The sequence below is a fragment of the Bradyrhizobium sp. CCBAU 11430 genome (assembly GCF_028128855.1).
GTDB lineage: Bacteria > Pseudomonadota > Alphaproteobacteria > Rhizobiales > Xanthobacteraceae > Bradyrhizobium > Bradyrhizobium ottawaense.
The window spans coordinates 1-57,393 of the sequence record NZ_LBJV01000066.1 but is presented as its reverse complement, the minus strand read 5'-3'; the positions used below and the strand labels follow the sequence as shown (position 1 = coordinate 57,393).

General features: G+C 65.0%; 50 protein-coding genes (1 of these 50 only partly in view). 25 read left to right on the top strand and 25 right to left on the bottom strand.

The annotated features are described in order from the left end of the window. Positions 1-2,364: the 5' portion of a CHAT domain-containing tetratricopeptide repeat protein gene (locus tag XI04_RS25350; protein ID WP_271609198.1), read on the bottom strand. It extends 231 nt beyond the left edge of the window; only the first 2,364 of its 2,595 coding nucleotides appear in the window; its start codon is at positions 2,362-2,364; its stop codon lies beyond the left edge, outside the window. 78 nt (positions 2,365-2,442) lie between these two features. Further along, positions 2,443-3,177: a HugZ family pyridoxamine 5'-phosphate oxidase gene (locus XI04_RS25345; protein WP_038950720.1), complete on the bottom strand. Its 735-nt coding sequence runs from the start codon at positions 3,175-3,177 to the stop codon at positions 2,443-2,445. 241 nt (positions 3,178-3,418) lie between these two features. On the opposite strand from XI04_RS25345, the gene XI04_RS25340 reads away from it, so the two are divergent. The 5 genes from XI04_RS25340 (at position 3,419) to XI04_RS25320 (ending at position 7,405) form a co-directional block, all read left to right on the top strand. Continuing rightward, positions 3,419-4,120 (top strand): response regulator transcription factor, encoded by a 702-nt coding sequence (locus tag XI04_RS25340; RefSeq protein ID WP_008542552.1) that lies wholly within the window; start codon positions 3,419-3,421, stop codon positions 4,118-4,120. 118 nt (positions 4,121-4,238) lie between these two features. After that, complete coding sequence (locus XI04_RS25335) at positions 4,239-6,035, top strand: sensor histidine kinase (RefSeq protein ID WP_271609197.1); 1,797 nt, start codon at positions 4,239-4,241, stop codon at positions 6,033-6,035. Further along, on the top strand, positions 6,032-6,556 hold the full coding sequence (locus tag XI04_RS25330; RefSeq protein WP_038973661.1) for an HPr kinase/phosphorylase: 525 nt from the start codon (positions 6,032-6,034) through the stop codon (positions 6,554-6,556). Before XI04_RS25335 ends, XI04_RS25330 begins: the two co-directional genes overlap by 4 nt. Positions 6,557-6,689: 133 nt before the next feature. Further along, complete coding sequence (locus XI04_RS25325; RefSeq protein ID WP_007597752.1) at positions 6,690-7,091, top strand: PTS sugar transporter subunit IIA; 402 nt, start codon at positions 6,690-6,692, stop codon at positions 7,089-7,091. Beyond that, on the top strand, positions 7,088-7,405 hold the full coding sequence (locus XI04_RS25320; RefSeq protein ID WP_028139808.1) for an HPr family phosphocarrier protein: 318 nt from the start codon (positions 7,088-7,090) through the stop codon (positions 7,403-7,405). The genes XI04_RS25325 and XI04_RS25320 overlap by 4 nt, the downstream gene beginning before the upstream one ends. A 137-nt stretch (positions 7,406-7,542) precedes the next feature. On the opposite strand, the gene XI04_RS25315 is transcribed toward XI04_RS25320, so the two are convergent. Continuing rightward, positions 7,543-9,168, bottom strand: coding sequence for a glycosyltransferase family 39 protein (locus XI04_RS25315; RefSeq protein WP_097668970.1), 1,626 nt, complete (start codon positions 9,166-9,168; stop codon positions 7,543-7,545). Between the two features lie 114 nt (positions 9,169-9,282). Here XI04_RS25315 and lepA point away from each other — a divergent pair, with 114 nt between their 5' ends. Both lepA and XI04_RS25305 read left to right on the top strand, forming a co-directional pair. Further along, entirely contained in the window at positions 9,283-11,094 is a 1,812-nt protein-coding gene (gene lepA / locus XI04_RS25310) for a translation elongation factor 4 (RefSeq protein ID WP_028139806.1), read from the top strand. Positions 11,095-11,491: 397 nt separating this feature from the next. Then, positions 11,492-12,712 carry an MFS transporter gene (locus XI04_RS25305; protein ID WP_028139805.1) on the top strand — a complete coding sequence of 407 codons (1,221 nt, stop codon included), beginning with the start codon at positions 11,492-11,494 and terminating at the stop codon, positions 12,710-12,712. Positions 12,713-12,756: 44 nt separating this feature from the next. Here XI04_RS25305 and XI04_RS25300 read toward each other — a convergent pair whose 3' ends face one another. Genes XI04_RS25300 through XI04_RS25280 form a run of 5 tightly spaced genes read right to left on the bottom strand, consistent with a single transcriptional unit; the run spans position 12,757 to position 18,046 of the window. After that, a complete protein-coding gene (locus tag XI04_RS25300) occupies positions 12,757-13,989 on the bottom strand; it encodes an efflux RND transporter periplasmic adaptor subunit (protein WP_271609195.1) in 1,233 nt (410 codons plus the stop codon). A 2-nt stretch (positions 13,990-13,991) separates the two neighbouring features. Next, positions 13,992-16,355 (bottom strand): ABC transporter permease, encoded by a 2,364-nt coding sequence (locus tag XI04_RS25295; RefSeq protein WP_212429366.1) that lies wholly within the window; start codon positions 16,353-16,355, stop codon positions 13,992-13,994. 5 nt (positions 16,356-16,360) lie between these two features. Then, positions 16,361-17,068 (bottom strand): ABC transporter ATP-binding protein, encoded by a 708-nt coding sequence (locus tag XI04_RS25290; protein WP_271609194.1) that lies wholly within the window; start codon positions 17,066-17,068, stop codon positions 16,361-16,363. Between the two features lie 52 nt (positions 17,069-17,120). Beyond that, positions 17,121-17,795, bottom strand: coding sequence for a methyltransferase family protein (locus XI04_RS25285; protein ID WP_271609193.1), 675 nt, complete (start codon positions 17,793-17,795; stop codon positions 17,121-17,123). After that, positions 17,795-18,046 (bottom strand): DUF2933 domain-containing protein, encoded by a 252-nt coding sequence (locus tag XI04_RS25280; protein ID WP_028139800.1) that lies wholly within the window; start codon positions 18,044-18,046, stop codon positions 17,795-17,797. Before XI04_RS25280 ends, XI04_RS25285 begins: the two co-directional genes overlap by 1 nt. A 180-nt stretch (positions 18,047-18,226) precedes the next feature. Between XI04_RS25280 and XI04_RS25275 the strand changes: the two genes are divergently transcribed. Continuing rightward, the gene (locus XI04_RS25275) at positions 18,227-18,475 is read left to right on the top strand and encodes a hypothetical protein (protein ID WP_028139799.1); all 249 of its coding nucleotides are present in this window, start codon (positions 18,227-18,229) and stop codon (positions 18,473-18,475) included. Between the two features lie 157 nt (positions 18,476-18,632). Here the strand turns inward: XI04_RS25275 and XI04_RS25270 are convergent, their stop codons facing one another. Further along, a complete protein-coding gene (locus tag XI04_RS25270; protein ID WP_271609192.1) occupies positions 18,633-19,379 on the bottom strand; it encodes a hypothetical protein in 747 nt (248 codons plus the stop codon). 196 nt (positions 19,380-19,575) lie between these two features. Between XI04_RS25270 and XI04_RS25265 the strand changes: the two genes are divergently transcribed. Continuing rightward, a complete protein-coding gene (locus XI04_RS25265; protein ID WP_271609191.1) occupies positions 19,576-20,727 on the top strand; it encodes an acyl-CoA dehydrogenase family protein in 1,152 nt (383 codons plus the stop codon). A 59-nt stretch (positions 20,728-20,786) separates the two neighbouring features. Here XI04_RS25265 and XI04_RS25260 read toward each other — a convergent pair whose 3' ends face one another. Continuing rightward, positions 20,787-22,955 (bottom strand): putative bifunctional diguanylate cyclase/phosphodiesterase, encoded by a 2,169-nt coding sequence (locus XI04_RS25260; RefSeq protein WP_271609190.1) that lies wholly within the window; start codon positions 22,953-22,955, stop codon positions 20,787-20,789. A gap of 559 nt (positions 22,956-23,514) precedes the next feature. On the opposite strand from XI04_RS25260, the gene mepA reads away from it, so the two are divergent. From mepA to modC, 5 genes are all read left to right on the top strand, one after another. Further along, on the top strand, positions 23,515-24,459 hold the full coding sequence (mepA, locus tag XI04_RS25255) for a penicillin-insensitive murein endopeptidase (protein WP_028139795.1): 945 nt from the start codon (positions 23,515-23,517) through the stop codon (positions 24,457-24,459). Positions 24,460-24,776: 317 nt separating this feature from the next. Next, positions 24,777-25,280: a hypothetical protein gene (locus XI04_RS25250; protein ID WP_271609189.1), complete on the top strand. Its 504-nt coding sequence runs from the start codon at positions 24,777-24,779 to the stop codon at positions 25,278-25,280. 194 nt (positions 25,281-25,474) lie between these two features. Further along, a complete protein-coding gene (gene modA, locus XI04_RS25245) occupies positions 25,475-26,260 on the top strand; it encodes a molybdate ABC transporter substrate-binding protein (protein WP_271609188.1) in 786 nt (261 codons plus the stop codon). Positions 26,261-26,273: 13 nt separating this feature from the next. Beyond that, positions 26,274-26,969: a molybdate ABC transporter permease subunit gene (gene modB / locus XI04_RS25240; RefSeq protein ID WP_271609187.1), complete on the top strand. Its 696-nt coding sequence runs from the start codon at positions 26,274-26,276 to the stop codon at positions 26,967-26,969. Positions 26,970-26,971: 2 nt separating this feature from the next. Beyond that, positions 26,972-27,634: a molybdenum ABC transporter ATP-binding protein gene (modC, locus tag XI04_RS25235; RefSeq protein WP_028139791.1), complete on the top strand. Its 663-nt coding sequence runs from the start codon at positions 26,972-26,974 to the stop codon at positions 27,632-27,634. Positions 27,635-27,853: 219 nt separating this feature from the next. Here the strand turns inward: modC and XI04_RS25230 are convergent, their stop codons facing one another. After that, positions 27,854-29,647 (bottom strand): potassium/proton antiporter, encoded by a 1,794-nt coding sequence (locus XI04_RS25230; protein ID WP_028139790.1) that lies wholly within the window; start codon positions 29,645-29,647, stop codon positions 27,854-27,856. 206 nt (positions 29,648-29,853) lie between these two features. On the opposite strand from XI04_RS25230, the gene XI04_RS25225 reads away from it, so the two are divergent. The 3 genes from XI04_RS25225 to radC all read left to right on the top strand — a co-directional run bounded on the left by XI04_RS25225 (position 29,854) and on the right by radC (position 32,986). Beyond that, positions 29,854-31,170, top strand: coding sequence for a mechanosensitive ion channel family protein (locus XI04_RS25225; RefSeq protein WP_038950705.1), 1,317 nt, complete (start codon positions 29,854-29,856; stop codon positions 31,168-31,170). A gap of 187 nt (positions 31,171-31,357) precedes the next feature. After that, complete coding sequence (map, locus tag XI04_RS25220; RefSeq protein WP_028144405.1) at positions 31,358-32,176, top strand: type I methionyl aminopeptidase; 819 nt, start codon at positions 31,358-31,360, stop codon at positions 32,174-32,176. A 96-nt stretch (positions 32,177-32,272) separates the two neighbouring features. Then, positions 32,273-32,986, top strand: coding sequence for a RadC family protein (gene radC / locus XI04_RS25215; protein WP_097668968.1), 714 nt, complete (start codon positions 32,273-32,275; stop codon positions 32,984-32,986). A gap of 34 nt (positions 32,987-33,020) precedes the next feature. Here the strand turns inward: radC and XI04_RS25210 are convergent, their stop codons facing one another. Beyond that, entirely contained in the window at positions 33,021-34,133 is a 1,113-nt protein-coding gene (locus tag XI04_RS25210; protein ID WP_152036322.1) for a hypothetical protein, read from the bottom strand. 293 nt (positions 34,134-34,426) lie between these two features. Between XI04_RS25210 and XI04_RS25205 the strand changes: the two genes are divergently transcribed. Further along, complete coding sequence (locus XI04_RS25205; protein WP_271609186.1) at positions 34,427-35,401, top strand: AraC family transcriptional regulator; 975 nt, start codon at positions 34,427-34,429, stop codon at positions 35,399-35,401. A 15-nt stretch (positions 35,402-35,416) separates the two neighbouring features. Here XI04_RS25205 and XI04_RS25200 read toward each other — a convergent pair whose 3' ends face one another. From XI04_RS25200 to XI04_RS25170, 7 genes are all read right to left on the bottom strand, one after another. Beyond that, complete coding sequence (locus tag XI04_RS25200) at positions 35,417-35,737, bottom strand: hypothetical protein (protein ID WP_038947424.1); 321 nt, start codon at positions 35,735-35,737, stop codon at positions 35,417-35,419. Between the two features lie 152 nt (positions 35,738-35,889). Further along, positions 35,890-36,264, bottom strand: a complete 375-nt coding sequence (locus XI04_RS25195) for a hypothetical protein (protein ID WP_038947423.1) — start codon at positions 36,262-36,264, stop codon at positions 35,890-35,892. Positions 36,265-36,366: 102 nt separating this feature from the next. Beyond that, positions 36,367-37,104: an AprI/Inh family metalloprotease inhibitor gene (locus XI04_RS25190; protein WP_271609185.1), complete on the bottom strand. Its 738-nt coding sequence runs from the start codon at positions 37,102-37,104 to the stop codon at positions 36,367-36,369. After that, positions 37,104-38,093: a 2-hydroxyacid dehydrogenase gene (locus XI04_RS25185; protein ID WP_028143812.1), complete on the bottom strand. Its 990-nt coding sequence runs from the start codon at positions 38,091-38,093 to the stop codon at positions 37,104-37,106. Before XI04_RS25185 ends, XI04_RS25190 begins: the two co-directional genes overlap by 1 nt. Further along, positions 38,093-38,911 (bottom strand): ABC transporter permease, encoded by an 819-nt coding sequence (locus XI04_RS25180; protein ID WP_095424464.1) that lies wholly within the window; start codon positions 38,909-38,911, stop codon positions 38,093-38,095. The genes XI04_RS25185 and XI04_RS25180 overlap by 1 nt, the downstream gene beginning before the upstream one ends. Further along, positions 38,908-39,723 (bottom strand): ABC transporter ATP-binding protein, encoded by an 816-nt coding sequence (locus XI04_RS25175; RefSeq protein ID WP_028143814.1) that lies wholly within the window; start codon positions 39,721-39,723, stop codon positions 38,908-38,910. Before XI04_RS25175 ends, XI04_RS25180 begins: the two co-directional genes overlap by 4 nt. A 10-nt stretch (positions 39,724-39,733) precedes the next feature. Further along, entirely contained in the window at positions 39,734-40,756 is a 1,023-nt protein-coding gene (locus tag XI04_RS25170) for an ABC transporter substrate-binding protein (protein WP_038973021.1), read from the bottom strand. A 165-nt stretch (positions 40,757-40,921) separates the two neighbouring features. Between XI04_RS25170 and XI04_RS25165 the strand changes: the two genes are divergently transcribed. The 3 genes from XI04_RS25165 to XI04_RS25155 all read left to right on the top strand — a co-directional run bounded on the left by XI04_RS25165 (position 40,922) and on the right by XI04_RS25155 (position 44,496). Next, on the top strand, positions 40,922-41,728 hold the full coding sequence (locus tag XI04_RS25165) for a creatininase family protein (RefSeq protein WP_038973022.1): 807 nt from the start codon (positions 40,922-40,924) through the stop codon (positions 41,726-41,728). Positions 41,729-41,868: 140 nt separating this feature from the next. Further along, positions 41,869-42,132, top strand: coding sequence for a hypothetical protein (locus XI04_RS25160; RefSeq protein ID WP_028143817.1), 264 nt, complete (start codon positions 41,869-41,871; stop codon positions 42,130-42,132). Between the two features lie 393 nt (positions 42,133-42,525). Next, complete coding sequence (locus XI04_RS25155) at positions 42,526-44,496, top strand: carbohydrate porin (RefSeq protein WP_028143818.1); 1,971 nt, start codon at positions 42,526-42,528, stop codon at positions 44,494-44,496. Between the two features lie 215 nt (positions 44,497-44,711). On the opposite strand, the gene XI04_RS25150 is transcribed toward XI04_RS25155, so the two are convergent. Then, a complete protein-coding gene (locus XI04_RS25150) occupies positions 44,712-46,787 on the bottom strand; it encodes a methyl-accepting chemotaxis protein (protein WP_038973024.1) in 2,076 nt (691 codons plus the stop codon). A gap of 242 nt (positions 46,788-47,029) precedes the next feature. On the opposite strand from XI04_RS25150, the gene XI04_RS25145 reads away from it, so the two are divergent. Continuing rightward, positions 47,030-48,325, top strand: a complete 1,296-nt coding sequence (locus XI04_RS25145; RefSeq protein ID WP_028143820.1) for a hemolysin family protein — start codon at positions 47,030-47,032, stop codon at positions 48,323-48,325. A 224-nt stretch (positions 48,326-48,549) separates the two neighbouring features. Here the strand turns inward: XI04_RS25145 and XI04_RS25140 are convergent, their stop codons facing one another. The 3 genes from XI04_RS25140 to XI04_RS25130 form a co-directional block, all read right to left on the bottom strand. Beyond that, the gene (locus XI04_RS25140) at positions 48,550-48,789 is read right to left on the bottom strand and encodes a PilZ domain-containing protein (RefSeq protein WP_018316424.1); all 240 of its coding nucleotides are present in this window, start codon (positions 48,787-48,789) and stop codon (positions 48,550-48,552) included. 103 nt (positions 48,790-48,892) lie between these two features. Continuing rightward, the gene (locus XI04_RS25135) at positions 48,893-50,605 is read right to left on the bottom strand and encodes an FMN-binding glutamate synthase family protein (protein ID WP_271609183.1); all 1,713 of its coding nucleotides are present in this window, start codon (positions 50,603-50,605) and stop codon (positions 48,893-48,895) included. 408 nt (positions 50,606-51,013) lie between these two features. Beyond that, positions 51,014-51,787 (bottom strand): ferredoxin--NADP reductase, encoded by a 774-nt coding sequence (locus tag XI04_RS25130; protein ID WP_028143822.1) that lies wholly within the window; start codon positions 51,785-51,787, stop codon positions 51,014-51,016. A gap of 384 nt (positions 51,788-52,171) precedes the next feature. Between XI04_RS25130 and XI04_RS25125 the strand changes: the two genes are divergently transcribed. Beyond that, entirely contained in the window at positions 52,172-52,987 is an 816-nt protein-coding gene (locus tag XI04_RS25125; protein WP_095424468.1) for an ATP-grasp domain-containing protein, read from the top strand. 186 nt (positions 52,988-53,173) lie between these two features. On the opposite strand, the gene XI04_RS25120 is transcribed toward XI04_RS25125, so the two are convergent. Continuing rightward, positions 53,174-54,115 carry an amino acid ABC transporter substrate-binding protein gene (locus XI04_RS25120; RefSeq protein ID WP_095424469.1) on the bottom strand — a complete coding sequence of 314 codons (942 nt, stop codon included), beginning with the start codon at positions 54,113-54,115 and terminating at the stop codon, positions 53,174-53,176. Between the two features lie 9 nt (positions 54,116-54,124). Then, positions 54,125-55,423, bottom strand: coding sequence for a dicarboxylate/amino acid:cation symporter (locus XI04_RS25115; RefSeq protein ID WP_095424470.1), 1,299 nt, complete (start codon positions 55,421-55,423; stop codon positions 54,125-54,127). Positions 55,424-55,635: 212 nt separating this feature from the next. On the opposite strand from XI04_RS25115, the gene XI04_RS25110 reads away from it, so the two are divergent. After that, positions 55,636-56,637 carry an NADP-dependent oxidoreductase gene (locus tag XI04_RS25110; RefSeq protein WP_038947411.1) on the top strand — a complete coding sequence of 334 codons (1,002 nt, stop codon included), beginning with the start codon at positions 55,636-55,638 and terminating at the stop codon, positions 56,635-56,637. A gap of 141 nt (positions 56,638-56,778) precedes the next feature. Beyond that, a partial coding sequence (locus XI04_RS25105; RefSeq protein WP_271623795.1) for a cysteine rich repeat-containing protein occupies positions 56,779-57,393 on the top strand: 615 nt, incomplete at its 3' end.

The window sequence follows — 57,393 nt, the reverse complement described above, 5'->3', positions numbered from 1 at the left end:
GAAGAAAGAGCGCGCCAATCCCGACAGCGCTTCGGCCCCGGGCTTGTCGCCGGCGATGGTGTTGCAGGCGGACAGAACCACCCAATCGGCGTGGAGCTTGAGCTGGGCCACTTCGCTCGCGGTCAGAAGGCCGTCGTCGAGCTCAGACGGCTGATCGGGAATGGACAATGCAAGCGAGGGCTCGCCCAGTCCCTTGACGTCGCCGGCGACGAGGCCGTGGGTGGCAAAATAGATGATACCGTATTGGGCAAGCGCTGCACGCTTCAGCGTCGTTTCACTGGCATCGCGTCCGAGATGGATGTCGGCATCATTGGCGCCGACGTCCCTTGCCACCGCGTTCAGCTCGTCGGCGGTATCGGGCAGTTGCGGCAACGCCTGCGCCAGCCGCGCGCGATCGACCCCGGCGCCGCGCCAGAAATCGGTATAGGCAATCGTCGCAATGCTGCGCGCCGCGACCTTGCCGCCTGCGGCGCGACGGTCGGCGGGCCCTTCGGCTGCGGGATTGAAGACGGGATCGCCGAAGCCGGTCATCGGCTTTGCGCCCTGATCCCTGCGCGCGAAGGCACGCAGCGATTTCAGGCTGATCACCGACGGCAGCACCGAGACGGCCTGACGCCTGAGCAGCCAGGCGGCGTCGCGATAGCCGTCGAGCCTGTCCGGAATCGCAGCCTGCGGCTTCTCGGTGACCAGCAGATGGAACGGCAATGCGGTCAGCGCCGCCGATGGCACGACCAGCAGATTGCGCTTGTCCTTCGTCAACGCCTCGACCGGGCCGAGCAGCGCGACATAGAGCTCGTTGGCGAGCGCGAGATCGAACAGGCCCGATTTGCCGGAGGCATCGCGCGCCTTGCCGACATCCAGCCCCCTGCGGAAGGCCGAGACTTTCCGCGCCATTGCGTCCGCGCCGAGCGAGATCTCCTTCCAGTCGGCGCCATCGCGCGTGATCGCGATGACGTAGCTCCGCTTGTCGACGACGGAATAGATCACCATCGCCTCATCGGCCGACAGCAGCGGCTGGATGTCCTTCACCGCCAGCGGCAGCGGGTTGGAGAGCGAGGCGTAGTCGGGAAACTCGAGCGTGAGCGACTTTTGCAGCCCCGCGCGTTCGCTTGCAATCGCAACGATCCGCGCGCGGCTGCGCTGCTCGGCCGCGACGTCCCGCTGCGCCGATTGCTTCGACACCGCGGTGATGATCGCCTTGTCGAGCGCCTCGGCCTCGGCCGCGAGATCCTGATCCCGACGCACCAGCTCGGCGAGCCGATCGCTGCCGGCGGCCAATCGCACCGCGAGCTTGTTCACGGCAGAGGCGGCGGAAGATTGCGTGCCGCGCTGGATCGCGCCGAGCGCGTCATCGAGCGCCTTGTCGCTCGCCAGGAGCGTTTGCTGGCGCGCAGCGAACAGAACCGGCAGCACGGTGCGCAGCTGCGCGCGGTTGGCGGCAAGCGTCTTCTGCGCAAACGGCAAGGCCTCGGCGTTGCGGCCCGACACCTGAAGGAAATAAGCGAGATTGCTGGTCGAAGTCACGACATCGGGATGATCCACCCCGAGCGCCCGCTCGCGGATGGCAAGCGCGCGGCGATAGAGCGGCTCGGCCTCGGCATAGCGCTGCTGGTGCTCGTAGAGCCCGGCGAGATTGTTGAGCGAGCGTGCCACGTCGGGATGATCCGGGCCCAGCACCTTTTCGCGGATCGCGAGCGAGCGCTTGATCGGCGCTTCGGCATCGGCATCGCGGTTGAGGTCGCGATCGACCTGGCCGAGATTGTTCAGGACGGTGGCAACCGCGGGATGCTCGGGCCCGGCGGCCTTCTGATAGATCGCGAGGGCCCGCTGAAACAGCGGCTCGGCGTCGGCAAAATGCTCCTGCTTCACGTAGAGCGTGGCGAGATTGTTCAGGGCCTGGCCGACATCGGGATGCTCGCGCGACAGCGCCTTTTCGCGAACGGCCAGCGCACGCTTGAACAGCGGTTCGGCTTCGGTGAAGCGGCTCTGCCGCTGATAGAGCGCGGCGAGATTGTTCAGGAGCGGCGCAATCTCGACGCTGCCCTGACCGGTCCCCTTCTCCATCAGCGCGATGGCGCGTTTGTAGAGCGGCTCGGCCTGATCGTCGTGGCCCTGGTCGGCGTAAATCTGCCCGAGATTGTTGAGCGCCGCGGCGAGGTCGCGGTTGTTGCTGGTCTTCTCGAGCGAGGCCACCATGGCCTGCGCCCGCGGCAGCGCCTCCGAATATTTGCCGGCGCTCCGGAGCGCATTGATGCGCCCGCTCTGCGCCGACAGATCGCTCTTCTGGGCAAGGCCGGGCGTGGCAAGCGACGTGGTGATCGCGAGCGCCAGACCCGCAGCCAATGCCAAACGACGACGCGCCATGAACCCTCTCGCTGCGAGCCTTGAGACCTGACCGTCTTGGGTCGCAGCGATGGGTCGCGGCGTTCAAATTGTTGCGTTCTAGTCCATCTTCATGCGCGCTTCGCCAGCGAGGCGGACCAGCATCTTGCGCAGCGACGTGCCGTCCGTCACCCGCTCCGGGAAGTCCAGCCGCAGCGCGGTCTGGCCGTCCTGCATATCGAGGCCTTCCGGATCGCAGCCGGTGCAGCGCCAGTCCCCCGCGGCAGCGCCAAGGAGCTTTGTCGCATAGAGGCCCATGGCGTCGCGATGATCGGCATTCATATGCGCGACCGCCCCCTCCTCCGCTGCCAGCAGATCTTCGGCGCCGGAGAGGTCCGTGAGGAACTGGGCGGGCTTGAGATCGACGATCCGGCCGAAGCCGGCGACCAGATGAGTTCCCGTGGGGCGGATCCGGAAAAAAGAGAAATCCTTAAAGGAAACAAAGCCTTCCGCCGACGGATGCGCATTGAGATAACGTCGCTGGAGCAAATCCCTCGCGGCATCAGCCTGCTCCGCCCGGCCGGACAGCATGATCCGGGCGCCTTCCAGCGGATCGCCCGCCGCCCGCTCGTCCAGCATCAGGGAGACCCTGCTGTCGGCGAGAAGGTTCCTTGTATGCACGGCGAGGCCCGAGATCAGCAGGATGGGGGAACCGTCGGGATGGCTGGCCAGATTGACCAGGGAACAATAGGGGTCGCCGCTGCCGGCCATGAGAGTTGCCAGCGCCCCCTGCCGCGATCGCCGCAGCAGGGATTTGGCGAGCTTTGCGGGGTCGAAATCAGGGGTCGGTTGCATCGGCTTTCTCGGCTCAGGTGGTTGCAAGGGAGGCCTTTTTTCGGGTAAACGGGGGCCTGGTTATGGGTCGACATGCGGCGAATCTGCCGCGTTTCGTGGAACTTGGTCACACTTCAGCCCAGCTTGCATTGCTCGGTGACAAGGTTCGAACGCCGACATCGGCACCCATGTATGCGGCGCATCAGTGGATTGCTCGCCGTTTCAAGCCACGACCCAAACGGAAAGCAGAAAGCAGAGGCTCATGCCCACAATCGCTTTGGTCGACGACGACCGCAACATTCTCACATCCGTCTCGATCGCGCTGGAAGCCGAAGGCTACCGCATCATGACCTACACCGACGGCGCTTCCGCGCTTGACGGTTTCCGCACCACCCAGCCCGATCTCGCCATCCTCGACATCAAGATGCCGCGCATGGACGGCATGGAGACGCTGCGCCGGCTCAGGCAGAAGTCCGACCTGCCGGTGATCTTCCTGACCTCCAAGGACGAGGAGATCGACGAGCTGTTCGGCCTCAAGATGGGCGCCGACGATTTCATCCGCAAACCGTTCTCGCAGCGTCTCCTGGTCGAGCGCGTCAAGGCGGTGCTGCGCCGCTCGGCGCCGAAGGACCCGACCGTCGCGCCGAAGGAGAACGACGCCAAGGCGCTCGACCGCGGCCTGCTGCGCATGGATCCGGAACGGCATACCTGCACCTGGAAGAACGAGCCGGTGACGCTGACCGTCACGGAATTCCTGATCCTGCAGGCGCTCGCGACCCGGCCCGGCGTGGTGAAGAGCCGCAACGCGCTGATGGACGCGGCCTATGACGACCAGGTCTATGTCGACGACCGCACCATCGACAGCCACATCAAGCGGCTGCGCAAGAAGTTCAAGGTGGTCGACAACGAGTTCGAGATGATCGAGACGCTGTACGGCGTCGGCTACCGCTTCAAGGAAGCCTGAGGCGCGAGGCGCCTTCACGAAAGACTGAGAGCATCGCCGGTTCTGATTTCATCGGGACCGGGATGGCTCTAGGATGCGGGGACCATTGCCACGAGCTGTCCTAACGCGGGCGTAAGCATTGCTTGACCGAACGCAGCCTGACGAGAACCAGAGCGCCGGGGAGATCACATCCGACGGCGTTCCGGAGCAATTTGCCGAAGACAAGCCGCAGGGCTTCCGACCGCTGAACTGGCTCAAGCGCGCCGGGCAATTCTTCTTCGCGCTGTCCTTCTCCAGCCTGACCCGCCGCATCGTCTCGCTCAATCTCGCCGGCCTCGTCGCGCTGGTGGCGAGCATCCTGTATCTGTCGCAATTCCGCGCCGGACTGATCGACGCGCGGGCGCAGAGCCTCCTGGTGCAGGCCGAGATCATCGCCGGCGCGATCGCGGCCTCCGCCACGGTGCAGACCAACGCCATCACCATCGATCCCGACCGGCTGCTCGACCTCAAGCCGGGCGAGACCTATGGCGGCTCGGACGAGTACTCGCCGCTGGACTTCCCGATCAATCCGGAGCGCGTGGCGCCGGTGCTGCGCACGCTGATCTCGCCGACCAAGACGCGCGCCCGCATCTACGATCCGAACGGCAGCCTGCTGCTCGACAGCCGCAACCTCGAAAACGTGCTGCGCCTCGACCTGCCGCCGCCGGCGGAGAAGCCCGGCTTCGTCGAGCGCGGCATGGTCGCGGTGCGCACCTGGCTGAACCGCGGCGACCTGCCGCTCTATCGCGAGCTCGGCCCCGAGAACGGCAACGGCTATGCCGAAGTGGGCGATGCGCTCCAGGGCCAGAAACGCTCGATGGTGCGGGTCAATGCCCGCGGCGAGGTGATCGTCTCGGTCGCGGTCCCGGTGCTGCGCTCGCGCGCGATCCACGGCGCGCTGATGCTGTCGACGCAAGGCGACGACATCGACCAGATGGTCACGGCCGAACGCCTGGCCATCCTGAAAGTCGGCGGCGTCGCGGCCGCCGTCATGATCATGCTGTCGCTGCTGCTTGCGAGCACGATCGCCGGGCCCGTGCGCCGGCTTGCCGACAGCGCCGAGCGCGTCCGCCGCCGCATCAAGGCCCGCATCGAGATCCCCGATTTCACCCGCCGCCGCGACGAGATCGGTCATCTCTCCGGCGCCCTGCGCGACATGACGAGCGCGCTCTACAGCCGCATCGAGGCGATCGAGATGTTCGCCGCCGACGTCGCCCACGAATTGAAGAACCCGCTGACCTCGCTGCGCTCGGCGGTCGAGACGCTGCCGCTGGCGCGCAACGAGAACAGCCGTGCGCGCCTGCTCGAGGTGATCGAGCACGACGTCAAGCGGCTCGACCGCCTGATCTCCGACATCTCCGACGCCAGCCGCCTCGATGCCGAATTGCAGCGCCAGGACGCGATCCCGGTCGATTTGCGCCGCCTGCTGACGACGCTGGTGTCCGTCGCCAACGAGACCAAGCTCGGCCACGACGTCGCGGTCGAGACGCGCTTCGAGGGCCGCAGCCCGACCGACATCTTCGCCGTGTCCGGCCACGATTCACGGCTCGGACAAGTGGTCTCCAACCTGCTGTCCAACGCGCAGTCGTTCTCCGAACCCGGCAGCAAGGTGCGCCTCACCTGCCGCCGCGCGCGCTCCGAGATCGAGATCGTGGTCGACGACGACGGCCCCGGCATTCGCGACGACGCACTGGAACGCATCTTCGAGCGCTTCTACACCGACCGTCCACATCAGGGTTTTGGCCAGAATTCCGGCCTCGGCCTGTCGATCTCCAAGCAGATCATCGACGCCCATGGCGGGCGCATCTGGGCCGAGAACCGCGCAGGCCCGCCGGATGAGGAGGGCGTGCCGACGGTCGCAGGCGCGCGCTTCGTGGTGAGGCTGCCGGCGCTATGAACGACGGCGGGCCCAGCGTTCACGCCTCCGCAGTCAAGGTCGGACATCGGGCGGTGCTGATCCGCGGTCCCTCGGGCTCGGGCAAGTCGCGCCTTGCCTTCGATTTGATCATGGCCGGACGCTCGGGCGTGGTCGAAAGGGCCGTTCTGGTTGGGGATGACCGTGTCCATCTGGCGACAGTCGGCGATGAAATTGAAGTCCGCCCCGCGCCGGTATTGGCTGGCCTGATCGAGATCCGGGGCCTCGGGATCCGCCACTGCGACTTCGTGGAGCATGCGACCGTCGGTCTCGTGGTCGATCTGGATGCCGCGGACGCCGAGCGCCTGCCTGCGACGGATTCGCTGAAAACCATCATTTCCGGTGTCGAAATACCGCGAATCCCTGTTGGCCGCGGATATTCACCCCTCCCACTGGTTGTCGCGGCCTTGACCACTACCAAGAGTTCATCTTCCGTTAACCCTTCAGGCGATTGTTTGAAGGGAAATGGTAACCATATGAACCCCACTATCGCGACCGAATAGACCGGCGCAGCTCCCCTCATCCATCCGTCTAGATTCAGGGAGATACGCAACATCCCCTCTTGCGCAGGGGCTCTGGATGGTCAAAGTGGCGCGTTCGTGCGGTGCACCAAAAGCGCCCGCGAGGAGTTTTCCGATGATTGGTCTAGTACTTGTGACCCACGGGCGCCTTGCCGACGAATTCAAGGCAGCGCTTGAACATGTCATGGGCCCACAAAAGCAAATCGAAGCGATCACGATCGGTGCCGAAGATGATTCCGATCTCTGCCGAAGTGACATCATCGAGGCGGTTAACCGCGTCGATTCCGGCGACGGCGTTGCGATCCTCACCGACATGTTCGGCGGCACGCCGTCGAACCTTGCAATATCCTGCATGAGCCGGCCCAAGGTCGAAGTGCTCGCGGGCATCAACCTGCCCATGCTGGTCAAGCTCGCCAAGGTGCGCGAGGAGCGTCCGCTGCCCGACGCGATCGCGATGGCCCAGGAAGCGGGACGCAAATACGTCACCATCGCCAGTCGCGTGCTCGCCGGCAAATGAGCGACGAGGCGCCACAAGCGGGGACAGGCGTGCCCGCGGGCGCGATCTCCAAGGACCTCCTGATCATCAACAAGCGCGGCCTGCATGCCCGCGCCTCCGCGAAATTCGTCCAGGCTGTCGAGCGCTTCGATGCGCAGGTCTGGGTGACGCGCGGTGGCGAGACGGTTGGCGGCACCTCGATCATGGGCCTGATGATGCTTGCCGCCGGACCGGGCACGACGATCACCGTCGCCGCCGCCGGCACGGATGCCGAAGCTGCGCTCGCGGCGATCACCGAGCTCGTTGAAAGCAAGTTCAACGAGGAAGGGGTTTAGGCCCCTCTCGCGCTACACGCTCAGTGCCGTAGGGTGGGCAAAGCGAAGCGTGCCCACGACTTTTCTGCGATTAGCGCGAGATGGTGGGCACGGCGCTTCGCGCCTTTGCCCACCCTACGAGACCGAGAACGTCGCAATCACTTCGCCGGTGGCGCGATGTAGACGTTCCAGCTCATCGCCGGGCCGGCCTTGCCGTGGGTGAAGCGGCGCGTGGTCATCACCACGCGCTCGGCGGTCGGCGCGACCTCCGAAATCCACTTCTCGAACTTGGGCAGGCGTTCGTCGGTCGCATCGAACACGCCGATGAAGCCGTATGTCTTGACGTCGTCGAGCGAGGTCAGCCCGGACGCCCAGGCCTCGTTCGGCGTGAACGGGCTGGGGTGATCGGGGCTGTAGAACACCATCGGCTGGATCGTCTCCATCGTCCCCGCAACGACCGCCCAGCGCGAGGCGAAGCGCGCGTGCCAGGCCTGGGTCAGCTCGCGCGCGAGCTCGGAGCGCGCGCCATAGGTCGCCGTGTTGCCGGCATTGGCCGTCATCTCGCGTGCGGCGATCCAGGGCGAGGCGGCGAGCGTGGCAACGCTGAGCACGAGCCAGATCGCGGCGATGTTGAACAGGCTCGCGCCCTGCACCCGCAGCGTGGGAATCGCGACCAGCGCGAGCGGCACCAGGAAGAACAGCGAGATGCCCCAATCGGTCTTCAGGTAGACGCCGAAGACCAGCGCGCCGAGCGGCGGGCCGAATGCGACGATGATCTGGATCATCCACACGTTCAGCGCCTGCGAGACATTGACGCCCGGATTGGCGCCGCGCGCCCAGGCGCGCGTGACGATGCGCAAGGGCGCGCGCAGCAGCAATGTGAACGACGGCGGCACCAGCGCCATCGCGAGCCCGGCCAGCGCCACCGGCAATGCCAGCAGCCCGAGATTATGCAGCATGTAGCCGGTGACGAGCTGATGCACCTGGCCGCTGTCCGCGAGGCTGTAGGTGTCGCCGGCATAGGTCAGCGGCACGAAATGCGCCTCGGCCAGCCAGACCACGTGCGGGATCATCGCCACGACCATCGTCACGATCGCGACCCACGGCGCCGGCGATACCAAAAATCTCATCCGCTCCGGATGGATCAGCGCGGCGAGCCCGATGGCGCCGATCATGGTCAGCACCCAGTATTTGGTCATCAGCGCCAGCGCGCCGGCAAGGCCGAGCAGGACTCCGGACCGCCAGCTCCGCTTCTCGAACGCGTTGAGATAGGCGAGCACCAGCAGCGGCAGGGTGACGAGCTGGAGCAGATCCGGGTTGTACTTGAACCCCTTGAAATTGAAGATCGGGTAGAGCGCGACCATCACCACGACCAGGAACGCGCGCCGCGCGTCCACCACGCGCAAGGCAACCAGCCAGCAGATCACCATGCCGGCGCTGACCGTCGCCATCGCCAGCGCATAGGTCGCCCAGTCCGCCGCCGGGAACACCTTGAACCAGAGCCCGGCGACCCAGCCCGACAGCGGCGGATGCTTGCCATAGCCCCATAGGAATTTCTGGCCCCAGCCATAGGCCTCTGCGACGTCCATGTGAACGTCCTGCGCGGCCTTCAGATTGATCAGGATGAAGGTCCAGAGCACCGCATGGAGGATGGCGAGCTGGATCACCAGCCACAATCTCGCCTCGGGGCGGACCGCGCAGGCAACCAGCCAGGCCCGGAAGCGGCCAAAGCTCAGGCGGGCCTTCGTGCGCACTTCAGGGGAGGGAAGAGACGTGGTCGACATGGGCGCTTGCCTAGCGCGTTTTGGCCCATCGTGGAATCAGCTTGGCGTGAACAAAGGCCCTGAAATTACAGCAATATGGTTGCCGCACGGGGATGTGAGTGGTATCCCGCGCCCATGACGACCGTCCCCATTTCCAACATCCGCAATTTCTCCATCGTCGCCCATATCGACCATGGCAAATCGACGCTGGCCGACCGTCTGATCCAGATGACCGGCGGCCTCTCCGACCGCGAAATGGCGGGCAAGGAGCAGGTGCTCGATTCCATGGACATCGAGCGCGAGCGCGGCATCACCATCAAGGCGCAGACGGTGCGGCTTTCGTACCGCGCCAAGGACGGCAAGGATTACATCTTCAACCTGATGGACACGCCCGGCCATGTCGACTTCGCCTACGAAGTCTCGCGGTCGCTGGCGGCCTGCGAAGGTTCCCTGCTGGTGGTCGACGCCAGCCAGGGCGTCGAAGCGCAGACGCTCGCCAACGTCTACCAGGCGCTCGACAACAATCACGAGATCGTCCCGGTCCTGAACAAGGTCGACCTGCCCGCGGCCGAGCCCGAGAAGATCAAGCAGCAGATCGAGGACGTCATCGGCATCGACGCCTCCGACGCGGTGATGATCTCGGCCAAGACCGGCCTCGGCGTGCCCGACGTGCTGGAAGCCATCGTCACCCGCCTGCCGCCGCCGAAGGGCGACCGGAGTGCGACCTTGAAGGCGCTGCTGGTCGACAGCTGGTATGACGTCTATCTCGGCGTCGTCGTTCTCATCCGTGTCGTCGACGGCGTCATGAAGAAGGGCAGCCGCGTGCGCATGATGGGCACGGGCGCCGCCTATGACGTCGAGCGCGTCGGCTTCTTCACGCCGAAGATGCAGCAGGTCGACGAGCTCGGCCCCGGCGAGATCGGCTTCATCACCGCCGCGATCAAGGAAGTCGCCGACACCCGCGTCGGCGACACCATCACCGACGACAGGAAGCCTGTCACCGAAATGCTGCCGGGCTTCAAGCCGGCAATCCCCGTGGTGTTCTGCGGCCTGTTCCCGGTCGACGCCGACGATTTCGAAACGCTGCGCGGCGCCATGGGCAAGCTGCGCCTCAACGACGCCAGCTTCTCGTTCGAGATGGAGACCTCGGCCGCACTCGGCTTCGGCTTCCGCTGCGGCTTCCTCGGACTTCTGCATCTCGAGATCATTCAGGAGCGGTTGTCGCGCGAGTTCGATCTCAATCTGATCGCGACTGCGCCGAGCGTCATCTACAAGATGAAGCTTACCGACGGCCAAGAGATCGAGATCCACAATCCCGTCGACATGCCCGACGTGGTCAAGATTGCCGAGATCCAGGAGCCCTGGATCGAGGCCACGATCATGACACCCGACGAATATCTCGGCAGCGTCCTCAAGCTGTGTCAGGACCGTCGCGGCTCGCAGAAGGAGCTGACCTATGTCGGCTCCCGCGCCATGGTGAAATACGATTTGCCGCTCAACGAGGTCGTGTTCGACTTCTACGACCGCCTCAAGTCGGTCTCCAAGGGCTACGCCTCGTTCGACTATCATCTCACCGACTACAAGCCGGCCGACCTCGTAAAGATGCAGATCCTCGTCAACAACGAGCCGGTCGACGCGCTCTCGATGCTGGTCCACCGCACCCGCGCGGAGGGGCGCGGCCGCGCCATGGTCGAGAAGATGAAGGAGCTGATCCCGCCGCACATGTTCCAGATCCCGATCCAGGCGGCGATCGGCGGCAAGGTGATCGCCCGCGAGACGGTGCGCGCCCTGCGCAAGGACGTCACCGCAAAATGTTACGGCGGCGACATCACGCGTAAACGAAAACTTCTGGAGAAGCAGAAGGAAGGCAAGAAGAAGATGCGGCAGTTCGGCAAGGTCGACATCCCGCAGGAAGCCTTCATTGCCGCGCTGAAGGTGGATAGCTGAGGCGGGGGTAAGCTTTCACAGTCACATCAGCCGCCGTCATGCCCGGGCTCGTCCCGGGCATTTGCGTTTTGGCCGGGACCCGGCGAAACAAAAATATCGAAAACAACCCCATGCACATTAGGCGAAGGCTTGTCTGGATTGGAGTTTTCGATTTTTAGAAATCAATTTGACCCATCGGGCAAAACAGTGGCACGATGGCATTGCGCAATTGCGCATCTGAGAATCCATCGTACAGCAGGCAACACGGAGAGATGGATTCTGGGTTCGCGCCAAGTGGCGCGCCCCGGATGACGACGGGTTACGAAAACGCGCAGCCGCCAGCCTTGCCCTCCGCCGTCTGATAGGCCACCATCCCTCCCGCGCCTCACCAACAAAACCAACAGCGCTGAGGAAACGCATGAGCAAGGCATCACGCTTCGACTATGGCTGGGTCGTGGTCGCTGCAGGCGCGCTGATGACCTGTGTGGGCTTCGGCACGATGCTGTCGCTGGCAGTGTTCCTGCAGCCGATTTCGGAAGCGATGGGCTGGTCGCGCGCCGGTGTATCGGCGGCGGCAACGCTGGATTTCCTCTGCATGGGATTTGCCGCGTTCCTGTGGGGCGCGCTGTCGGACCGGTTCGGCACGCGCATCGTGGTTCTCGCGGGAAGCGTTCTGCTGGGGCTCGGTCTCGTCACGGCGAGCCAGGCGACAAGCCTGTGGCAATTCCAGCTTTGCTTCGGCGTGCTGATCGGCATTGCCGCCGGCAGCTTCTACGCACCGATGATGGCGCTCGCGAGCGCGTGGATCGAGACAAACCGCAGCCTTGCGGTGGCGCTGGTTTCCGCCGGCATGGGCGTGTCGCCGGTGACGATCGCGCCGACTGCGAGCTGGCTGATCACGGCCTATGACTGGCGCACCGCGATGCTGGTGATCGGCATCGCTTCGTGGGCGCTGCTGATCCCGGCCTGCTTCCTGGTGCGTCCGGCGCCGGTGGCGGCGGGCGCCGCCACGGCAGACGCAACACCGGAGGTCGAGCTGACCGCGGCGCAGGCGCTGCGCACGCCGCAATTCATCGCGCTCGCGGCGGCGCATTTCGCCTGCTGCGCGGCGCATTCCGGCCCGATCTTCCACATGGTGGCCTATGCGATGGTGTGCGGCATCGCACCGCTCACGGCGGTGACGGTCTACAGCGTCGCCGGCGTCTCGGGCCTCGGCGGCCGCCTGCTGTTGGGCGCGCTGGCCGATCGCATCGGCGCGAAGCCCGTGCTTGTCGGCGGCCTGCTCGTGCAGGCGATGTGCATCGCGACCTATCTCGCAGTGGCGCAGCTCGGCGAATTCTACGCGCTCTCGGTGGTGTTCGGCCTCGCCTATGGCGGGGTGATGCCGCTGTATGCGGTGCTGGTCCGCGAATTCTTCGGCGCGCGCATCATGGGCACCGTGTTCGGCGCGGTGTCGGCCTTCGCCAGCCTCGGCATGGCGCTCGGACCGTGGGCCGGCGGGCTCGTGTTCGACAATTTCCAGCGCTACACATGGCTGCACGCCGGCTCCTTCGCGATCGGCCTCGCCGCCGTCGCGGTGGCGCTGAGCTTCCCGACGAAACGCAGGCCATCGCTCGACCTGGGCCGCGCTGCGGCCTGACACCTGCATATCGCTCTGCTCGGTAGCGTGCCGGCGCGGGCCCTCTACTCTCTTTGCGCGATCCTAGTTTCATCGGAGATCCGGTCACTTGGATGCAGCACGACGCGGTCTCCGGCAACGAGACCCGAGAGAACCTCCGCGAGGCGGTTGTTGCGGTGGCCGATCTGGACGAGAGTCGTCCGGGCCCGGCCGTTCTGGTCGACAAAAACGGCCCACTGATCGCCTCTCCGGAACAAAGCGCTTACCGGCACGGACAGGGCGTCCTGGGCGCTCCATGTCGTCACATGCACAACGACGCGGTAGTCGTGGCCAAGCGAGGCCCAATTCTCTGGCGGGTCGCTGAAATCGATGGTGACCCGGACCCGCTGTTCCTCGATACCCAGCGCCGAAACCTTCAGGAAGCCGGCGGGGTCGACACGGACCACCTTGCCCCTGATCGGCTGCCCGCCCCAGCCGTCGATCCGCACGGGCGCGCCAACCTTGATCTGCACGGCATCGATCGACAGCAGGTCAGCCACAACCTCCAGATCGAGCGGGTTGCCGATGTCGATCAACGACGTCCCGGGCAGAACCGTCGCCTCGCTGTCCTGGATAATCTTCAGCACCCGTCCGCTCGCCGGCGCGAGCACGCGGACGCAGCACATCGGCTCCGCTGACGGCGCGGCATTGGCAGGGTCCATCAGCCGCGCCGCAAGACTGGTGCGCACTGCGCGACGCATCTCGATCTGAGCCTTCGCACTAGCCAGGGCGGCTTCGTTGGTGGCGACCTCGAATTTCGCCTTGTCGAAGGCCTGAGCCGAGGTGGACTGCGTCCGCAGCAGCGTCTGCGCCCGCTGGAACTCGGTCCGGGAGAAGTCCAGCGCGGCCTCGATCCGCTTCACTTCGGCCTCCTGCTGCTGAATGGCCGCATCGGCAGCCAGCACCTCGGCCTGAAGCTGGTCGCGCGAGCGCACGTCGATGAATCCCGGCAGCGTCGGCTGCATGAGAGCGACGACGGTCTGGTTGGCGGACACCTCGTCGCCGACGTGAAGCGAAGGTCCCTGCTCGCCGAGCGGATGCGAAATCCTGAGGACCTTTCCAGCGATGGGCGCCGAGACCGTGTAGACGTGGCGAACATGCGTCTTGCCGTCATCGTCCGCGGTAACTTCGATCGGACCCTTGGCCAGGGTTGCGAGATCGACCAGAACCGGGCGCGGCCAAGCAAACCAGGCCAGCCCGCTCGCGATGGCGGCTAGAAGCGCAGCGCCGATGAAACGTTTGGTCCAGTTGGCCGACATGGCTAGTCTCGCGTCTTGAGGACCGCGACGAGGTCCAGTTTGTCGATGCGTTCGCGGATGACCGCGGCGGAGGCGACGGCAGCCAGCACCACGACGGAAGTCGCGATGACGTAGGTGGAATGCTCGACGACGAGGCGGACACGCATCAGCTCGCCGGCCAGATTGGACTTCATCACCCATGCAAGCCCATAGCCCATCACCCAGCCCGGCGGCTGCGCTATCAGGGTGAGGATGGCGAGTTCGAGCAGGAGGATGCGCAGCACCTCGCCGCGCGTGAAGCCAAGCACGCGCAGGCTCGCCAGCTCGCGCGCCCGTTCGGACAGTGAGATTCGGGCGTTGTTGTAGACCACGCCAAACGCGATCACGGCGGCGAGACCGGTGTAGATGCTCGCCATTGTGGTGACGAGCAGTGCGACCGTATTGCGGAAGTTCGCGAGCGAGACACGCTGCAGCGCCACGCCGCCAACCGTCGGCATGGACTTCACCGCCGCGTAGAAATCCTCCCTCCGGCTCTCGTCGAGGCTGAGGTTCACACTGCTCACGACCGGCGCTTCACGCATCAGCTTGCGGAGCGCCCCAATCTCCATCATCCCCCTGATGCCGAAATAATCCTCGACCGTCGCCACGACCGGCGTCGTGACCGTGCGACGGGTACCCTCCAGCATATCGAGTTCGACGGTGTCACCGGCGCGGACGCCGAGGATCTGAGCTAGCATGCCGGACAGCGCAAGGCCCGTCTCGGGCAGCGCGACCGGATGAAGGTCGGCGTCGATGATACGCCGCAAGTCTGCATCGGCGGGCCGGCCGCTGATCATGATCCGGCGTTCGACGTTGCCGTGGCGAATCCGGACGGGCACCTCTCGGAACGGTTCGGCCGAGAGAACGCCCGGCAGTCGGCTCACCTGCTCCACCACGTTCGCGATGCGCTTCTCGGCAAAGCCGATGGTCGCATCCTGCCGGTCGGCGAGGAAGTAGGTTACGTCGATCAGGTGCTCCATCGAGTCCCGCGTGAACAACGAGACGACCAGGATGGCCGTGGCCAGCGCCATGCCAAGCGCCGTGAACGCGGCGCGCGCAGGATGCCGCGCGATGTTGCGTATCATCATGAGCGTCGGCTGCGATACGATCTGGTCGAGCTGAATGCTTGCCGGCAACAGCCGCCGATAGACCGGTGGCGCGGGCGGTTGCATTGCAACGGCCGGCGGCAGCTTGACCACGTCCCGCAGCGCCCGCAGCGCGCCGATGGCAGCGGCAGCCGCGCTGAGCGCGCCGGCGGTGACGTACAGATCCGGCGCCTTCGCGAATACCAGGAACGGAAAGTGGAAGAAGTCGCCGAACAGGGCGGTGACGCGCAATCCGAGCCAGGTGCCGGCGACGCCGCCCAGGAGAATTCCGGTCGCAACGATCAATGCCACGAACTTCAGATAATGCAGCACGACGCTGCGGTCCGAATAGCCGAGCGCCTTGAAGAGGCCGATCTGTTCGCGCTCGAGCGCGACCAGCCGGGTCAAAGTGAGGTTGACCAAGAACGCGGCCACCAGCAGAAAGATCGGTGGCAACGTGCGGCTCATGTTGTTGAGCATGTCGAGTTCATGATCGAGCCAGGCGTGCGAGGTCTGGTCCTTCCGCCCATGCGCCGCCTGCCCGCCATACGGGTCGAGCAACGCGTCGACCCGCGCGATCACGTCGCGCTCCGACGCCCCAGGCTGCAGCTTGACTGACACCGCCGAGAATGCGCCATCGAGATCATAGACACTGGCGAGCGACTTCTCCGACATCCAGACGATGGCGTAGCGGCGATCGTCCGGCATCAGATCGCCAGGGCCGACGGTGTAGACGAATTCGGGTGACAACGCGGTGCCGACAATCACGAGTTCGCGCTTCTTGCCATTCAGGATGGCCGAGAACCGCGCCCCTTCCGAGAAGCCGTGAGCCCGGGCGAACGGCTCGTTGACGACCACCTCCTCCGTCCGTCCCGACTCCGGGAACCGTCCGGACCGCATGTAGAGCCGGTTCAGATGCGCTTCGCCGTTGTCGGGCAGCGAGACGAACTGCGCGCTGGCCGGCTCCGAGAAGCCGGGAATGTCCAGCAGCGCCGGCTTAGCGATACGAGCATCGACGGCGGCGACGCCGGGGATCTCGCCGATCCTACCGGTGAGCGCCTTGGGCGCGCGCTTCGCTTGAGCGAACACGTCGGCGAAGCCGTAACGTTCGTAGTATGCGATCCGGGTTTCCTCGAGCGAGCGATGGGAGCCGACCGCGAGCACCAGCGTCGCAACGCCGCCGCCGACGACCAGCGCGACGGCGAGCACCTGCGCCCAGAGCCTTCTGACGTCGCGAAACAGCTTGATATCGAGCACCGTCATGGCCGTCACCAGGTGAGCTCGGCGGCTTGCCGCCGTCTCTCGTTGTTCTGAATCCGGGAGATCCGGCCGTCAGCGAAGAACAGCACCCGGTCGGCAACCTCCTGAATGCTGGCGTTGTGCGTGATGATGATAGTGGTGGTGCCGAGCTGCCTGTTCACCCCGAGCAGCGCTTCGATGACCCGAATGCCGGTCTTCGAGTCCAGCGCCCCGGTCGGCTCGTCGCACAGCAGCACGGCCGGTCGCTTCGCGATGGCGCGGGCAATTGCGACGCGCTGCTGCTCGCCGCCGGAGAGCTGGGCGGGGAAGTGATGCATCCGCTCTTCCAGTCCAACCAGTGCGAGGGCCTCGTCGGGCCGCATCGGGTCCTGGGCGACTTCGGTCACCAGCGCAACGTTTTCATAGGCCGTAAGGCTCGGCACCAGATTGTAGAACTGGAAGACGAAGCCGATATGGTCCCGGCGATACCTGGTCAGTTCGCGATCTCCGAGATCCGTCAGGTCGAGATCGCGGAAGAACAGCCTGCCGCTGGTCGGGCGGTCGAGACCACCCATGATGTTGAGCAACGTGGTCTTGCCGCTGCCGGAGGGGCCGAGCAGCACGACCACTTCCCTCTCGGCGATTTCGAGGCCGACATCGTTGAGGGCGTGAACCATCACCTCGCCGGAGACGTAGGTCTTGGTCAGGACTTTCGCGGTGAAGACAGGCTCGCTCATCGACGTCCTTTCGAGCCTCCATCGTCATCCGACGGAATCTTCCTCCCCAAAGTCAGCCGAGACGATAGCCGCCGGAAGAGCCGCGGCCGAACAGCCGACGGGGATGGGGTAGGAAGGCCGGGACTTCCGAAGCGTACTTCGCGTAGGCCTCGCCGAATTCGGCCCGGGCGTCCCGCTCCTCGTCTCGCGCGAGCTTGACGTACATCACGGTCAGGACGGGAAACATCGCCAGCGTGAGGATGGTCGGCCACTGCAACAGGAAGCCGAACATCACCAGCACGAAGCCGACATATTGCGGATGCCGCACGTAGCTGTAGGGGCCGGACGTCGCGAGGCTTCGGGTCTGCTGCGCGTCGTACAGCACCCGCCAGGCGGCAGAGATCAGGATGAACCCCGCACCGATGAAGATGAAGCTCAGGACGTGGAACGGTCCCGCGTGCGGATTGGTTTTCCAGCCGAACATCATCTCAAGCAGGTGGCCGGCATCATGCGAGAACCAGTCGACATTCGGGTAGCGCGACTGCAGCCAGCCCGACAGGAAATAGATGGTGAGCGGGAAACCGTACATCTCGACGAACAGCGCAACCAGAAACGCGCTGAACGCGCCGAACGAGCGCCAGTCGCGGGGCGTCTGCGGCTTGAAGAAGCTGTAGGCGAACAGGATGAACACCGCCGAATTGACGATGACGAGGCTCCAGAGACCGTAAGCTGGCGCGGTGTCGTGCATCACGCGCTCCCTCGATCGTTCGGCCGACCGCCATGATGGTGCCCGTGTCCGCCATGCATGAAGATATGCATCAGCGGACAGGCGAGGAGCGGCAGCCAGACCAGGAGCCCGAGCACATGGGCCCGATGCTCGGTGAACAGGAGCGCGCCGCCGATGACCAGGAACCCCGCCAGGACCAGCCCGGCCTTCGCCTTGGTGGACATGCCCTCCTGCGGGCGTTCGCCATACCCGAAATGGTTTTGGACGGTCATGATACGCTCCAGCGATCGATACAGCATAGGAGCACCGCTGCCGTCATTGTTGACGCAGATCAACGGCTCATCGGTCCTGAGGGGCGGCCATGACCGCGCCAGGGTTCCGATTTGCGATTTCTCAAGATGGACTTTTCGCAGCAGCTTATCGTGAGGCTTCCGCAACCAGGGAGAACGACCATGATCACCAAGAAGCTTCTCGCCGCCGTCGGCGTGGTTTCCCTGCTGGCTGTTCCGGCAATGGCCGATAGCACCGACAAGGAAAAGAACGGTCATCACTACAGCGGTGGCCCCAAGACCGAAGTACCGCATCACATGGGCAAGAAGACAACAAGCGGCTCCTCGGCGAAGACCAGTTCGGGCGGTCATCATTACACGGGCGGACCGAACACCTCGTCGCCGCATCACATGGGCGACAAGACAAAGTGAATCTGTCTAGCGCCGGCGTGTAATGGTCTCAGGCTGGCTGCGACACCAGCCGCCGCCAGAGAGCTAACACAGGCGACACTTTATGGTCCGGATCGCTTTCGGAGCGCAGCCGGCGGACGAGGCCGCACCGCTGCCGCCGCGGGCCCGGGATCACCGATCAATTCACCGCTCGCAGCGCGGCCGTGAAGGCGGCGAGATCGGTTCGTGCCGTCTCGTCCGGAGCCCATGTCGGAAGGTCAGCAAGCTGCTCGATCACGCGGGCCCGATCCTGCGGCAGCAGGAATCTCGCCCAGACCTCGCGCGTGTCGCGGATGGCGGCGGCGACCAGACGCGCGTTGGCGGATTTGCCCGCGCCCTGGATCGCCCCGCAGACGGTGCCCAGGATGAATTCGGCGGCACTGCGGCGGAAGCCCGTAAATCCCTCCTGGCGGATGCGGGTGCGCTGCTCCGGCGCAAGGCTCGCCATGAACAGCTCGCCCGCAACCGCTTCGCGCGCCATTCCGCGGATGACAAAGTTCATCGCCGCCGCGTACTGATCGCCATAATCGGTCATGTTGCGCTGAAGCGTCGCAAGATCGGGCTGCGCCCCCGGCTTCGAGCCATAGAGTGCGAACAGCTTGTAGGTCGCGTTGGCGGCGTCCATCCAGTCCATCAGCCAGCTCATGTCGCTCGCTTTCGCCGGCGGCAGCGCCCCCAGGGCCTCAACATCGAAGACGCGGCCGAGCAGCCCGGTGGTCTCCGGCCGGGTCAGGTCGGGTCGCTCCCCTTTTTTCGCAACGCCTTCGACGTAGACCCGGAACATCCGCGCGGCCTCGCCCGCGGCGGCGGCATCACGGGGCCCATCCTGCGCCAACGCCGGCGAAGCGAGCGCGAGCAGGACGATGAGGATTCTGACGATCGGCATGGGCAACCTCATCCGGCAAGATACGCGGTGCCGTTCGCGGCGATGGCGGTTGTTGGTCGCGAGGCGCGCCGCCGAGGTTCACGGCCGGTCCTTCTTGCGGCGGCGCGCGCGAAGAGGGCCGCAGCTTGATCCTCCCCGTCAAATAGACCACCATCCCGTCCTCACCGCTCACGACAGAGGGGGCGAGGAAACGCGAATGTCGGAGCTTCCCGGACCTGATCTCGTCGAACGTGCCCGCGCCATCGCGCCGCTGATGGCGCGCGAAGCGGACGAGATCGAGCGGACACGGCGGCTGACGCCCTCCGTGGTCGCGGCGCTGATTGAGAACGGATTCTATCGCGCCCTGCTGCCACAGAGCCTGGACGGAGCGGAAGTCCCCATCGAGATCTTCATGCAGATGCTGGAGGAGATCGCCAAGGCCGATGCCTCCACCGCATGGTGTCTCGGCCAGTGCAGCGTCTGCGCGATGATCGCGGCCTCGCTCGACCGCGATGCCGCGCAGGAGATCTTCAACACCGCGCCTGGAATCCTGGCGTGGGGCGCGATCGCGCACGAGGCGCGTGCAGTCGCGGGCGGTTACCGCGTCACGGCGCGGTGGGATTTTGCCTCCGGCTCCCGGCAGGCGAGCTGGCTGGGGGCGCATGTGCGCATCCTCAGCGCTGACGGGGCGTCGCGCAAAAATGCCGATGGCTCGCCGGAGGTGCGGACCATTCTGTTTCCTGCCGCAAGCGCGACGTTGCACGACGTCTGGCAGGCGATCGGGCTCGCCGGCACCGGCACCGATTCCTACGAGGTGAGCGACCTCTTCGTCCCCGAGCGCTTCACGGCGTTCCGCGACGTGCCGTCAGGCTTGCGCGAGACCGGCCCGCTCTACAGGATCGGCACCGGCTCTGCCTTCAGCCTCGGCTTTGCCGCGGTGTCGCTCGGCGTGGCACGCGCGACGCTGGATGCGGCGGTTGCGCTGGCGCGCGAAAAGCGCCCCTCGCTGACGGCCGGCGCGATGCGCGACAACGGGTCGGTCCAGGGCCTGATCGGCCGCACCGAAGGCGATTTGCGTGCCGCGCGCGCCTATCTCTATGCGACCGCGACTGCGATGTGGCGCGACCTCTGTGCGACCGGCGAATTCGGCGCAGCGCACCGCAGCGCGGTTCGCTTGGCCGCGACCTGGACCATTCATCAATCAACAAAGGTGGTCGACACCGCCTATCACATGGCCGGCGCGACCGCGGTGTTTCGCAGCAACCCCTTCGAGCGCCGGTTTCGCGACATGCACGCCATCGCCCAGCAGATCCAGGCGCGCGATAGCCATTACGAGGATGTGGGAAAGGCGATCGTGGCGGGAGGTTGAAGGCCAATCGCAACGACGGTGAGCTCCCTCGCCCCGCCCTTCGCGGGGAGAGGTTAAGTTCACGCCACCAGCGCGGCATCCTCGTCTGCGCCATCGATGCCGCGCTGCGCGGCCAGCAGGCTGATGATCTCGGCGTTGGGCCGGGCCTTGCTGAACAGGAAGCCCTGGCCTTCGTCGCAGCCCTCGGTGCGGAGGCAGCTGAGCTCGGCTTCGGTCTCGACGCCCTCGGCGGTGATGATGACCCCGAGGCCCTTGCCGAGGCTGACGATGGAGCGGATGATCGCCTGGGCCTCGCGGTTGGCCCCTAAATCGCGCACGAAGGACTGGTCGATCTTGATCTTGTCGAAGGGAAAGCTGCGCAGATAGCTGAGGCTGGAATAGCCGGTACCGAAATCATCCATCGAGATGCGCACCCCGAGCGCGCGCAAGGCATGCAGCGTCGCCAGCACCTGCGCGCTCTTCTCCAGCAGCAGCGTCTCGGTGATCTCGAGCTCGAGTCGGCGCGGCGGCAGGCCGGAATGCTTCAGCGCGTCCGTCACGATCGAAAGCAGATTGCCGCTGCGGAACTGCAGCGGCGACAGATTGACCGCGACGCGGACGTCGTCCGGCCAGGTCGCGGCGTCCAGGCACGCCCGGCGCAGCATCAGCCCGCCGAGCGGATTGATCAGGCCGGTGTCCTCGGCAACCGGAATGAACTCCGCCGGCGAGATCATGCCGCGCTCGGCATGCGGCCAGCGCACCAGCGCCTCGAAGCCGGTGATGCGGCCGCTCTGGAGGTCGATTAGCGGCTGGTAATAGGGGCGCAGCACGTCGTTCTGGATCGCGTCGCGCAGCTCGACCTCGATCTTGCGGCGGCTCTGCGCTTTCGCATCGAGCGCGGCCTCGAAGAAGGCGAAGGTGCCGCGCGCGTCCAGCTTGGCGCGCGACAGCGCCATGTCGGCGCTCTTGAGCAGCTTTTCGGAATCATCGCCGTCGCCCGGCGCCATGGCAATGCCGATCGAGGCGCCGATCACCACGGAATGGCCGTCCAGCAGATAGGGATCGGCGATCGCCGCAAGCAGACGTTTGGCCAGCATCACCGCGTCCTCGGGACGCGCCAGGCCGCTCTGCACGATCGCGAACTCGTCGGAATTGAGCCGCGCCAGCGCGTCTTCCTCGCGCAAAGTCGAGCGCAGCCGCTTGGCGACGCCGCGCAGGAGCTTGTCGCCGACCGCATGTCCGAGCGTGTCGTTGACCGACTTGAAACTGTCGAGCCCCAGCATCAGCAGCGCGACCTTGTCGGTGCTGCGCCGCGTATGCAGCAGCATCTCGTCGACCTGCTGGCGCAGCAGGCTGCGGTTGGGCAGGCCGGTCAACCCGTCGTGCTGGGCCATGAAGGCGAGCCGCGCCTCGGCGCGCTTGCGTTCGGTGATGTCCATCAGCGCGAGCAGCACCGCCGGCCGCTCGGCATAGGTCAATTCGCGGAAATAGATCGCAAGGTCGATCAGCGCACCGTCGGCCTTGACGTGCTTCCAGGTGCGGCCGGCCTGCTCCTCGCCGGTCGGGTCGGCGGTCCAGGGCGGCTCGCTGTCGAAGGCCTGCAGGGAGCGGATCTTCAGTCGCTCGAACTCGGCGCGGCTGTAGCCGTAATGCGCGACCGCGGCGTCGTTGACGCCGAGGATGCACTCGTCGTCCAGCGCGCAGACGATCATGGGCACGGGATTGCCGTCGAACAGCAGGCGGAACGAGGCCTCGCGCTGCTTCAGCTCGGTGATGTCGACGCGCAGGCCGACGACGCCGCCATCGTCGGTCAGGCGCTCGTCGATCAGGATGACGCGGCCGTCCGACAGCTTCTGCTCGTGGCGCGCGCCGGGCTGGTAGAGCCTTTGCAGCCGCTCGGCGATCCACTCGTCCTCATGGCCGATGGCCTCGGGGTAATCGCCGCGGGCAACGCCGATGCGCAGCGTGTCTTCGAGACGCGCGCCCTCTTCGAACAGATCGGCGGTCTTGCTGTAGATCTCGGCGTATTTCTTGTTCCAGAGGACGTAGCGGCCCTCGGCATCGAGAAACACGATGCCCTGCGGCAGGATGTCGACGGCCTGGCGCAGACGCTCATGGGATTTGCGCGCGTCCGCGATCGCAGCTTCCGCCTCGGCGCGGCTGCGCAGGACTTCATCGCGTTCCGAAAGAGCTCGCGGCGCGCGCGCGAAGCGTCGCTTGCGCGGCGATTGGCCAGCCCGGGCAAGCACGCTTTGCTTTCGTTTCCTTGTTTTTCGAGACCCCAAACCCAACTTCACTCGTCCCAGTCGCGCCCTGTGGCCGCAAGTCTTTGGACACAAGTCTTGGGGCAAGTGTCTGAAAAAAAAGTAATCTTGGGTGCCCGCGCCAGCCACGGCACCGCCTTGCGAGTACCGAGAGCCCGGCTCTGGTGCCTGTTTACGAGGCGCAAGCAGGCCGAGCGGCGCACCAGACCTGAGTCTTGGTCGCAATCGAAGAGAGCGGTGGTGCAAAAACGCGCGCTCTCCATGAATCAATTCCGGGCGCGGGTCCGATTGCATACGGGATGGAAACGAACCCGGTTCCGCGCACGAATTTTGGTCAATGCAGGATACGGTTATTGCACCATTAAGAATCCGGCTGGCCCCGCGAAAAAACTACGACTTTTGGACAACCTTGTTGGATATGACATCGTCATGCCCGGACGCGCCTTCGCGCGGGGGCTGCGGCCGTCAAGACGCCGTGAGGTCGTCCGCCGCAGCACAGCCCGATTCTTACCCCCGACGCCGTGTTGGGTTATAAGGGCTGCGCATGAGTCCCCGCCGCTTCGCCCCTCTCCTGCTCGTCATGACGCTCCTGGCCGCCGGCGGCGCGCTGGCCCAGGACAAGGGCAGCGTCAACCCGAAGCCGCTGCCGCCGCTCGCCAATCCCAACGACCCCGATCTCGCCGCCAAGGAGCTGTTCGCGCGCAAGCTGCTGCCGGCGAAGGGGGCGGCCCATGTCATCGGCTCCTACACCAAGGGCTGCATCGGCGGCGCGGAGCAGATGCCGCTCAACGGCGACAATTGGCAGGTGATGCGGCTGTCGCGCAACCGCAGCTATGGCCACCCCGAGATGATCGCGCTGATCAAGCGGCTGGCGGCCAAAGCGCGCAAGGACGCGGGATGGCCGGGCATCCTGGTCGGCGACATCGCCCAGCCGCGCGGCGGCCCGGCACTGTCGGGCCATGCCAGCCACCAGATCGGTCTCGATGCCGACATCTGGCTGACGCCGATGCCGGACCGCCGCCTCTCGCGCGAGGAGCGCGAGGACATGTCGGCTGTGATGATGGTGCGCCACGACCGGCTCGACGTCGATCCAAAAGTGTTCACACCTGGCCATGTGCTGGTGCTGCGCGACGCGGCGCGGGAGCCGGCGGTGCAGCGCATCTTCGTCAACGCCGCGATCAAGAAGGCGCTGTGCCGCGAGGCCAAGGGCGACCGCGCCTGGCTGTCGAAGATCCGGCCCTGGTGGGGCCACGACTACCACTTCCACATCCGCATGCACTGCCCGCCAGGCGCCGGCGAATGCGAGGGCCAGCCGTCACAGGCCGAGGACGAAGGCTGCAAGCCCGCTGATCTCGCTTATTGGTTCTCCGACGCGGTGCTGCACCCCAAGCCGCCGCCGGAGCCGCCAAAGCCGAAACCGCCGATGACGCTGGCGCAGATGCCGGCGGCGTGCAAAGCGGTGCTGCACGCGGCGGATGCGAAGCCGTAAGGTACGCTGTCGCCCCACCCACCACTGTCGTCCCGGGGCGCGAAGCGAGCCCGGGATCCATAACCACAGGCCGTGGTTATAGCGGGAGATTGTCACTCCGAGTCTTCGCCAAATGCAATCCTGTGGCTATGGATCCCGGGCTCGCGCTACGCGCGCCCCGGGATGACGAACTCGTTGGTTGGTTCGTGTCGCGACAATGCGCTACGGTCGCCTCGCCGCTCAGCCGTAAGCCGCGGCATCCCGGGACGCGCCTCCCTTATCAACAAGACCTGACCGCAAGCCTCGCACTGGTCGCGTGGCCAATGATGGGATTTCACATGCGCGTCCTCGCCTTCCTCGCTGCGCTCTCGTTCAGCGCAACCTCCGCCCTCGCCGCTGAAGAGCCCAGCGGCTGCGACAAGTTCAAATGGCCGATCGAGCGGGAGCGCGCTGCGCTCACCGCGCCGGACCGCGCGACGCTCGCATCGGGCAGCGAGCAGGCGAGCTTGCCGTCCTCGGCCATCACGCTGGGGCTGGCGGCCTCGAGCGAGGCAAAACTGCCGACGCCGCCGGAGCGAGCGCCCACGGACGGCACTTTTGCCGGCTTCACGAGCATCAAGTCCGCCAAGCCCGGGCTCTACACGATCAGCCTGTCCACCGGTGCCTGGATCGACGTGGTCCAGGATGGGCATGTCCTGAAGCCCTTGGTCTTCAGCGGCGCGACCGATTGCGGCGGCATTCGCAAGACCGTGAAATATGAGCTGTCGGCGCAGCCTTTCGTACTCCAAATCAGCGGCGCCAAGGAGGATGCGGTCGCGATCGCGATCCTCCCGGTTCAATAGCGCTGTTTGCCGGACAAACGGCCACCCTTTGACCTGCGGCGCCAGCCTGCTATCTTCGCAATTGCGATATCCCTGCCGGCCGTAAGCCGCAGCCGGGCCCCGTGGAGCAGCGCTTCCACCCGTCGCGACCTGACCCACCAACGCCAGACCTGTGCGTGCATCTTGCGCGCGCGGACTCGCACGGAGCGCTCCCCATGTTACGTATTTCGGGATTTTTCACCGCCCTCGTGATCTTCGTGGGCGCAAGCCTTTCGCCGGCCGCCGCCGAGGACAAGACCATCACCGTGTTCGCCGCGGCCTCGATGAAGAACGCGCTCGACGAGATCGACGCCGCCTACACCGCCAAGACCGGCGTCAAGTTCTCGGTCAGCTATGCCGCAAGCTCGGTGCTGGCGCGGCAGATCGAGCAGGGCGCGCCGGCCGATGTGTTCGTCTCCGCCGACACCGACTGGATGGATTACGCGATCTCCAGGAAGACCATCAACGAGTCCTCCAGAGTCAATCTGCTCGGCAACAGCATCGTGCTGATCGCACCGAAGGATTCCAGGATCGACAACGTCACCATCACGCAAGGTTTCGACCTTGCCAAGCTCGCCGGCGACGGCAGGATCGCGACCGGCGACGTCAAGTCGGTGCCGGCAGGCAAATACGCCAAGGCCGCGCTCGAGAAGCTCGGCGCATGGCAGGCCGCAGAGCCGAAATTCGCGATGGCCGAGAGCGTGCGCGCCGCGCTGACGCTGGTGGCGCGCGGCGAGGCCAACCTCGGCATCGTCTATGCCACCGACGCCAAGGTTGAGCCCGGCGTCAAGATCGTCGGCACCTTCCCTGCGGAGTCGCATCCCGCGATCGTCTATCCGGTCGCCGCGACCATGACGGCGAAGGACGGGACCAGCGGCTATCTCACCTTCCTGCGCTCCTCGGCCGCCAAGACCATTCTGGAAAAATACGGCTTCAAGTTCCTCGTCAGCCCGACAATCTGATATTCACCATTTGATGTTCGACATCTCTCCCGCCGAATGGACCGCGATCCTGCTCTCGCTCAGGGTCGCGATCATCGCAACGCTGGTCGCGACGCCATTCGGCGTCGCGCTGGCGTGGCTGCTGGCGCGGCGCGACTTCTGGGGCAAGTCGATGCTCGACGCGGTGGTGCACCTGCCGCTGGTGCTGCCGCCTGTCGTCACCGGCTATCTGCTCTTGCTGACGTTCGGCCGCCGCGGCCTCGTCGGCGGCTTCCTCGCCGAACATCTCGGCATCGTCTTCTCGTTCCGCTGGACCGGCGCGGCGCTGGCCTGCGGCGTGATGTCGTTTCCGCTGCTGGTGCGGCCGATGCGGCTGTCGATCGAGGCGATCGACCGCCGGCTCGAGCAGGCCGCCGAGACGCTCGGCGCCGCGCCCTGGAAAGTGTTCTTCACGGTGACGCTGCCGCTGGCCCTGCCGGGCGTGCTCGCCGGCATGGTGCTCGGCTTTGCCAAGGCGATCGGCGAGTTCGGCGCCACCATCACCTTCGTCTCCAACATTCCCGGCGAGACCCAGACGATTTCCTCGGCGATCTATTCGCTGATCCAGACGTCGGACGGTGACGCCGCGGCCGGCCGGCTCGTGATCGTCTCGATCGTGCTGGCGCTGGGCGCACTGATCGCCGCCGAATGGTTCGCTCGCCGCGCTACGCAGCGCCTGCACGGGAATTGACCATGCTGCGCGTCGATGTCGAAAAGCAACTCGGTGAATTCTCGCTCTCCGCATCCTTCACCGGCGAAGGCCGCGTCATCGGCCTGTTCGGCGCCTCGGGCGCCGGCAAGACGTCACTGGTCAACATGATCGCGGGGCTGCTGCGGCCCGACCGCGGCACCATCGTGCTCGACGGCGAAACCGTCGACGACACCGCGGCCGGCATCCATGTCCCGGCCTGGCGCCGCCGCATCGGCTATGTGTTCCAGGATGCGCGGCTGTTCCCGCATCTCAACGTCGCGCAGAATCTCGACTATGGACGGCAGATGAACCGCTTGGCGCCGGATCCGGCGCAGCACAAGCGCGTCATCGACCTGCTCGATATCGGCACCCTGCTCGGCCGCCGCCCTGGAAAGCTCTCCGGCGGTGAGCGCCAACGCGTCGCGCTCGGACGCGCGCTGCTCTCAAGGCCGCGCCTGCTGCTGCTCGACGAGCCGCTCGGCGCGCTCGACGAGGGCCGCAAGCTCGAGATCCTGCCCTATCTGGTGCGGCTGCGCGACGAGGCCAACGTGCCGATGGTCTATGTCAGCCACGACGCCGCCGAGCTGCGCCAGCTCGCGACGCAGATCGTGATGCTGAAACAGGGGCGGGTCACGAGTTTTGGCGGGGTGAAGGTGCTGGCATGAGGGGCATGCAGCGCTTGTTTGGGCTACGCTGGCGCAACACCCACCGCCGTCGTCCCGGCGAACGCCGGGACCCATACCGCGTGATCTGCCGAAGGATTGTGGTGCAAATACCGGCGAAGAAAGAGTAACTGCGAGCCTTCGCCAAATTCCTCCCTGTGGTTATGGGTCCCGGCGTTCGCCGGGACGACACGGGAGATTGTTGATCCGCCGGCAGCTCGCTTAGACCCCTGCCACCGACGTCCATACCTCCGCGAGCTTCTTTCGCAGCGCCTGTGCGCGCGTCAGCGGCGGTGGCGTCTCGTCTTCTTCCGGCAGGCGCAGGCCGACGACATTGACGCGGCCGCCGGAGATGCTGCGCGCGACCAGAACGATCTCGTCCAGCGGCAGCTCGGCGCCCTCTTTCGGGGCGCGGTCGAGATGGACGTCGAAATAATCGGCCAGCGTCAGCTTGCCCTCGTCCTCGCCGACCTTGACGCCGTAGATCTCGGCGAGTTCGGCCAATGTGTGCTCGCCGGAGACCATGAAGTCGCCGAGCAGATGCGGATCGGGCGCCGAGCCCGGCTGCATGTCGACGAAGAAGCGGTCGAGCGACTCGGCCTTTTCCGGCGGCGCCAGCAAATAGATGTAGTCGCCGGGCGCGATCGGGTCGGCTTCCGTCGGTGTCAAAATGTTCTCGTTGCGGATCACCAGCGTCGGCTTGGACCAGGACGGGATCAGGCCGCGGCGGAAATACAGGCTCTTGGGCCGCACCGGATAGCCGACCAGCTGCTGCTCGAGCTGCCCGGGCAGATCCAGCTCGACACGGCGCGGACCGCGCTCGGCGCGCGGCAGAGCGACATGCAGCTTGCGCGCGGCGGGTGCCAACGTCCAGCCTTGCAGCAACAGCGAGATGATGACGACGACGAAGGCGACGTCGAAATAGAGATAGGCCTTGGACAGGCCGACCAGCATCGGGATCGAGGCCAGGAAGATCGCGACGGCACCGCGCAGGCCGGTCCAGGCGATGAAGATCTTTTCGCGCCAGTTGAAGCGGAACGGCGCCAGGCACACGAATACCGCGATCGGCCGCGCCACCAGCATCAGCACGAAGGCGACCCCGACCGCCGGCAGCACGCTGGCCCCTAACCGGCTCGGCGAGACCAGGAGGCCGAGCAGCACGAACATCACGATCTGCGCCAGCCAGGTCGCCGCATCGAGGAAAGCCACTACCGAATTGTGCGCGCGGGTCGGCCGGTTGCCGATGATGATGCCGGCCAGATAGACCGCGAGGAAGCCGGAGGCGTGCATGATCTGCGAGCCGCCGAAGATCACCAGCGCAGCCGTGGTCACGAACGGCGCGTGCAGGCCCTGCGGCAGCGCGACCTTGTTGAGCGCGATGACGACGAGCCGTCCGCCGAAGACGCCGACCAGGGCGCCCAGCACCGCTTCCTGAATGAACTCCATCGCCACATGGCTTGCGGAGCTCGATCCCAGCGAGATGTATTCGACCAGCATCAAAGTGAGGAAGATCGCGAAAGGGTCGTTGGTGCCGGATTCGGCCTCCAGCGTCGCGCCGACGCGCGGGCGCAGACGCAGGCCCTGGGTGTGCACCAGCAGGAAGACGGCGGCGGCGTCGGTCGAGGCGACCACGGCGCCGACCAGCAGCGACTCCGTCCAGTTGAGGTCGAGCGCGTATTTAGCGAACGGCGCCGTGATCAGCGCGGTCAGGAGCACGCCGACGGTCGCGAGTACCACGGACGGCGCGAGCACGGTACGGATGCTGGCAAAGCGCGTCCGCAGGCCACCGTCGAACAGGATCAGGGCCAGCGCCACAGAGCCGACCAGATAGGTGGTGCGGACGTCGTCGAACTGGAGCCGGCCGGGGCCGGAATCGCCCGCGAGCATGCCGATCACAAGGAAGACGAGCAGCAAGGGCGCTCCGAAGCGCAGCGCAAGCAGGCTCGACAGGATACCGGCCATCACGAGGACGGAGCCGAGCAATATGGCGATGCTGACGGAGTCGAGAGAGGCCATCCACCTTCCGGTTCAAAACAGCTGGAAGGGCATCCATATCGTCGCGGCCCTGGCACGCCAACCCATTTCTCCCGCTCGCGGCAATCTGCCCGCATTTTACGGCCTTAACGCCCATCACATGCCGGTGTATCGATGGCCCGGCCGCGCCCTTTGTGGGATTCTGCGGCTCCCTCGAATCAATTCCTCCCCGCTTGCCGACGAGACCGATGGACATGGACCTCAAGGACTTCATGGAGTTCGTGCAGACCACCGCGCGCAGCGTCGGGGCGGAAATCTCCTCGCCCTGGTTCTACCTGCAATTCGGTCTCATCCTGGCCGCAGCCGGTATCGCCTATGCCGCGGAGACCGCGATCCGCAACCGGGTCGACATGACCGCGCTGACGATGCGCTGGCCGCTGCCGCTCCGGCACTTCGCCCGGGTGATGCTCTCCAGCGCCTCGACGGCAGTGTTCACTTTGCTCGTGATCGTCTCGCGCGTGGTGATGTACCACGCGACCTGGCCGAGCCGCTCCTATCTGCTGATGGTCGCCGCCAAGCTGGGCTTCGCCTGGCTCGTGATCCGGCTGGTGACCTCTGTGCTGCGCAATGCCTTCATCGTCCGCCTGGTGTCGATCACGGCGTGGCTTCTCGCCGCGCTCTCGATCCTCGGCCAGCTCGATACGACGGTCGACCTGCTCGATTCCTACGCGATCGTGCTCGGTGGTCTCAGGCTGACCCCGCTGCTGGTCCTCAAGGCCGGCGCGCTCCTGCTGATCGCGCTGTGGCTCACCAACATCGCGAGCAATTTTGCCGAGAGCCGGATCAACGCAACCACCGACCTGACGCCGTCGGTGCAGGTGCTGCTGGTCAAGATCATCCGCATCGGGCTTCTTGCCATCGCAATCGTCATTGCGCTCGGCGCGGTCGGCATCGACCTGTCGGCGCTCGCGGTGTTCTCCGGCGCGGTCGGCGTCGGCATCGGTATCGGCCTGCAGAAGATCGTGGCCAACTTCATCTCGGGCATCATCCTGCTCGCCGACAAGTCGGTGAAGCCCGGCGATCTCGTCACCATCGGCGACAATACCGGCCGCATCAGCGCGATGAAGACGCGTTATATTTCCGTCGCCGCCGGCGACGGCCGCGAGTTCCTGGTGCCGAACGAGGATCTGGTGACGCAGAAGGTCGTCAACTGGACCTATACCGACAAGAACACGCTGGTGAAGATCGCCTTCGGGACCAATTACGACGCCGACCCCCGCCTGGTCACCAAGCTCGCCGCCGAGACCGCCGCGGCCCATCCGCGCGCGACCAAGGGCAAGCCGCCGAACTCCATCCTGACCGAGTTCGCGGAAGCCGGGATGAAATTCTCGCTGACCTTCTGGATTGCGGACCCCGACGGCATGGACAACGTCAAGAGCGACGTGATGCTGGCACTGTGGGACGCTTTCAAGCGCGAGGGCATCCGGGTTCCCTACCCCGTCCGCGAAATCCGCGTCCGCGGCGGCGCGCTGCCGGTGGAAACCACCGTAGAAGTCCCGAATTAGGCCCGCTTTCGGGCGCAAGAGGCGGCAAGATCCTTGTTTTGACGCGTTTTCTTCACACGAACCGGTAGCCACGTCGCTCGAAAACGCGCTCCCTTGGCTTGCACGAAGGCCCGCAATCATTAAATTGGGGCCTGAAATCAAGCCTTTCCGCCGATATCGAGATCAGCCCCGAAAAGACCTGACACGCATGAGCTACGTCGAAGCCTCCGATACCTCGCTGCGCAAGACCGGACAGATCAAGCTGCATGGGCCGAGCGCCTTTGCCGGCATGCGCAAAGCGGGCGCGCTGGTGGCGAAGTGCCTCGACGAGCTCACCGACATCGTCGGGCCCGGCGTGCCGACCGAGCGCATCGACGAATTCGTCCGCGACTTCGCCTTCAGCAACAATGCCTATCCGGCGACGCTGATGTATCGCGGCTATCGCTACTCGACCTGCACCTCGCTCAACCACGTGGTCTGCCACGGCATGCCCGGCGACCGTCCGCTGAAGGAAGGCGACATCGTCAACATCGACGTCACCTTCATCGTCGACGGCTGGTATGGCGATTCCAGCCGGATGTATGCGGTCGGCCCGATCGCCCGCAAGGCCGAGCGGCTGATCGAGGTAACCTATGAAGCGATGATGCGCGGCATCGCCGCCGTGAAGCCCGGCGCCACCACCGGCGACATCGGCTACGCCATCCAGAGCTTCGTCGAGCCGCAGGGCATGAGCGTGGTGCGCGATTTCTGCGGCCACGGTCTGGGCCGCATGTTCCATGACGAGCCGAACATCATTCATATCGGCCGGCCCGGCGAAGGCGTGCAGCTCAAGCCTGGCATGTTCTTCACCATCGAGCCGATGATCAATCTCGGCAAGCCGCATGTGAAGATCCTGTCCGACGGCTGGACTGCCGTCACCCGCGACCGCTCGCTGTCGGCACAGTTCGAGCATTCGGTCGGCGTCACCGCTGATGGCGTCGAGATCTTCACGCTGTCGGAGCGGCACGGCGAGAAGCAGATCGGGTGAGCTTTCGGGACGTGCCTGCTGGGCAATTACCGATCGGCGCGCCGGCGCGCAATTGACGGTTGCAAAAACGGAGGTCCCCGGCGATGCTGGCGGCCGATGCCCGCCAAGCCGGACCAGGACAAGAGCAAGCTTGAGGACGCGCCGCATTATCTCGGCCATCGCGAGCGGCTGCGCGAGCGCTTCTACAATGCCGGCGCGGATGCGCTGAGCGACTACGAACTCCTGGAGATGGCGCTGTTTCCGGCACTGCCGCGACGCGACACGAAACCTCTGGCCAAGGCGCTGATCAAGTCCTTCGGCTCGTTCGCCGAGGTCGTGCACGCGCCGGTGGCGCGCTTGCGCGAGGTTGACGGCATCGGCGAGGCCGCGATCAACCAGCTCAAGCTGATCGCGGCCGCCGCGAGCCGCGTAACCAAGGGCGAGGTCAACAGCCGCAACGCGCTGTCGTCCTGGAACGAGGTGATCGATTATTGCCGCTCCAGCATGGCTTTTGCCGACAAGGAGCAGTTTCGCCTGCTGTTTCTCGACAAGCGCAACCAGCTCATCGCCGACGAGGTGCAGCAGACCGGCACCGTGGACCACACCCCGGTCTATCCGCGCGAAGTGATCAAGCGCGCGCTGGAATTATCGGCGACCGCCTTAATCCTCGTGCACAACCATCCCTCCGGCGATCCCTCGCCCTCGCAGGCCGACATCCAGATGACCAAAGCGATCATCGACATCGCAAAGCCGCTGGGGATTGCCGTGCACGATCACATCATCGTTGGCAAGAGCGGGCATGCCAGCCTGCGCGGGATGCGGTTGATCTAGGGCAACGCGTGTCGGACCAGCCTTGCACCGGCTCTCAAAACCTGACCGTTAATCCGCCGCCCGCATAATAGCTTGTCTCGGCCTGGTATTTGACCCCCGCTGGCGTGCTCGCGCCTCCAAAGCCGAACGGAAGCACGACAGCCGGGGCTGAAACGCCAGGGACTTTGTTATCGTAGTTGAGGCCGCCAAAGGCCCGCAACGCCCAGCTCGGCGCCAGCTTGATGTTGACGCTGGCTTCGGCATTGGCAACGAATGCGGTGGTCGTTGCACTGGACGTTGTGGCAGAGAAGGTCGGGGCGAAAAAGGGCACCCCACCCACGAAGACGTTGACGGAGTCCGAGCCCGTCAGCGATACCCGCCGCATGGCGAGCCCGGCGTTGCCACCAGCCACAAATGTCAGCCAATCCGTCACAGGCACCGAACCAGACAGGCCGGCGCGGGCTCCCCAGTCCGTCCAATCGAGCTTGGTGTCCGCGTCATAGCGGACGGACGCAGTGCCGCCGAAAACGAGATTGGTTTCGGACAACGTCTGAGAGTTGCGGGACTTGCCGCCGAACACCGCAAGCGACGGCGTAATGGTGACGCCGCTCACCTTGAAATCTGTCGCGTACCGCCCGCTGACTTGCCAACTCGAATAGCTGGTACCGAGCGTGCTGGAAACGACACATGATGTGCCGGCGCCGCAAGCGACCGAGCCCGCGAAGTTTGTGATCCCGCCAACCTGCGGCAGCGAATATCCCGATCCCAGTGTCGACACAGCCGTAGCGGCTTGCGAGGCGGTCGCGTTGACATAGGACCCGCTGAACTCGATCCGCCCATTGGTGCCGATATTCGACAGAGATACACCGGGAGGCAAAACGAAGCCCAATCCGCCGGAGATGCCATATCCGGTTGCCCGCGGGTCATATGTATTTGCCGCGGATATCCCCGATCCCGGGGCGACCGGCAACAGACGAGTGCCGATATCATAGGTCGGCAGGCGGATCGACTGCGCTGAGCCGTCAGCCCAGAAGTAGACCCCGCCAGCCGTGCTCGCGGTGGCCACCCCCGGCGCCTTGATCGGAATATCTGCGGCAAGTACAGGCGCGGAAGTTGCCGCCACCAGTCCGGTTGCGATGATCGATAGCCGAATATGCCGATAAAGCACTGAAACCCCTCAGATGAACATGCCTTCGACGCCAAGGCATCATTTCGGCAAGATTCTAGGTGAGGTGCGGCGAGACTGTCGTCGCTTATGACGAACGGTGCTGTAGCGGTTTGCGTATTCTCGCCCCGCAATATCCATGAGCTGCACTGTTGAGGCTTCCGTGCAACATAACGGCGCGACACCGCACCGAAGTGCTCTTTTACGAACGGAATTATTGCTTTTCGCGAATAGCGCTTGGCACCAAGTTCCAATATGCTCGATGTCGCCAGCCCTCACTGCGGACTCCAATGTAAATGCAGAGAATCTCGTTTGACTCCGCCGATCTTCCCGGCGACGAGCGGCTGCGCAGAGATAGCTGGGTCGATTCACTGTCATCCGGTTACGTGCGTCTGCGCGCCGACGCCAGGCCCAACGTGCCCTTCGACGGCCAGCTCAAGATCATGCTGCTCGGCCAAGCCGCGATTGGTCGCATTTACGGGACCGTGCAGACCATTTCGCGCGGAGCCGCGGAAATCGCCATCGAGAACACCGACAATGCCGTGCTTCTGCTCAATAGCGGAACGGACGAAATGCTCGTTGAGCAAAGCGGCAAGAGCGTTGCCTGCACCGCCGGTGCTGCGGTGCTTATCGAACAGTGCGTGCCGTCGACCATCAATGTAAGTGCGCAGCATCACTGCAATTTCATGGCAATTCAATTGCCGCGCCAGCAGCTGCGTGGCCAGACGTGCAACGTCGAAGATCGATTCATGACGCCGATTCCGGCATCGGCTTCGGCGCCGGCGCTGGCATACGCTTACGTCGAGACGCTGCTGAAGCTATCCGGCGCCGCGGAGCAAGCCGATATCCCGCGTTTTGCCGCCGACCACATCGCCGATCTCGTCGTGGCTGCAGTGGCCCTCAAGACCTTGCATCAGGAGACACAGGCGCCGAGTTTGCGAGCGGCTCGTTTTGAGACCGTCCGGCGCGAGCTTGATCGCAATTTCATGATGCCCGGCTTTTCCTTGACGGCGCTCGCACGCCGCCTTCTGGTTTCGCCGCGCTATGTGCAGGCGCTCTTCTCCGAAGCCGGAACGTCGTTCACCGATGAACTGACCACTCGCCGCCTGATGCGGGCTCACGAGATGCTGGCGTCGCCGCACTACGCACATATGAAGGTCATGGACGTCGCCTACGAGTGTGGATTCCCGACAGTATCGCACTTTCATCGCATTTTCCGGCGCCACTTCGATGCGACACCAGGCGAAGTGCGCGACAGAGCGATCACATAAGTCGCGCTGGCCGGCTCAGTAGCAATACCTGTGATCGACCCGGACGTAGTAGCCGTCCGGCCTCTGCATGTAGCAGCCGCGCTGATAGGCGTAGTAGCCGGAGCGGCGGCGCTCGCCTTCGGAGGCGATCGCGGCGCCCGTGCCGGCACCGACGACGGCACCGATGGCAGCCCCCCTGCCTCCGCCGAGCGCACCACCGAGGATCGCCCCGCCGACGCCGCCGATGATCGCGCCGCCGATGGCATCCTGGGCCGCCGCCTCATGCGCCGGCACCGCCATCGCAACCGTCAGACAGGCCGCGATTCCAAAACTTCCAATGCGAAGACCTCGAAGCATGCTCGCCCTCCCTGTGGTGGAGGGAGTCATAGCCCCGGGCGAGGATTCGGGCCAGACAAATTGCCGGCACGGCGGCCCGCGATGGCCGGAGGCGCAGCGCGAAGACGGCTCAAACCGCGCCGCGTACGATGCACCGGCCGGCCGATTGGACGTCAAGCATCGACCCAGCGCTGCACGGCCTCGACGGTATCGGCGGGCGTGGTGTTGAAGCAGATCGCAGCGTCCGGCGCGAGGCGATGGACGAGGTTGAGCACCTTCTCGAACAGCACGAGGCGCTCCTTCGGCTCGCGCAGGCCGGCGCCGATCACGATGCAGTCGAAACGCTCGTCGCGCAGCGCCGCCGTGACGCCGGCTTCCGCGGTGGCGTCGAGATCGATCAGGCAGCTCGTGACCTCGAAGCCGAGATCGCGCAGGCGCAACAGCTGCGCATCGATGTAGGTTCGCACGAGCTCCGGCGTGAGCTGCGGGAATGCGCTGTAGTCGGCACTGCCGGGTTCGATGCCGATCGCGAGGACGCGTTTGGCCATGCCGGATCTCCCAACGAAATCGCCTCTTCCGTCAACGAGATGCCCGGTCTGCAGGTTCCGCCTCCGCGTGGCGCCATTCGGCGGCAGCGAATGTGGGCCCGCCTACTGACGCAGCATGATCAGGGGATCGGCGGTATCGGGGACGCGCCGCCACTGCGCATTGTCGTCGGCCTCGAACTGCCAGACGTTGCCCGACTTCGACATCAGGATGATCTGGCCGCGCTCGAGCCGCCATTGCGTCGGGTTGAACTGCGCGATGGCCGCGTCGCATTTCGGCTTGAGGAAGACCTGGAAATTGTCGGAGCCGGCTTCCGTATTGGTCAGCGTCAGCCCGCAGACCGGCTGGCCGTTGCCGCGCACCATCGCCCAGTCGCCGATCATCTGGTCCATCGACTTGGCCATCGAGCGCGCGGCGGCGAGATCCTGCAGGATGTAGACGCCCTCGCCCTGGCGCAGGCCTTCGAAGATGCCGGCCTCGACCTCGGTGAAGTCGATCACGGCTTCACCGGTCGCGTCCTGCAGGCGGACGATGTCGAGGCCCCTGACGCTCCAGGCGACGATGTCCTTGGTGAAGGGCAGCGCCGCCTTGCAGGCCGGCTCCAGCTCCAGCTTGAAGCCCTGCCCCGCGACGTCGCCTTTCATCGTGACGACGCAGGTCTTGCTGCGCTCGGTGGTCGAGAGCTCCCACTGCCCGAGCATCTCTTTCTTCAGGGTCGTCGTATCCTGCGCATGCGCCGGCCTCGTCTGAGCAACGCCGATCGCGGCCAAATGGGCCGCGACGGCGCCGATCGCGGCCAAATGGGCCGCGACGGCGGATGCAACGCCCCGAAGACTTCGCATCAGCGCCCCTTGAATGGCGTTTCGGCAACCGGCGTCAGCGGCGCCTTGCCCGAGAACCATGACTTGAGGTTGTCGACCACGAGCTGGTCCATCGCGTTGCGCGTCACCACCGAGGCCGAGCCGATATGCGGCAGCAGCACGACGTTCTGCATCGCCTTGAGCTCGTCCGGCACGGTCGGCTCGGCCGCGAACACGTCGAGGCCGGCGGCGAGGATGGTGCCCGACTTGAGGGCCTGCACAAGCGCCGGCTCGTCGACCACCGAGCCGCGCGCGACGTTGACCAGCACGCCGCGCGGGCCGAGCGCCTTGAACACCTCGGCATTGATCATCTTGTTGGTCGAGGCGCCGCCGGGCACGATCACCATCAGCGTATCCACCGCCTTCGCCATCTCGATCAGATCGGGATAGTGCTTGTAGGAGACGTCCTTGGACGGATTGCGCGAGTGGTAGACCACCGGCACCAGCGAGGCGTCGAGCCGGCGCGCGATGGCCTGGCCGATCCGGCCCATGCCGACGATGCCGACCTTGCGGTCGCGCAGCGAGCCGACGCTGAGCGGATAGTTCTGCGTCTGCCAGAGGCCGGAACGCACATACCGGTCGGCCTTGATGAACTCGCGCAAGGTGGAGATCAGCAGACCCATCGCGACGTCGGCGACCTCCTCGGTCAGCACGTCGGGCGTGTTGGTGACGATGATGTTGTGCTCGGCCGCGTATTTGGCGTCGATATGGTCGTAGCCGACGCCGAAGCTCGCCACCATCTCGATCTTGGGCAGTTGCGACAGCGACTCCTTGTCGGCACGGACGGTGTGATAGGTCACGGCGACGCCGCGGATTTTTTCGCGGATCGCCGGCGTCAGCCGCTCGAGGTCGCCGCGCGTCTCGGCCTTGTGCACGACGAAATGGTCGGAAAACCCGTTCTCGAGGATCGGCCGCACCGGCCCATAGATCAGAAGGTCGATCTTCTCGGACGAAATCGAACCGGCAGCCATCAGTTTTCCTTTCCAAGCGCGCTTTCATGCCAGCGCCGTAAAACGAGGTGGGAAACTACCGCCAGCACCCCATAGATGACAATCCCGGCCAGCGATAACAAAAGCAGCGCTGCGAACATGCGGGGTATGTTCAATCGATAGCCGGACTCGGCGATCCTGTAGGCGAGCCCCGAGCCGGCACCGGCTGTTCCCGCCGCGATCTCCGCCACGACCGCGCCGATCAGCGACAGGCCGCCGGCGATGCGCAAGCCGCCGAGAATGTAGGGCAACGCCGCGGGCAGCTTGAGAAAGCGCAGCGTCTGCGGCTTTGAGGCGCCATAGAGCTGGAACAGGCCGGCAAGGTTGCGATCGACCGAATTGAGCCCAAGGGTGGTGTTGGACAGCACCGGGAAAAAGGCGACGATGAAAGCACAAACCACCACCGCGGTCTGCTGCTCCAGGTAGATCAGGAGCAGCGGCGCGATCGCGATCACCGGGGTGACCTGGAGGACGATGGCATAGGGGAACAGCGAATATTCCACCCATTTCGACTGGTTAAACAACAGCGCCAGCGCGATGCCGCCGATGCTGGCCGCGGCAAAACCTTCGAGCGTGGTCAGAAGCGTGGTGGCGAGCGATTGTGACAGCACTGCCCAGTCCTTGATCAGCGTCAGGACGATGACGGAGGGCGCCGGCAGCACGTAAGGCGGGATGTCCTTGATGCGAACCAAGAGTTCCCAGGCGAGCATGCCGGCCGCGAACACGATGACGGGAAGCACGAAACGCATCGCGCGTTGTGCGCCTCGCGGTTTTGCAGTGACGGCCGCCTGCGCGCTCATAAGGTCGACTGCCCCGAATAAGACGGAGCCAGCGCAGCCGACACCTTCCGGCAATAATCGGAATAGGCGGCGGAGGTGCGAAACGCCTCGCCGCGCGGCTCGACCGTCTCGATGCGGATGTCGGCCTGGATGCGGCCGGGCCGCGCCGTCATGACCACTACGCGCTGCGACAGATAGACGGATTCGAACACCGAATGGGTGACGAAGATGACGGTCTTGCCGAGGCTGCGCCACAGCGCGAGCAGATCATTGTTGAGGCGGAAGCGCGTGATCTCGTCGAGCGCGGCGAACGGCTCGTCCATCAAAAGGATATCCGGATCGGTGACGAGCGCGCGCGCCAGCGACACCCGCATCTTCATGCCGCCGGAGAGCTCACGCGGAAAGGCATCGGCGAAATCGGCGAGCCCGACGCTGGCCAGCGCCGCGTCGGCACGCCCGCGCGCCTCCGCCTTCGGCACGCCCGCGAGCTTCAGCGGCAGCCGCACATTCTCGCGCACGCTGGTCCAGGGCATCAAGGTGGGCTCCTGAAACACGAAGCCGATACCGTGACCCGGCTGTACCACGCCCTCGTGATGGGCCACCCGCACGATGCCTGATGACGGCGCGCTGAGCTCCGCGATCAACCGCAGCACCGTCGACTTGCCGCAACCGGACGGGCCCAGCAGCGAGATGAACTCGCCCTTGCGGACAGTGAGGTCGAACGGGCCGAGCGCCATGACGCCATTGTCATAGGTCTTCGTCACGCCGCGCAGGCTGACGGCGAGATGCGTCAGGCCGGCGTCGGCCGCGGACGAGATTTTGCCTGATGACATCGAGCTTGCGCTACGGCTTGCTCGGGCGCAGCTCGACGCCGACGCCCTTGTTGACGAAGCGCAGCGTGTAGGATTTGCGGAAGTCGAGTTCGGGCTTCACGACGCCGGCCTTGACCATCTTGTTGAAGAAGGAGGTGTAGCGCTCGTCGCTCATCGCGCCGATGCCGTTCTTCAGGCTGTCGCCGGAATCGACGATGCCATGCTCCTTCATCTTGGCGACGGAATAGGCGAGCAGGTCGTCGGTCATTTCCGGATTGAGCTTCTTGATCATGGCGTTGCCGGCGGAATTGTCGCGGTAGATGTAATTGTACCAGCCGATCATGGAGGCATCGACGAAACGCTGCACCAGGTCGGGCTTCTTCTCGACCACGTCGCGGCGGGTCTCGATCAAGGTCGAATAGGTGTTGAAGCCGTAATCGGCGAGCAGCAGCACGTTGGGCTTGAAGCCGGCGGCCTTCTCCACCGCGAACGGCTCGGAGGTGACGTAGCCCTGCATCGCGCTCTTGGGATTGGCGATGAAGGGTTGCGGATTGAAATTATAGGGCCGGACGTTCTTCTCGCTGAAGCCGTATTCGGACTTCAGCCACTGGAAATAGCTGCCCATGCCCTCCTTGGAGACGAACAGCGTCAGCGGCTTGAGATCCTCGATCTTGCTGACCTTGGCATCCGGCTGCGTCAGCATCACCTGCGGATCCTTCTGGAAGATCGCGGCGATGGTCACGACGGGAACGTTGTTGGCGACCGCGTCGAACGACATCAGCGTGTTCGCGGCCATGAAGAAATCGATCTTGCCGGCGATCAGCAGCATCCGGTTGTTCTCGTTCGGGCCGCCGGGAACGATGGTGACGTCGAGGCCGTATTTCTTGTAGGTGCCGTCGGCGACCGCCTGGAAGAAGCCGCCGTGCTCGGCCTCGGCGACCCAGTTGGTGCCGAAGGTGACCTTGTCCAGCGTTTCGGCCCGCGCCGGGACGCTCCAGACCAGAGCGGCCATCAGGCCCGCAGTTAGCGCTCTGCGCAGATGAGAGGGGGTCATAATGGCACTCCGTCGATCGCTTCCAGCATAATCGCGTCTAGCTCGTGGCAGGCCAACGCGATAAAACCGCATGACGTCAGGGGACACGAGCCGGCCGGGCCCGCGTCCCCTGATAACCCAAATTACGTGACAAATTCGGGCAATGAAACCTCCAAAGAAAACTCAATGATGCCATCCCGCGACTGGACCGAGATCCGCTGGGTCGATGCGCCCCCCGCGGAGACGTCGCGATGGATCGCGGTGCTGCCGCTGGCGGCGACCGAGCAGCACGGCCCGCATTTGCCGCTCACCACCGACGTGCTGATCGCGGACGCGTATCTTGCGCGCGTGCGCGAGCTTCTGCCCGACAACGTTCCGGCCAGTTTTCTTCCCGTCGAACCGGTCGGGATTTCCACCGAGCATATCGACTATCCCGGCACGCAGACGCTGCCGACTGAAACCGCGTTGAAGCGATGGACCGGGATCGGCGAGGAGGTCGCGCGGCGCGGCGTGAAGAAGCTCGTCATCATCACCAGCCATGGTGGCAACAGCGCGGCCATGATGCTGGTGGCGCAGGATCTGCGTGCGCATCAAAAACTGTTCGTGGTGACCACGTCGTGGTCGCGGCTATCAGGCGCCGACACATTGTTCCCGGCCGACGAAGTGCGCCACGGCATTCATGGCGGCGCGGTCGAGACCTCGATCATGCTGGCGCGCTATCCCGATCAGGTGCGCAAGGATGCCATTGCGGATTTTCCTGCGAGCAGCATCTCGCTGGAGCAGCAGTACCGCTGGCTGTCGACGCAGCGGCCCGCGCCGTTCGCCTGGCAGGCGCAGGATCTCAACGCCAGCGGCGCCGTCGGCAATGCGACATTGGCCGTGGCGGCCAAGGGCGAGCAACTCATCGATCAAGGCGCCCGTGCTTTTTGCGAGTTGCTGAGCGAGGTCGATAACTTCGACGTGAACAGGCTCGCCAAGGGGCCTCTCGGCTAACCAGCATCCTATTGGAATCATTCACGAAAACTCCTCACTCCGGGAGCGGATTTGCCGCATTCGAACCGGACGCGGGGAGCCTCCGTCAAACTGGGCACGCGGGCCACAACGGACCGCCTCAACCCCGGATGGAGTTTCACATGTCGATCAAGACCAAGATTGCCGCTCTCGCTCTCGCGACCCTCGCCGTCACCGGCAGCATCGTGTCCACCACCTCTTCGGCCGAAGCCAAGCAGCCCGGTTGGGTCTGGGGTGTCGGTGCCGGCATCGCCACCGCCGCCGTCGTCGGCTCCGCGATCGCCGCCAACAACGACCCCTATTACTACGGCTATCACCGCTGCGGCTGGGTCGCCCAGTACAACGCTTTCGGCCAGTACGTTGGCCGCGTTCGTAGCTGCTACTGATTTGAGTACCTGAGGCCGATCTTACGTGGATCCTGCGTCCGACACGGGCGCCTCATCCACCCCGTGTCGTGCCCCCGACCCCGCCCGGCTGTCCCCCCGGGCGGGGTCATTCTGTTTGGGCCGGGAATTGTTGCCGTCCCGTCACACAGCGGTGCGAACCATTCCGTGCGCCAATCTTCACCAGTTGCTATTGCGAATTAATCGCAATAAAGTTCGAAACAGGCTCGGGAACTTGGGGCGAAATCGCGTCGAATCGAGATCATCTCGACGACGCGAGCAACCAAGACCTGATGACAGGGCCGCCGCGAATCGGCAGGGATATCGCGACGGGTGGGACACATTCGCGTTTTGGGGGCGTGCGTTTTGACGTTGAGAAGTCACCGTTACAGATACTTGCGAACGGCCGCGGCGATTGCCTCGGGCGTGCTGGCTTTTCCCGCCGCGGGGCGCGCGGCCGATCTGCCGCTGAAGGCGCCGGCGCCGAGAGCGGTCTATGACTGGACCGGCCTCTATATCGGTGCGCATGCCGGCTATGGCCGCGGCTCGTCGCAGTTTGCGCTGAACGACGGCACAGGGATCAACGACAGCGGCGTCTTCAGCGGCATGATCGGCGGCGTGCAGGCGGGCTACAACTACCGCCTCAACTCCGGCTGGCTGGTCGGCGTCGAAGGCGATTTCACGTTCCCCAACTACATCACCTCGAATTCGATCGTCTCCTTCCTGACGACACCCGCCAACACTGTCACGCAGCAATGGGACTACACCGCCAGCCTGCGCGGCCGCGTCGGCTACACCAGCGGTCCGTGGCTGGTTTACGCCACCGGCGGCTTTGCCTGGATGGGCGAGCGCTATTTCGACACGCCGGCCTCCGGCGCCGAAGTCCCGAAAATCCTGAACACGCGGCCCGGCTGGATCGCGGGTGCCGGCGTCGAATACGGCTTCGCGCCGCATTGGAGCGCACGGCTCGAATATCTCTACAGCCGCTTCGACGGCGCCAATGTCGCCTTCTCCACGGGGGCCCAATACAGCTCTTCGTCGCTCGACTTCCAGCAGGTCAGGCTCGGCCTCAACCGCAAGGTCGATTGGCCGGGCATGCCGAGCTACAATCCGAACAGCTCGCTCATCGACACCGAATCGGATCGCTGGGAGATTCACGGCCAGAGCACCTATCTGCCGCAAGGCTATCCGTCGTTCCCCGCGCTCTACAGCGGAACGAACTCTCTCTCGCCGACGAGGCAGGCCAAGGCGACCTGGAGCAACAGCCTGTTCCTGAACGCGCGGCTGTGGGACGGCGGCGAGGTCTATTACAATCCCGAGCTGCTCCAGGGATTTGGCCTGAACGACACGGTCGGCGCGGCCGGCTTCCCGAACGGCGAAGCGCAGAAGTCGAACTTCCCCTATCCGCATTACAACACCTCGCGCCTGTTCGTGCGCCAGACCTTCGGCTTCGGCGGCGAGCAGGAAGAACTCGCCAGCGGCCAATTGCAGCTGGGGCAAAAGGTCGACGTGTCCCGCCTCACCGTGCAGGCCGGCAAGTTCGCAGTGGTCGACGTGTTCGACGGCAATGCCTACGCCAAGGACACCCGCAGGGATTTCATGAACTGGTCGATCTGGGCCCCGGGCGCCTTCGACTATTCCGCCGACAAGGTCGGCCTTACCTACGGCGTCACCGCCGAGCTCAATCAGAAGCAATGGGCGCTGCGCGGCGGCTATTTCCTGATGGTCGCGGAGCCCAATTCAAATCATTTCGACACCAAGGTCGGGGAGCGCGGCCAGTACGTGATCGAGCTCGAGACGCGCTTCTCGCTGTTCGGCCAACCCGGCAAGCTCAGGACCATGGGCTGGCTCGACAGCGCCAACATGGGCAGCTTCCGCGAGACGTTGAACAATCCCGCGCTCAATCTCGACATTGCGCAGACCCGGCGCGGCCGCACCAAGGTCGGCTATGTCGTCAACCTCGAGCAGGCGATCACCGAAGATGTCGGACTGTTCGGCCGCTGGAGCTGGAACGACGGCAAGAGCGAAACGCTCGCCTTCACCGACATCAACCGCAGCCTGTCGGCTGGTCTTTCGATCAAGGGCACGAAATGGGGCCGGCCTGACGACGTGGTCGGCGTCGGCGGCGCGATCAACGCGATTTCGCAGGACTACCGGGACTTCCTCGCCGCAGGCGGCCTCGGCGTGCTGGTCGGCGACGGTGCGCTCAACTACCGCAAGGAGCGCATCCTCGAAACCTATTACGCCTATGCGCTGAACAAGAATCTCACCCTCACCGCCGACTACCAGCTCATCGTCAACCCCGCCTACAACGCCGATCGCGGACCGGTGTCGGTCATTTCCGGGCGGCTGCACGGGGAGTTCTGAGCGCAGTACGGCCCGGATGAATGCGCGCGCCTCGTCCTTCGAGACGCCCGCTTCACGGGCTCCTCAGGATGAGCCCAAGCGACACCGGACTCATCGAAGCGCTCCGCACACTCCATCCTGAGGAGCGCGCACTTGCGCGCGTCTCGAAGGATGGGCCGCGGGCACGTCGCTCTTCGAATGCGATTGCTTCTCCCTGCAGCAGAGGCGCAGAAGTTCTACGCAGCGCGGATCGCGTCCAGGAACTTGCCGACCTCGACCTTGAGACGGCTGCTCTCGCCGGACAGCGATCTGGCCGAGGCGAGCACGTTGGAGGAGGCAGATCCGGTCTGGCTCGCGCCGCGCTGCACGTCGACGATGCTGGCGGAGACCTGCTGGGTGCCGCGGGCCGCCTGCTGCACGTTGCGGGAAATCTCCCGCGTCGCTGCGCCCTGCTCCTCCACCGCCGCGGCGATTGCGGATGCAATCTCGGACATGCGGGAGATGGTGTCACTGATCGACCTGATGGCGCCGACGGAGTCCTCCGTCGCGGTCTGGATTCCCGTGATCTGCTGGCTGATCTCGCCGGTGGCCTTGGCGGTCTGCTCGGCCAGCGCCTTGACCTCGGAGGCGACCACCGCAAAGCCGCGGCCGGCCTCGCCGGCGCGCGCCGCCTCGATGGTGGCGTTGAGAGCCAGAAGATTGGTCTGGCCTGCGATCTGGCTGATGAGCTCGACGACGTCGCCGATCCGCCCCGCGGCCTTGGCGAGCTCGCCGACATAATCGTTGGTCCGGCCCGCCTGCTGCACCGCTTCGCCGGCGATGCGCGCGGAATCCTGCACCTGCCGGCTGATCTCGTCGACCGACGAGGCCATCTCCTCGGCCGCCGCGGCAACGGTCTGCACGTTGGTGGAGGCCTGTTCGGAAGCGGCCGCGACGGTCGCGGTGACCTTTTCCGATTGATCGGCCGTGCTCGTCAGCGTTCCCGCGGACACTTCCAGCTCCGAGGAAGCCGACGACACCGTGTTGATCACATCGCCGATCATGGCTTCGAAATCGCGCGCGATCTGGTCCATACGCTGGCTGCGCCGGAGCTTCGCGTCGGCCTCGACCGCGGCCGCCTCATCGGCGGCCTTCTTGGCGAGCAGTGAATCCTTGAAGTGCTGCAGCGAGCCCGCCACCTGGCCGATCTCGTCATTGCGGCCCGTCGCGGGAATCTCGACGCCGTGTTGTCCGGCAGCGAGCGTTGCGATCACGTCCGCGAGCCGGCTGAGCGGCGTCACCACGCGCCTGCGCAGCATCATGGTCACGCCACCGAGAGTCCCGAGCAGCGCCAGAACCACCACGCCTGCGAGCGCGAGCATCGCCAGTGCGCCATCGCGCGAGGCCGAGGCACGCTCGGAAGCTTCCGCCAATGCGGCATCGCGCACGCCGTAGAACATCTGGATGGCCGGCACGATGACCTTCGCCAGTTCGTCGGCGTTGCTGCTGTACTTGCCGTCACTCCGGGCTGCGGGAATCTCCTTGTCGACGGCGGCCGCAGCTTTTCCAAAATACGATTCCGTCGCCGCCTTCAGCGCGGTCGCGATGCGGGAGGGATTTCCGAGTTGGTCGATGCCTGCCTCGATGCGCTCGCGGTCGGCCTCCACGCGGCCTTGCATGCGATCCATCAGCGACAATTCGGTCGCCGTGAGCGGGCGGCTCGCGGACAGCGCCGGGGACAGCGTGGCCGCTCGGCTGCCGGCCGCGACACGCAGGTCCTGGGCCGTCCGCGCCAGGCTCAACAGCGCCGCGAGCGAGGAATCGGCGTTGATGACTTTCGCTTCGAGCCGGTTCATGACCGGCTCGATGTTGCCGATGACCTCGGCAACGCCGGGGAGAAAGCCCTTGATCACAGCACCATCGCGCGCTGCCAGCGGGACGCTCATCGCGCGATCTGCCGCCGCGGTGACCTCCTTCAGCCGCCGTGCGGCACGGTCGAGATTCTCGACAATCGCTCCGCCGTCATCCAGCACCAGGATCGCGCGCCTTGCAGCCTCGAAGCCGGCCTCGGCGGCTTTCGCGGCCTTCCCGGCCGCTTCGATCTGGGCTGGCGTCGCCGCCGCTTCCTGGAAGATCGGACCGATATAGGGGGCGCGAAGGCCGGCGACGTGCTGACTGACCATCAGGGTCGCACCAAAGGCATCGACAGTCTTGATCGCGTCGGAGCGGTTCGTGAAGATGCGCGTCTGGGGTATCAGCACCTCGGCGCCGAGGATGACTGCAAATACCGTCACCGTCAGCATAGACAGCGCGAAAAGCTTCCCGATCCGCATCCCTGGGTCCCCCGAATACACTTCTGCAATGTCGAAAACCTAGCCGGGCGGCCACTAAGAGCCCGTTAAGCATCGGCATTCTCGTAGTTCCACGGGAGCTCGCGCAAGCGAGTCCAAGTCAGCGGCGACACGGTTCCCTCGGGGCGCCAAATGCGGCAAAATTGCCGGCATTTCTTCGCCGAATACCTATATCAAGGCGTGTGCCGTCCTATTCGGCCACACTCCCTTACCTCGGAACGTCAATGCTCTCGGTCGAACTCGTCATCGTCGTCGTCCTGATCGTCATCAACGGCCTCTTGTCCATGTCGGAGCTGGCCGTGGTCTCGTCCCGCCCGGCCCGGTTGTCGATGCTCGCCGCCAAGGGCGTGCGCGGCGCCGAGCGGGCGCTGACGCTGGCAGCCAATCCCGGCAAGTTCCTCTCGACGGTGCAGATCGGCATCACGCTGGTCGGCGTGCTCTCCGGCGCGTTCTCCGGCGCGACGCTCGGACAGCGGCTGACGCAATGGCTGCTCGAGCTCGGTCTATCCGCGGGAATTGCCGACATCGTCGGCGTCGGCATCGTCGTGACGCTGATCACCTACGCCACCCTGATCGTCGGTGAGCTGGTGCCGAAACAGGTGGCGCTGCGCGACCCCGAAAGCATCGCGGTCAGAGTCGCGCCCGCCATGCACGTGCTTGCGAAGGTCTCGCTGCCGCTGGTCTTTCTGCTCGATCTCTCGGGCAGGCTGATCCTCACGCTGCTCGGTCGCGGCGGCAAGGCCGAGGAGAAGGTCTCGGAGGACGAGATCCACCACCTCGTCAGCGAGGCCGAGAGCGCGGGCGTGCTCGAGCCCGGTGAGAAGGAGATGATCGCCGGCGTGATGCGGCTCGGCGACCGGCCGGTCGGCGCAGTGATGACGCCGCGCACGGAGGTCGACGAGATCGACCTCAACGACGATCCGGCGGCCATCCGGGAGATCATCGCCAAGAGCCCGCATTCGCGCTTTCCCGTCTCCGACGGCGACCGCGACAAGCCGATCGGCGTGCTCCAGGCCAAGGACCTGCTGATCGCCTATATGAACGAACGCACGCCGGACCTGCGCGCGCTGGTGCGCGAAGCGCCCGGCATCCCGGCGTCGGCAGACGCGCGCGACGTGCTGACCATCCTGAAGGCTGCGCCGGTCCACGTCGGTTTCGTCTACGACGAATATGGCGGCTTCGAAGGCATGGTGACGGCCGCCGACATCCTCGAATCGATCGTCGGCGCCTTCCATTCGGAGGCCGGACCGCCGGAGCCCGCCTTTGTCAGGCGCGCCGACGATTCGCTGCTGATCTCAGGCTGGATGCCGGTGGACGAATTCGGCGAATTGCTCGGCGTCGAATTGCCGCCGCACCGCTACAACACGGTGGCGGGCCTGGTGCTGCAACAGTTCAACGTGCTGCCCGACACCGGCGATGCCTTCGACTTCGGCGGCTGGCACATCGAGGTGGTCGATCTCGACGGGCGGCGGATCGACAAGATCCTGGCGAGCCGGTTGAGTGAGGTCGAGACGGGGTAGTTGATAGAGCGAGCCTCAACCACAGCTGTCGTCCCGGACAAGCGCGCTTCAAGCGCGCGCCGATCCGGGACCCATACTCCCGGAAGGCCGTTTGGCGAAGATTCGGAGTTGCCAGCTCGCGCGGCGACTTCTCCCTGTGGTTATGGGTCCCGGGTTCGCGACTTTGTCGCGCCCCGGGACGACAGCGGTGTTTGCAGCGCGAACTCACCTCGCGCCAACTCACCTCATCCGAACCTCACGCCGATCCGCTTCTCCTTGCGCCAGATCACGGTGCACGACAGATGCGTTCCGTCCGCTTGGACGAACAGGGTGAAATGCTCGGGAATGCCGACCGGGCTGGTGACGTCGAGCGCGGCACCGGTGTCGGACAGGTTGCGGACGGTGCAGTCGATCGCGCCGCCGCCGAACTCGATCGTTCCGGCCTTCAGCACGCGATGTCTCGCCTTGTCGCGCCGTTCGTCCATGGGCACAATCTACACCCAAAGTTGAACAAAATCTTAAATGCCAGCTCCGCTCGCGACGAATATGCGCGGGCCGGGCCGGTGCCGCCACCGGCCGAGCGATGCCCTATGGCGCCGGCTGGAACGTTTCCGCCTGCGCCAACCGCCAGGCGTCGCGGAAGCGCGGGTCTTCGGTGCCTTCGAGCAGCTCGCCAGGACGCAGCGCCGGATAGAGCTGCGCAAAGGATCTCACATCGGTGGTCGAGGTGCGCTGGGTGAAGTGAATCGGGCGCAGCTGCTGCGGATGCTCGAGGCCTGCCGCGGCGATCAGCTCGGTCAGCGAATGCAGCGTCGCGTGGTGATAATTGTGCACGCGGTCGATCTTGAGCGGCACGTAGAGCGCACGCGCGCGCGTCGGATCCTGCGTCGCCACCCCGGTCGGGCAGCGGTCGGTGTGGCAGCTCAGCGACTGGATGCAGCCGAGCGAGAACATGAAGCCGCGCGCCGAATTGCAATAGTCGGCGCCGATCGCCATCGCCCGCGCCATGTCGAAGGCCGTGGCGATCTTGCCGGACGCGCCGATCTTGATGCGGTCGCGCGCATTGATGCCGATCAGCGCGTTGTGGACGAAATTGACGCCCTCGCGCATCGGCATGCCCAGATGGTCCATGAATTCCAGCGGCGCCGCACCGGTGCCGCCTTCGTTGCCGTCGACGACGATGAAATCCGGATAGATGCCGGTCTGAAGCATCGCCTTGCAGATCGCCAGGAATTCCCAGGGATGGCCGATGCACAGCTTGAAGCCGGCCGGCTTGCCGCCCGACAGGCGGCGCATCTCGGCGATGAACTGCATCATGCCGGCCGGGGTGGAGAAAGCGCGATGCGAGGCCGGCGAGATGCAGTCCTCGCCCATCGCGACGCCGCGGATCTTGGAGATCTCCTCCGAGACCTTTGCCGCCGGCAGCACGCCGCCGTGGCCGGGCTTGGCGCCCTGGCTGACCTTGAGCTCGACCATCTTGATCTGGTCGTCACCGGCGACGCGCGCGAACGCTTCGGGATCGAAGGTGCCGTCGAGATGACGGCAGCCGAAATAGCCGGAGCCGATCTCCCAGATGATGTCGCCGCCCATCTCGCGGTGATAGGGGCTGACGCCGCCCTCGCCGGTGTCGTGCGCGAAGCCGCCCTTCCTGGCGCCGGCATTGAGCGCGCGCACTGCGTTGGGGCTGAGCGCGCCAAAGCTCATCGCGGAAATGTTGAACACCGAGGCCGAATAGGGCTTCTTGCAGTCGGGGCCGCCGATGCTGATGCGGAATTTCTCCTCGGCATGCGCCTTCGGCGACACCGAGTGGTGCATCCACTCGTAGCCCTGGCGGTAGACGTCCTCCTGGGTGCCGAACGGACGCTTGTCGAGTTCCATCTTGGCGCGCTGATAGACCACCGCGCGGGTGTCGCGCGAGAACGGCATGCCGTCCTTCTCGCTCTCGAAGAAATACTGCCGCATCTCCGGGCGGATCTCTTCGAGCAGGAAGCGGATATGCGCCGAAATCGGATAGTTGCGCAGCACCGCGTGGCTCTTCTGCAGGAGATCGCGGACGCCGAGCAGCGTCAGCGCGCCGAAGATCAGGATCGGCACCAGCAGGATGTCGAAGATCTTGCGGTCGGCGATACCGATACCGATCAGGAGCGCGGTGACGACTGCGCAGATCGTCAGCACGATGAAGCGCGGCGAGAATGGCAGCAGCAGGGTCTCCATGATCCCCTCCTCCGCCAGCGGCAGGCGTTTGTGGGATGAGTGTTGGGAGGAGTCCTGCGTCTTGGTGTCGTCGGCCACGATTCCCATCCTCTCGCCAGCAATGAGGCGGTACGATACGCCCTTGCCTGTCATACGGATATGACGCGGCCCTTGTTTCAGGCTAGCGAATTCGGCCGAGATAGATCAACCAGCCCGATGGGCGGGTTTTGCAGTGCAGCAGAAGGGTGGTGGAGGGGCGGCGGACGCTGGGCCCTTAATGGCCGCGCGTGGGGTCACACTGGATTCCCCAAGCTCAGCTGTCGTCCCGGGCAAGCGTAAGCGCAGACCCGGGACCCATAACCACAAGATGTCGTGGTGAGAGAAGACTGTCACTCCGACCCTTCGCATAACCACGGCCTGTGGTTATGGGTCCCGGATCGGCGCTCCGCTTCGCTGCGCTTGTCCGGGACGACGAGTTGAGTGTGGCGCGCGATTACGCCGCTTCTTCAAAAGAGCTTAGCGCTCGACGAATGCCTTCTCGATCACGAAATGGCCAGGCTTGTTGCCGCTTCCTTCGATGAAGTCACGGCCTTCGAACATCACCTTCAGCTCTTCGAGCATCCCCGGGCTGCCGCACATCATGATGCGGTCGGTGGCGATGTCGAGGGGCGATTGCCCGATATCGTTGAAGATCTGCTCGGAGTTGATGAGGTCGGTGATGCGGCCGCGGTTCTTGAACGGCTCGCGGGTCACGGTCGGGTAGTAGATCAGCTTGTCCGCGAGCAGCTCGCCGAACAGCTCATCCTCGCGCAAGGAAGCGACCAGCTTCTCGCCATAGGCGAGCTCGGAGACCTGGCGGCAGCCATGCACCAGCACGATCGACTCGAACTGGTCATAGACCTCGGGGTCCTTGATCAGGCTCGCGAACGGCGCGAGGCCCGTTCCGGTCGAGAGCAGCATCAGCCGCTTGCCGGGAAGGAGGTTATCGGTGATCAGCGTGCCGGTCGCCTTGCGGCCGACCAGGATGGTGTCGCCCTCTTTGATCTTCTGCAGGCGCGAGGTCAGCGGGCCGTCCTGAACCTTGATCGAGAAGAACTCGAGCTCTTCCTCGTGATTGGCGCTCGCCATGCTGTAGGCGCGCAGCAGCGGACGGCCGTCGATCTCGAGGCCGATCATCGCGAACTGGCCGTTCTGGAAACGGAAGCCGGTATCGCGCGTGGCGCGGAAGCTGAACAGCGTGTCGGTCCAGTGCTGGACGGAAAGAACCTTCTCTCGGTAAAACGCGCTCATGATTTTCGATATTCCGAATAATTGCGGTTTTAGGGCAAAAGCGTTGCCCGGCCCTGAAACGGGGCGGACACCATTGCCATGGCGGAGGATTTCGCGTGTGTGATCTACGCCATTGAGACCAATAATCAACCTCGTTCCGGATGCAATTGATGCCGGTCAAACCGGCATTTGCGGCGGAATTGGCCATATTGTTAATGAATCTGCTGCCGGGCGCGCGCGGCGGGCAATTTCTTTTCCCTGCAGCGTTCGAATGCAGCACTTAATTTCCATCGCGCTCGCGAGAATTTCATTAAGAATAGCTCTGACTTTCACCCTGGTTCGGCGCCGTTTCCCGCATTTTTGCGGCTTTTGGCGCCAGGAACGTCTGAAGCGCGACGGAAACACATGGCGGCAAGCGACGAGCGAATCTTCGTCCAGGCCATCAGGCGCTATTGCGCGGAGCATGGCATTGCGGTCGATGTCCGCGCCGGTGGCTGGCTGATCGCGATGCGCCGGGGCGATGAGCGGCGCTTCGCCTTCGGCTACGACATCGGCCTCAACAGCGCCATCGCCCATCGCCTCGCCAACGACAAATCGGCGACATCAGAGGCGCTGGCGCTGGAGGGCGTGCCCTGCATTTCCCATCACCTCTTCCTCAACCCGAAGCTGGGCGTGCACGTCGCCGGTGCCGATTGGCGCCAGCGGATGCTCGCGCTGCTCGCTCAGAATCCGCAAGGCGTGGTGGTGAAGCCGAACGAGGGGACATCGGGGCGCTCGGTGTTCAAGGTGACGACGGAGGCGGAACTCGACCACGCGGCCAGCGAGGTGTTTTCGATGAGCGCCGGGCTCGTGATCTCACCCTATGTCGCGATCGAGGACGAGGTCCGCGTGGTGCTGCTCGATGAGGCGCCCCTCGTCGTCTACAGCAAGCAGCGCGGCACGGATTGGCGACATAATCTCGATGCCGGCGCAAAGCCGGTGTTGCTGGGGGACAGCGAGGTTCGAACGGCCTGCGTGGAGCTGGCAATGGATGCCGCGCGCGCGATCGGCATCGCTTTTGCGTCGATCGACGTGGTCCGCGTCGACGGCGAATGGAAAGTGCTCGAGATCAATTCCGGCGTGATGATGGAAACGCTCGGCAAGCTGCATCCGCAACTGGTGCAAGCGGCGTATGATGCGGCGCTGGATCGGGTGTTCGATCGAGTGCACAGCGAACGATGACCCATCACCGCCACCCCCAGCGCAACGGCAAGGCCGTTGCGCTGGGGGTGGCAGCTTCTTCAGCGGCCCTCGAAGGGCGACGGCCCGGCTGCCAGCTCGGCCGTTCATCCTTCGAGGCCTGCTCGGCGGTGCGCTTGCACCGCCGAGCGCGCGCCTCAGGATGACGGAGAGAGAGCGAACCGCCGTCTAATTATTCGCGCTCGCTGAATCGTCCATCGCCTTGAACGCCTCTTCCAGCTGCAGCGAGATCGGCACGTTCAGACGTTCGCCGGTGGGAAGCCTTGCGGTGAACCATTTGTTGTAGAGCGGGACGAGGTCGCGGTTGGAGCCGAGCTTGCGGAAGGCGCGCTCGACCACGGCCGATAGCTGCGGCTCGCCCTTCCTGAACATGATGCCGTAGGGGTCGTAGGACAGATAATCGCCGGTGACGCGGAACTTGTCCTGCGCCTTGTGGCGCGCGATCAGGCCGAAGAGCAGGATGTCGTCGGTTGCGAAGGCATCGGCCTTGCCATCGGCGAGCATCTGGTAGGATTGCTCGTGATCGGCGCCGACGGCGATGTTCAATCCCAACGAAAATTTCTTGTCCGCGGCCTGGATCGCCTGCTCGTTGGTGGTGCCCTTCGTCACCACGATAGTCTTGCCCTTCAGATCGGTGAGCGACTGGGCGCTGGATGTCTTCGGCACCATCAGCTTGGTCCCGGCGACGAACATCAGCGGCGAGAAGGCGACGCGCTTGCCGCGCTCGGCATTGGCCGTGGTCGAGCCGCATTCCAGGTCGATCTTGTTCTGCAGCACGGCGTCGATGCGGTCGTCCGAGGTGACCTTGACGTAGTCGATTCTGAGATTGGGATCGTCGACCTCGACGCCGATCTCCTCGACGATGGCCTCGCAGAGCTCGAGGCTGTAGCCGATTGGACGGCCCGACTGGTCGAGGAACGAGAACGGCGGCGAGCTCTCGCGATAGCCGAGCCGCACGGTGTGCGCCGTCTTGATGGCCGACAGCGTCGGGCTGAGCCCTTCGCCGCCGGTCTGCGCGGATGCCGAGGTCGCGAACAAGGAGGTTGCGAGCAACGATGCCGCGAGCAACAAGCCGATTGAGGTCAGTGACCTCGCCAGTGTCTGGCCCATGGTTCGCTCCTATCCATGGCCGGCCATCGCGGGCACTTCGCCCGGCACCATGTCCTCAGGCACGACCTCGCCGGGTCCGAGCTCGTGCTCGGGCCCGAGCTCGCCTTCCCATTTGGCCACGACCGAGGTCGCGAGCGTGTTGCCGATCACGTTGGTGGCGCTGCGACCCATGTCGAGGAAGGTGTCGATGCCCATGATCATCAACAGGCCCGCTTCGGGGATGTTGAACTGCGCCAGCGTCGAGGCGATCACCACGAGCGAGGCGCGCGGCACGCCGGCGACGCCTTTCGAGGTGATCATCAGCGTCGCCAGCATCGCAAGCTGGGTGCCGAGCGGCATGTCGATGTGATAGCTCTGCGCGATGAAGACGGCCGCGAAGGTGCAGTACATCATCGTGCCGTCGAGATTGAAGGAATAGCCGAGCGGCAGCACGAAGCTCGAGATCCGCGACGACGCGCCGAAGCGGTTGAGCGCCTCGAGCGTCTTCGGATAGGCCGCCTCCGAGCTCGCGGTCGAGAAAGCGATCATCAGCGGCTCACGGACCAGCTTCAACAGATGGCTGTAGCGCGGGCCGATCACGATGAAGCCGACGATGACCAGGATGGTCCACAGGATCGCCAGCGAGAGATAGAAGCCGCCCATGAACACGACGAGCTTCCAGAGCACCGCGAGGCCGTTCTTGGCGACGGTTGCGGTGATCGCCGCCCACACCGCGAGCGGCGCGAACAGCATCACGTAGCTCGTGACCTTGAGCATGATGTGGCCGACGTCGTCGATCATCGCGAGGATCGGCTTCGAACGTTCGGGCATGGAGCCCATCGCCACCGAGAAGAACACCGCGAAGATCACGATCTGCAGGATCTCGTTCTGCGCCATAGCGTCCGCGATCGAGGTCGGGATCAGATGGGTTAGGAATTTCTCGATCGAGAATGCCGACACCGGCAGGCCGGTCGATTGCCCCGCCTGGGGCAGCGTGCCCGGGAAGTTCGCACCGGGCTGCAGCAGGTTCACCATCACGAGGCCGAGCAGCAGCGAGACGAAGGAGGCGCTGATGAACCAGCCCATGGTCTTGGCGAAGATGCGGCCGAGCTTGGAGCCCGAGCCCATATGGGCGATGCCGCCGACCAGGGTCGCGAACACCAGCGGCGCGATGATCATCTTGATCAGGCGCAGGAACATCATGGCGATCAGGTTGATGGAGGACGCCCAGTCGGCGCGCGTGTCGGGCAGGAAGTTGTAGATTGCCGACCCCATGATGATGCCGAGCACCATCGCGGCCAGAATGTATTGCGTAAACCTGTTCGACATCGCTTACCCCCACGTACACCGGCGCTTCATGATGTCGCAGTTATCACAACGACGCAACACGCTTTGCGTGTGATCGCGTTTTCAGGATGTTCCCGTTGTGAAATGGAACGCCGCGATCTAGCCTTCATGCAGCGCACAACGCATGCGGCCTGCACGTTTTGTTTGCGGCGGTTGCATCAATAATCGTCAAGACAATCAAAGAGGGAAACGCCATGAGCGGCAACATCAATCACCAGATTCTGCTGGTCGAAAAACCCAGCGGCAAGCTCGGCCCCGAACATTTCAAGATGGTGGAGAGCACGGTGCCGGAGCCGAAGGACGGCGAAGTCCTGCTGCGCGTGCGATACATTTCGCTCGACGCCGCCAACCGCGCCTGGATGCACGGCGCGACCTATCGTTCCGCCGTCGAAGCGAACAGCGTGATGGCTGGCGGTGCCATTGCCGAGGTCGTCAGCTCGAAGGCCGATGGGCTTGCGGCGGGCGACATCGTGTTCGGTGACACCGGCTGGCAGGAATTTGCCGCGGTGCCGGCAAAGCATCTCACCAAGATGCCGAAGCTCGAGCCGATGACGCACCTGCTCAGCGTGTTCGGCATCGCCGGCCTCACCGCCTATTTCGGCCTGCTGGAGATCGGCAAGCCCAAAGAGGGCGAGACCGTCGTGGTCTCCGCGGCCGCGGGCTCGGTCGGCTCGATCGTCGGACAGATCGCCAAGATCAAAGGATGCCGCGTGATCGGCATCGCCGGCGGCGCGGACAAGTGCAGCTGGCTGACCTCCGAGCTCGGCTTCGATGCCGCCGTGGACTACAAGGACGGCGCGGTCTTCAAGGCGCTGCGCGCAGCTGCACCCAAGGGCATCGACGTCTATTTCGACAATGTCGGCGGCGACATTCTGGAAGCCTGCCTGCCGCAGATGAACAATTACGGCCGCATCGCCTGCTGCGGCGCGATCTCGCAATATGACGGTGCGCCCTCCGCGCACGGCCCGCGCGGCGTGCCCGGGCTGATCGTGGTGAAGCGGCTGGTCATGCAGGGCTTCATCGTGATGGATTACATGAAGGAGAGCCAGCGCGCGCTCGCCGAGCTCCAGGGCTGGGTCAAATCCGGCAAGCTGAAGGTGCAGGAGGACATCATCGATGGCCTCAAGAACACGCCGAAGGCGCTGATCGGATTGCTTGCGGGCGAGAACCGCGGCAAGCGCATGGTCAGGCTCTGACGGCGCAATTGCACCGGCATAATTGACTTGCGGGTGACGTCAAAGCGGCGAATGATGCTGCTTGCGAGGCGTCACTCGCGAAGATTGCGATTACATCACATTTTGAAAGTCGTCGTGACCGACGGGGCAGGAAATCACCAGATGTTCAACACGTTGAAACAGGCATCGACGCGCAAGGCGTTGCTGGCGGCCACGCTCTTCGCAACTGCAACAGGCGCGTTCGCGCAAGCACCGACCGAAGCTCAGAAGAGCGCCATCCGCTCCGCATGCCGTTCGGATTTCATGGCGCATTGCTCGAGCGTGACGCCCGGCGGCGTGGAAGCGTATCAATGCCTGGCGAAGAACATGTCCGGCCTGTCGGCGGGATGCCAGACCGCGGTTCGCGCTGTCGAACCGGCGAAAACCGAAGCTGCCCCCGCCGCGCCGAAGAGCGAGGCCGCGCCCAAGGCGGAAACGGCGCCAGGCGCACCGAAAGCAGATGCCGCCCCCGCGGCAAAGCCGGCTGCCGCACCCGCGCAGAAGGCCGCGGCCGCCAAGCAGCCGAGCAGCGCGCAGGTTGCGGCGGTCAAGAGCGCGTGCCGCGCCGACTATCCCAAGGTGTGCGCCAGCGTGCCGCCGGGCGGCGCGGCAGCGCTCGAATGCCTTGAAAAGAACAAGGCCAGAGTTTCACCGGGCTGCGAGAAGGCCGTGAGCGCCGCAGCCGGCGGTGGCGCGGCCGCAACGGCGGCGCCCGCGGGTGCGGCTCCCGCAGCAGCA

Coding starts and splice junctions, on each gene's coding strand:
- modC (WP_028139791.1), top strand. CDS start 26,972: ATGCTGCGCGTCGATGTCGAAAAGCAACTCGGTGAATTCTCGCTCTCC.
- XI04_RS25325 (WP_007597752.1), top strand. CDS start 6,690: ATGATTGGTCTAGTACTTGTGACCCACGGGCGCCTTGCCGACGAATTC.
- radC (WP_097668968.1), top strand. CDS start 32,273: ATGCCCGCCAAGCCGGACCAGGACAAGAGCAAGCTTGAGGACGCGCCG.
- XI04_RS25120 (WP_095424469.1), bottom strand. CDS start 54,115: ATGGGCCAGACACTGGCGAGGTCACTGACCTCAATCGGCTTGTTGCTC.
- XI04_RS25270 (WP_271609192.1), bottom strand. CDS start 19,379: ATGCCGATCGTCAGAATCCTCATCGTCCTGCTCGCGCTCGCTTCGCCG.
- modB (WP_271609187.1), top strand. CDS start 26,274: ATGTTCGACATCTCTCCCGCCGAATGGACCGCGATCCTGCTCTCGCTC.
- XI04_RS25110 (WP_038947411.1), top strand. CDS start 55,636: ATGAGCGGCAACATCAATCACCAGATTCTGCTGGTCGAAAAACCCAGC.
- XI04_RS25115 (WP_095424470.1), bottom strand. CDS start 55,423: ATGTCGAACAGGTTTACGCAATACATTCTGGCCGCGATGGTGCTCGGC.
- XI04_RS25205 (WP_271609186.1), top strand. CDS start 34,427: ATGCAGAGAATCTCGTTTGACTCCGCCGATCTTCCCGGCGACGAGCGG.
- XI04_RS25285 (WP_271609193.1), bottom strand. CDS start 17,795: ATGCACGACACCGCGCCAGCTTACGGTCTCTGGAGCCTCGTCATCGTC.
- XI04_RS25140 (WP_018316424.1), bottom strand. CDS start 48,789: ATGGACGAACGGCGCGACAAGGCGAGACATCGCGTGCTGAAGGCCGGA.
- XI04_RS25180 (WP_095424464.1), bottom strand. CDS start 38,911: ATGAGCGCGCAGGCGGCCGTCACTGCAAAACCGCGAGGCGCACAACGC.
- XI04_RS25345 (WP_038950720.1), bottom strand. CDS start 3,177: ATGCAACCGACCCCTGATTTCGACCCCGCAAAGCTCGCCAAATCCCTG.
- map (WP_028144405.1), top strand. CDS start 31,358: ATGAGCTACGTCGAAGCCTCCGATACCTCGCTGCGCAAGACCGGACAG.
- XI04_RS25300 (WP_271609195.1), bottom strand. CDS start 13,989: ATGTCGGCCAACTGGACCAAACGTTTCATCGGCGCTGCGCTTCTAGCC.
- XI04_RS25265 (WP_271609191.1), top strand. CDS start 19,576: ATGTCGGAGCTTCCCGGACCTGATCTCGTCGAACGTGCCCGCGCCATC.
- XI04_RS25340 (WP_008542552.1), top strand. CDS start 3,419: ATGCCCACAATCGCTTTGGTCGACGACGACCGCAACATTCTCACATCC.
- XI04_RS25175 (WP_028143814.1), bottom strand. CDS start 39,723: ATGTCATCAGGCAAAATCTCGTCCGCGGCCGACGCCGGCCTGACGCAT.
- XI04_RS25135 (WP_271609183.1), bottom strand. CDS start 50,605: ATGGGAATCGTGGCCGACGACACCAAGACGCAGGACTCCTCCCAACAC.
- XI04_RS25150 (WP_038973024.1), bottom strand. CDS start 46,787: ATGCGGATCGGGAAGCTTTTCGCGCTGTCTATGCTGACGGTGACGGTA.
- XI04_RS25250 (WP_271609189.1), top strand. CDS start 24,777: ATGCGCGTCCTCGCCTTCCTCGCTGCGCTCTCGTTCAGCGCAACCTCC.
- XI04_RS25320 (WP_028139808.1), top strand. CDS start 7,088: ATGAGCGACGAGGCGCCACAAGCGGGGACAGGCGTGCCCGCGGGCGCG.
- XI04_RS25290 (WP_271609194.1), bottom strand. CDS start 17,068: ATGAGCGAGCCTGTCTTCACCGCGAAAGTCCTGACCAAGACCTACGTC.
- XI04_RS25330 (WP_038973661.1), top strand. CDS start 6,032: ATGAACGACGGCGGGCCCAGCGTTCACGCCTCCGCAGTCAAGGTCGGA.
- modA (WP_271609188.1), top strand. CDS start 25,475: ATGTTACGTATTTCGGGATTTTTCACCGCCCTCGTGATCTTCGTGGGC.
- XI04_RS25125 (WP_095424468.1), top strand. CDS start 52,172: ATGGCGGCAAGCGACGAGCGAATCTTCGTCCAGGCCATCAGGCGCTAT.
- XI04_RS25275 (WP_028139799.1), top strand. CDS start 18,227: ATGATCACCAAGAAGCTTCTCGCCGCCGTCGGCGTGGTTTCCCTGCTG.
- XI04_RS25130 (WP_028143822.1), bottom strand. CDS start 51,787: ATGAGCGCGTTTTACCGAGAGAAGGTTCTTTCCGTCCAGCACTGGACC.
- XI04_RS25225 (WP_038950705.1), top strand. CDS start 29,854: ATGGACATGGACCTCAAGGACTTCATGGAGTTCGTGCAGACCACCGCG.
- XI04_RS25195 (WP_038947423.1), bottom strand. CDS start 36,264: ATGGCCAAACGCGTCCTCGCGATCGGCATCGAACCCGGCAGTGCCGAC.
- mepA (WP_028139795.1), top strand. CDS start 23,515: ATGAGTCCCCGCCGCTTCGCCCCTCTCCTGCTCGTCATGACGCTCCTG.
- lepA (WP_028139806.1), top strand. CDS start 9,283: ATGACGACCGTCCCCATTTCCAACATCCGCAATTTCTCCATCGTCGCC.
- XI04_RS25145 (WP_028143820.1), top strand. CDS start 47,030: ATGCTCTCGGTCGAACTCGTCATCGTCGTCGTCCTGATCGTCATCAAC.
- XI04_RS25295 (WP_212429366.1), bottom strand. CDS start 16,355: ATGACGGTGCTCGATATCAAGCTGTTTCGCGACGTCAGAAGGCTCTGG.
- XI04_RS25170 (WP_038973021.1), bottom strand. CDS start 40,756: ATGACCCCCTCTCATCTGCGCAGAGCGCTAACTGCGGGCCTGATGGCC.
- XI04_RS25280 (WP_028139800.1), bottom strand. CDS start 18,046: ATGACCGTCCAAAACCATTTCGGGTATGGCGAACGCCCGCAGGAGGGC.
- XI04_RS25160 (WP_028143817.1), top strand. CDS start 41,869: ATGTCGATCAAGACCAAGATTGCCGCTCTCGCTCTCGCGACCCTCGCC.
- XI04_RS25190 (WP_271609185.1), bottom strand. CDS start 37,104: ATGCGAAGTCTTCGGGGCGTTGCATCCGCCGTCGCGGCCCATTTGGCC.
- XI04_RS25185 (WP_028143812.1), bottom strand. CDS start 38,093: ATGGCTGCCGGTTCGATTTCGTCCGAGAAGATCGACCTTCTGATCTAT.
- XI04_RS25200 (WP_038947424.1), bottom strand. CDS start 35,737: ATGCTTCGAGGTCTTCGCATTGGAAGTTTTGGAATCGCGGCCTGTCTG.
- XI04_RS25165 (WP_038973022.1), top strand. CDS start 40,922: ATGATGCCATCCCGCGACTGGACCGAGATCCGCTGGGTCGATGCGCCC.
- XI04_RS25305 (WP_028139805.1), top strand. CDS start 11,492: ATGAGCAAGGCATCACGCTTCGACTATGGCTGGGTCGTGGTCGCTGCA.
- XI04_RS25230 (WP_028139790.1), bottom strand. CDS start 29,647: ATGGCCTCTCTCGACTCCGTCAGCATCGCCATATTGCTCGGCTCCGTC.
- XI04_RS25315 (WP_097668970.1), bottom strand. CDS start 9,168: ATGTCGACCACGTCTCTTCCCTCCCCTGAAGTGCGCACGAAGGCCCGC.